Here is a 56,223-nt window from a genome sequence, read left to right as displayed (position 1 = left end):
AGATCTACAACCTCGGCGCCATGAGCCACGTACAGGTGTCCTTCGAGGAGCCGGAATACGTGGCCAACACCGACGCTATCGGCACCCTTCGCCTGCTGGAAGCCATCCGCATACTCGGGCTCGAAAAGAAAACCCGCATCTACCAGGCATCCACGTCGGAACTCTATGGCAAGGTGCAGGAGATCCCGCAAAAGGAAACCACGCCCTTCTACCCGCGCTCGCCCTATGGCGTGGCCAAGCTGTACGGCTTCTGGATCACGGTCAACTACCGCGAGGCTTACGGCATGTACGCCTGCAACGGCATCCTCTTCAACCACGAAAGCCCGCTGCGCGGCGAAACCTTCGTTACCCGCAAGATCACCCGCGGCGTGTCGGAGATCGCCCTCGGTCTTAAAAAGAAACTGTTTCTCGGCAACCTGGACGCGCAGCGCGACTGGGGCCATGCCAAGGATTACGTGGAAGCGATGTGGCTTATGCTGCAGCAGGAGCAGGCGGAGGATTTCGTCATCGCCACCGGCGTCACCACACCCGTGCGCACCTTCGTGCAGATGGCCTTTGCCGAAGCCGGCATCACCGTGGCCTTCCAGGGCGAAGGCGTGGATGAAAAGGGCATCGTAACAGCCATTACCAACCCCGATGTAAAAGCTTCTGTAGGTGATGTGGTGGTGGAGGTTGACCCGCGTTATTTCCGCCCCACCGAAGTAGACCTGCTGATCGGCGACGCCAACAAGGCAAAGACGAAGCTGGGCTGGTCGCCCCGCACCAAGCTCGATGAGCTCGTGCGCGAAATGGTACAAAGCGACCTGCAACATTTTCAAAAGGAGGTCCTCCTGCGCGAGTCGGGCTTCCAGGCCACCAACCAATACGAATAATGGAAAAGAACGCCCGGATCTATGTGGCCGGCCACCGCGGCATGGTGGGCTCGGCGATCGTACGCCGCCTCCAGGCGGATGGCTATAACAACATTATCACCCGCTCTTCGAAAGACCTCGACCTGCGCAACCAGGCGGCGGTAAATGCTTTTTTTGAAGGCGAGAAGCCGGAGTACGTTTTCCTTGCCGCAGCCAAAGTGGGTGGCATTATGGCCAATAATACCTATCGTGCGGAGTTTCTTTACGATAACCTCGCCATCGAGATCAATATCATCGAAGCCGCCTACCGCAATGGCGTGAAGAAGCTCCTTTTCCTGGGATCTTCCTGCATCTACCCAAAGCTGGCGCCGCAGCCCATGAATGAAGACGCACTGCTTACCGGTCTGCTGGAGCCCACCAATGAGCCTTACGCCATCGCCAAGATCGCGGGCATCAAGCTTTGCGAGGCTTACCGCAGCCAGTACGGCGCCAACTTCATTTCGGCGATGCCCACCAACCTGTACGGGCAGGGCGACAACTACCACCTTGAAAATTCGCATGTCATCCCGGCCATGCTGCGCAAGTTTGATGATGCCAAACGCGCCGGCGCCGACCATGTGGAGCTCTGGGGCAGCGGCACGCCGCTCCGTGAATTCATGTACGTCGACGACCTCGCCGATGCCTGCTTCTTCCTGATGCAGCACTACGACGGCGCGCTGTTTATGAATATGGGCACCGGCGAAGAAGTAACAATCCGGCAATTGGCCGAAACCATTAAAGAAGTGGTCGGCTTTGAAGGCGAGCTGCGCTTCGATCCGTCGAAGCCGGACGGCACGCCCCGTAAGCTAATGGATTCAGCGAGGCTGCATGCCATGGGCTGGAAGCACAAGACCACGTTGAAAGAAGGATTGGCGAAGGCATATGCGTTTTATAAGCAGGAGCACGGCCTTGACTGATACGAAGAACGCCTCGCTTCGCTCGCAATGACAGCTGCGCTGTCGGCTTCGCGCTTAACCTAGTACCACAAGCGTGCCTTCAGGCTCCGGATATATTCGAGTGTTTTTTCTGAAACCGGCTTCCGGGCCTCGCTGCGGCTGATCGCCAGCACCTGCTTCCAGCCTGCGAAATAGCCCTTCAGTGAAAAGCCCGTTTCCTTCAGGTACTGCAGCGACCACATGAAAGCCGTGCTGTAGAAATACGGCTTCGGCAGGTAGCGCCAGGCCACCTTGCTTTTGTTCACCCACATCATCCGGAGCTTGTCGGCCCTGGGCTTGCGGCCCAGCGGCGATTCCTTGTGCCGCATGATGATCTTGTCGGAGTAAACGATGCTCCAGCCCCGGTCGAGGATGCGGTAGGAGAGGTCATATTCCTCCATACCGTAGAAGAAGTCTTCGGGGTAATTGCCCACCGCCTCCAGCACCTCGCGGCGGATGGCATGGGCGCCGCCCGCATAGTAATAAGTTTCGAAAAACGGTTTGTCCTTAAACGCGTCAAACCGCTTGTGCGGCAGCGCGTTCACCTGCATCTGCCCGTTCTCATAATAGATTACCTTGAAGGAAACGATCGCCTTGGGGCGCTCCGTGTTTTTGGTTGCAAACTCGCGCACGAGCTGCTGCAGGCAGTTGGCGTTCCCCATCACCGCATCGTCGTCGAGCATGATGAGGATGGGTGCCGTGGCAAATGTGATGGCGTAGTTGCGGCCCTTAGCCACACCCAGGTTGCCCGGCGCGTCAATGTAGCGGATGTTGACTTCGCGCACCGAGGCGGCAAAGTCTTTTACCGCGCTGTAGTCGTCGGTGGAGGCGTTGTTGACCAGGATCACCTCTTCGAGCAGCGCGGGCGCGTCGTTGAGCGACACGATATTCTGCAGCAGCTCGAGGGCGTCTGCCGGGCGGTTGTAGGTAATGATGATAAAGGAGAGGGGCTTCACGGGCGCTTTCTATCGGTGAGCAAAGATCGGTAGCTAGCTTCGAATGCGGCCATCGAAAAATGAGCGTTTGCGTAGGCAATGTTTTCCGAGGCGATTTGTTTCCGCAATTCAGGGTTAATGTGCAGGGAACGCAGGTAGGCTAGAGCCTCCTCCACGATCCGGTCTTCGTCTGTGACTGAGGAGAAGAGCATTCCCTGCGTCTCCTGACGGATATGCAGCGGCAGGTCGCCCACCGGGGTGGCCAGGATGGCGCAGCCGTTGCCCATGGCCTCCGGCACCACCAGCGGCATCCCTTCTGTTTCGGAGGTCAGCAGCAGCACATCGCTGTTCCAGTATACCTCCTGTATCTGCCGGGCGTCGGAAAGGTTGCCCAGTAGTTCTACGGGGCCGGGATCCGGGTCTTTAAAATCTGCGGCGCCCGCACCCATCATCCGGAAGCGGACTTCAGGCATCGCTTCCACGGCAGCCTTTGCAATGCGGATAAAAAGCTCCGGCCGCTTCTCCGGGCCCGGGCGCCCGCTGAACAGGACGGTGAAGGTTCCCTCCGGCTTTTGTGCCGCTTCACGCTCCGGCAGCGCAACGGCATTCCCGATATAGCGCATCCGGTTGATATAGGTTTCCGGCACACCCATCGAGCGGTATAATTCCTCATGCGCCGCCTGTTTTACCCTGCTGATCAGCACGGTGTCGGAGTAAAAGGCAAGAAAGGGGATCCGGATTTTGGAAAAGGTATTGAGCGAGTGTACCAGGTCTACCTGCCGGATGTCCTTCCGGATCCAGCGGGATGTTTTGTAGGCAATGTTGCTGTGCCCCTGGAAAACAACTGGCCGTTGCTTTTGCCGGTTGATATAGCCGCTCAGGATACCCCGCCAGGTCAGGTTGAGGAAATAGAGAAATTTGTTGTCCGTCCATTTCGAGATATCGCGTATCGTGCAGCCGCTGTCGGCGAAGGCCTGCCGGAAGGTGCCGGATTGCGAGCGTCGCGTGAAGAACACGATGCAGTCGGCCCCACCCGCTGCCTGCGCGATCTGGGCATGAACCTTTTCGGCGCCGCCGGTGTGGTAAAACGGGAAAAAAAAGAACACGCGGTACTCCCGATCCAGCGGCCGGAGCCGTGCCAGGAGCCGCCCGAGCACAACAAAGGGGAAGATCGCAATGTCTTCGAGCCGGCGTTTCGCTATCCAGTATTTATACGGAATCATCGGCCCAGCCATTTTTTGATCCGTGCGCGGAACAGGTCGCGCCGGTAGGCCGACCGGAGACGGCGGCAGTATTCATTCATGGTACCATCGGCCTTCCGGCGCGCCAGGAATTTTCCCTTGGTGCGCGCGAGGCGTTCAAAAGCATTCAGGCCCTCTCTCCGGGTGAGTCCGCCGGCGAGCACCCGGTAACGCAGCAGCGGTTCGTTGAGCTTGGCAATAACGTGCCCATCGGCCACGAGGCGCAGCCAGAGGTCATAGTCCTCCGCCTCTTTCTGGTCTTCCTGGTAACGGTATTTCTTAAATATTTCGGCCCGCCCCATCACGCTGGGGTGCGCGATGCAGTTGTCGCGAAGCAGCTTTTCGCGGATCTGTGAGGGGCTGATACAGGCCCGGTCGTCGGCCCAGGGAGGCAGCGGGGCACCCGCTTCGTCCATCATTTCGAGCGTGGTGGCTACCACAGCGGCTTCATTGCTTTCAAGAAATTCCACCTGCCGCGCAAAGCGCTCGGGGTGACAAACGTCGTCGGCGTCCATGCGGGCGAAATAGCGGCCCTGCGCCAGCCCGATGCCGCGGTTGAGCGTATAGATAAGTCCGCGGTTTTTGTCGTTGGCCAGGTGCTTCAGCCGCGGGTCCTTATAAGATTCAATAATCGCTTCCGAATCATCGGTTGAACCATCATTGAGCACCAGCAACTCGAAATCCGTAAAGGTTTGCGCCAGCACGGAGTCAATCGCTTCGCGCAGGTAGCGACCGGCATTGTAAACCGGTAGTAGTACGGATACGGTCGGATGGTTCATGCAAGTTGTTTTATGCGTTCCAGCACACGGGCGGTGATCCGCGGCCAGGCGAAGTGTTCAAAAAAAGCGGGCGGCGTTTGAAGCTGCATCGCGGCGGTCGGCAAAGCGGCATCAGCAAAGGCGTCCCAGTCGCCGTCGGCTACGGCGCGCAGCTTTTCGCCACCAAGCCGCGGGTCGATGCCCTGGGCGGCAAAGCGGAAGGCCAGCACGGTGCACTGGCGCGCCAGCGCGTCGATGTTCTTGGTTTGCACCCCGCCGCCGCTCAGCACCGGGTTGATGAACAGGTCGGCGGCTTTATAATACGGAAGGAGGCTTTCCACTTCGCCGGCATTGATCACGCGGGGGTGCTGCAGTGTTGCCAGGTCGGCAAAAGCGGCGGAGCGGTTGCGCCCGCAAACCACAATACGGTAATCCCGGCCCCGGGCGTCGAGGCGCGGCGCCAGCTCGCCATAGATCCGGCGCAGGGCTTCCGCATTCGGCGCATAATCCAGGGTGCCGGCAAAAAGAAGGAGCGGCATACCGGCCGGGATGTTCCAGCGGGCGCGGACGTCTTCCATAGGCGGTTCCGCGTCATCGGTGGCAATCCCATACGGAACAAGCAGGCAGCGCGCCGCCGGGATACCGAAGTCGGCCTGTGCCTGGAGGGCGTCGGCCTCCGTCTTGAACAGCACGAGGTCGGCTTTGCGGTGCGCCCAGGCCTCATAGCGGCGCAGCAGCGGCCACCAGGCCTTGCCCAGTGCGCGGAAGCGGCGGAATTCGATGTTATGGCTGTGCAGCACGAGTCGGGCGCCGGTCTTGCGCGCCGCTTTCACTGCAGCCCAGGCCTGGTAGGGATATTCCAGCACGATGGCGTCGGGCGCTTCTTCGGTTGCGGCGGCGACGATCCGGCGCCAGGTGCCGGGGTGCAGCACGCTGCGCTTGCCGCGGGGCAGCTCGGGCCGAAGGCGGTAGGAGAGCGGCCCGTCGGCCACATTATCGTTGGCACAGAGACATACGAGCTCCGCCTGCCGGCCAAGGTATTCATTGAAAAGCGCGGTGCCTTTTTGCCCGCCGAAGCGCGCCGGCAGCACGTTGAACCACACGATGCTCAGGAGCTTCATGCCGGCAGGGCGCTTTCGCGGTGGCGGGCGCGCCATTCCATGAAAATACCGGCGAGCAGCAACAGCCCGAGCAGGATGGAGAAGATCGACGTAACGCTGCGTCCCTTCTCATAGGCAGGCGGCTCAAAGCGGAACTCGATGGTATGTGCTCCGGCTCCCAGCGGCAGGCCGCGCAGCACGTAGTTGACGCGTGTAATGGGCGTTTCCTTGCCATCCACCAGGGCCTTCCAGCCGGAGGCATAGTAGATCTCGCTGAACACCGCAAACTGCGGGGCGGGCGAGTTGGATTTATAGGTGATGACGTCGTTGTCGTTTTTTACCAGCTGAATGCTGCCTTCACCGCTGAATGCGGTGGTGCCTCCGATGGAACCCTTTTGGCTTTCACGAACAAAGGCCGTATCGCGCGGGTTGAAGTTGTCGAGTGCCGACATTTCGGTCTGTGCATCTTTCACGATGGCTACGTTCTTCACGAACCATACCGGCCCGAGGGCGCTGTCGTTGCGCTGCACCTGCGCGGTGGCGCCGTTCTGGTCGCGCTGCAGCAGGTACTTCACGTTGAGCATGTTGAGCACCGGGAAATTAAGCTGCGGTTTCGACAGCTGGTGCTCGATCAGATCCTGGTATACCCGCAGCTTCACCGCGTGGTATCCTCCGATCGAATTGTAGTGGTAGGAGGTGATGGCTTCAGAGAAAACATCGCCCGCTACGTTGAACACGCGGAAGTAGCCTTTGTCGGCAAGAATCTCCTGGTCTTTCGCATTGGGCTGGAATACGGCGTCGTTCTCCGTCTTCTCCACGAAGGAGTCGCTGTTGATAAACTTGGAGTCGATCGGCAGCAGGTCGATCAGTGTCAGCAGGGCAAAGCCGGCAAAAACGTATACGGGCTTCAGGGTGCGCTTCAGCAGGAGGTAGAGGAGCGCCGCACAGGCCAGTCCAAATCCGATCAACCGCAGGATGTCACCCATGAACAGGCTCGAGCGGTCGTCTTTGAGCGCATTGAAATATTGGCGCATCCCTTCCGCTTGCTGCGGGTTGGAGGCAACCTGCTGGAGTTGCTCCCGTTCCGGCTGGTTGGTGTAGTCAACCGTAAACTTCATGATCAGCAGGAACAGTACGAGGGCGCCGATGCCGATCAGTCCGCGGCGGATGTGCGGGCGCAGGGCCGGCAGCTCGTGGCGCGACAGCTCGTCGAGCGTAAGCGCCGCCAGCAGCGGGAACAGCAGCTGCGGGATCACCAGCGCCATAGAAGGCGCGCGGAACTTGTTGTACATCGGAAGGAAGTCGTACAACAGCGTGTTGAAGCCCAGAAAGCTGGAGCCCCAGGACATCATCACGGCAAAAAGTGAAGCCGCAAGGATCCACCAGCGGTGCTTGTTCCCGGGCAGGAAAAGACCGAAGAAAGCCAGCAGGCACACCACCACGCCCACGTAGGCGGGGCCGGAGGTGACACCCAGGTTGCCCCAGTAATAGTTGATGTTGGAGGCTGGCTGCCCATTGGAGGCGAGGAACTCCGCTGCCTTGGATTTTTCCTCATCCATCACCGGGCGCAGGCCGTTGTTGGCACCACCCGGCGTGTTGGAGCCATAGGCGTGCGGCAGCATCATCGTGATGGGTTCGCCGATGCCCATGCTGTAGGAGAAGGCATAATCCTTATCGAGACCGTCTTTGGCATGTCCGGCTTTAGGGTCTGCCAGCTCGGAGGCGCCGCCGCGGATCGTTTCCTTCTGGTACTCGTAGGTTGAAAGAATGGTCACAGCGTTCACCGCGACCCCGATGATGCCGGCAACGAGCGTGAGCCCGAGGGCCTTGAGCAGGTGAATGGTTTGCCCGGCGCGGATCCACCGGATGATGAAGAACAGCGTCATGATGCCGATGGCGATAAAGAGGTAGTAGTCGATCTGCGGGTGGTTCATGGCCACCAGAACCGAGGTGAAAAGCGCGGTAAGGCCCGCTCCCAGCCAGTAGCGGCGGTCGAAGATCAGCAGGATGGAGCCGAGCAAGGCGGGCATATAGGCAATCGACCACATCTTGGTATCGTGGCCGACGGATATGATGACCGGGTCATAAGTAGCGTATGCAAACGAGAGTGCGCCGAAGATCCCGATCCAGGGATTGATGCGCAGCGCGATGCACAGGAAGTAGAAGCAGATGCACGCGAGAAAGAAGAACTGGATCGGCACGGGAAGGCCTAGGGTGAGCAAGCCGTGCACCATCCAGGGCAATACGTTGTTGGCCGGGAAGCCGATCTGGAAGGTGGGCATTCCGCTGAACATGCTGTTGGTCCACAAGGGGTATTGCCCGTGGGTTTCCTTGTATTGCATCGACTGCTGTATGGAGCCTTTCCATTGAGTGATGTCGTGCTGGTTGATCACCATGCCCTGGAGGGCGGGGCGGCAATAGAGAACGGCAACAACCAAAAAGATGATGACGGCAACGAGGTGGGGCAGCAGTTTGCTCAGGAGCCCTTTCTTCATATCGTTAGTTTAAATCTGGGCAAAGTAAGATTATTTTGCAGCAAATCGCTTTATGCGCCTGACGCTTTTTTTAAGTCGTATCGCCCTCATCTGCAACGTTTTCTTCCTGCTGGCGCTGGGGCTCCGGGCGGGTATTCCGGGTGGGGCGCAGGTGGTTGTTTCCACCATCGGCGTTGCCGGTTTCGTGCTTGCCGCACTCTTCAACCCGCTGGTCAACGCGATATATGCTATCTTGTTGATGCGTCGCCGGCTGGCAGCCACGCTGCCCCGCTGGCTGGTGCTGGCTAACTTCATCTGCCTGCTTTTACAAATACAATACATACTCTTTTTAAATGGTGTCTTCAATAGTTAAAGACAAGCCCACCAAGCTGCTGCTGGCTATGTCGGCCTTTTTCGTGGCCAACGCGCTCATCGCCGAATCGATCGGCACCAAGATCTTTTCCTTTGAAAAGCTGGTAGGCGTTGCCCCGGTCAACTTCACCATGTTCGGACAAAGCGGCCTTGCCTTCAACCTCACCTGCGGGGTGTTGCTGTGGCCGCTCGAGTTCATCATGACCGATATCGTCAACGAATTTTACGGGCCCAAAGTGGTGCGGCGGATCTCCCTGATCGCCATCTGCCTCATCGCTTATGCCTTCCTGATGTATTTCATGGCCATCGGTGTGCCGCCGGCCGACTTCTGGATCGGCAGCGGCAAGCGCAACGGCATCGACAACATGCAGACCGCCTTCAGCGGCATCTTCGGGCAAGGCATGCGGATCATCGTCGGCTCCATCGTCGCCTTCGGCGTCAGCCAGCTGGTGGATGTATATGTCTTTCACAAGATCAAGAAGGCCACCGGGGGGCGGCATATCTGGCTGCGGGCAACGGGCTCCACGCTGGTGTCGCAGCTGGTAGACAGCTATATCGTGCTCTTCATCGCCTTCTGGGGCGTGTTCACCTGGCAGCAGATCCTGAGCTTCGGCATCATGAACTATATCTACAAGTTCACCGCCGCCATCGTGCTCACGCCGGCGATCGTATGGGTGGAAAAGCGCATTGAAAAATACCTCGGCCGCGATGTGTCCGACCGGATGAAACGATCCGCCGCGGGCGATGATGAGGGAGAGGTGACGCCGATACCAACGGCAGGTTAATGCGGTAATGTGGTAATGTGGTAATCCGGTAATGTGATAAAAGATATGTTCCGAAGCGTTTTTTTTACAGCCCTGTTCCTTCCATTCATTACCACATTAACTCATTACCGCATTTCCTTGAATATCCGCGCTGCCACTTTATCAATCGGCAGGTGCACGCTGTCTTCTGAAAACTGCTCCCAGGGAATAAAGCGGAACGACTCGCATTCGCGTTCTTCTTTGTAGCGCGCCCGCTGGGCGTCGTCGAAGTCGAAGGGCTGCGTGCTGATGCGTACTGAAATGGGCTCCAGCGCCTTCACGATATAGTAAATGGAAACGATCTGGTGCTCGGGGTTGAAAGCTGATTGCTGGTAGAAGTCGGTGGTATAAAGGTGCGCGCCCACTTCCACCTTCAGGTTCATTTCCTCCAGGAACTCGCGCCGGAGGCAGTCGCGCGTGCCTTCGCCAAACTCGAGCCCGCCGCCGGGAAACTTGGTGATCTTCATCCCGCGGATCCACTCGTCGGTCACCAGCACTTCCCGTTGTTCATTTACCAGGAGGCCGTAGACACGGATATTAAACAAGGCCATACTAAGATTTTACGATCTCCGATGCCGGATGTCTGATTTTGGTGAATCCAAATCCGAGGCGGGAGATCCGAGATCAGAAATCGATGATGCCTTCAAAAACGCGCTCGGCGGGACCGATGAGCCACACGTTGGAGAAGTGGTTGCCGCTCTTGTCAAATTCAACGGCCAGGCGCCCGCCGCGGGTGCGCACGTCAACGCGGTTGAAGCCATTCTCGTTGTGGGCACATACCAGTGCGGCGGCCGTTACGCCGGTGCCGCAGGAAAGGGTTTCGTCTTCCACACCGCGCTCGTAGGTACGCACGATGATCTCATCGTCTTCGCGGGTCTGCTCTACGAAGTTCACGTTGATGCCTTCTTTTTCAAATTCGGGGCTGTTGCGGATCTGGCGGCCGATGCGCACCATATCCTTTCCCATGACGTCGTCGGTGAGGTGCACAAAGTGGGGCGAGCCGGTGTTGAGAATAAAGTTGGAGCCGTCGTGGCGTACTTCGTTCACATCCTGCATCCGGAGCGCCACGTTGCCGTCGAGCTCGATGGAGGCTTCGTGGGGACCGTCTACGGCAAGGAAGCGATACTCGGTTTGCACGATGCCGAGATCGGCGGCGAACTTCACCAGGGAGCGGCCGCCGTTGCCGCACATGCTGCTTTCGCGGCCGTCGGCATTGTAATATTTCATCTCGAAATCGTAGTCGGGGTGCTTGTTCAGCAACATCAGGCCGTCGGCCCCGATGCCGAAGCGACGGTCGCAAAGCCGGCGGATGACGCGCGTTTCAAGCCCGTTGTACCGGCCATCGCGGTTATCGAAAAGCACGAAGTCATTGCCGGTACCCTGGTATTTGTAAAATGTGTGTTTCATGAGGAACAGGAATGAGAACGAACGCTGATTCCGCACGCGGAATACGCAGATTGATTATGAGTTATTATGATTGGCTGGCGCCAGTAACGGTATCTGCGCAAATCATAAGGATCATAAAAGATCTGCGTTCTTTCTCTCGATCATGAGGGCAAGTTACTCAAAATACCGAGGCTTTTCTCGATGAGCCGCTCTACGAGTGCTCCGCCGTCCTTGGAAAACTCCCGTGCGACGCGGTTGGCCACGATCGCGCTGAGCGAGAGGCAGTGATGGCCCAGCAGGCGGCCGAGCCCGTAAATGGCCGAGGTTTCCATTTCGAAATTGGAGATGAAATGGTTGCCGAAGCGGAACTCGGTAAGGCGGTCGATGAGCTGCGGGTTGCGGATGCCGAGGCGCAGTACCCGGCCCTGCGGACCATAGAAGCCCGGGCAGGTGACGGTGATGCCCTGGTGGTAACCGTCCACGAAGTTCTTCAGCAGGGAAGGAGCCGCGCCGCTGATATAGGGCTGGGTGAAGGTGAGCTGGGTGTGGGTGTTGAAGGATTGAAGCAGCGATGCTTCTTCCGTATTCTGCTCGAGGCGGTAGAAGTTGAGCAGGTTGTCGAGGCCGAGCCCGTAGGTGGAAGCGACGAAGGAATCGACCGGGATATGAGCCTGCAGGGAGCCGGAAGTACCCATCCGCACGACGTTGAGCGCGGTGAGCTCCGGCTTGATGGTGCGGGTCTCGAAGTCGATATTCACCAGCGCGTCGAGCTCGTTGAAAACGATGTCGATATTGTCGGGGCCGATGCCGGTGCTCACTACCGACAGGCGGCGGTTACCGATATAGCCTGTGTGGGTCACAAATTCGCGGTGCTCGCGTTGCACCTCGATGCGGTCGAAGTGCTTGCTTACTTCTTTGACGCGGAAGGGGTCGCCCACGGTAATGACCGTGGTTGCCAGTTCTTCGGGGCGGACATCAAGGTGGTAAACGGCGCCGCGGGCGTTGATAATCAGTTCGGATTCGGCAATGAAGGCCATGAAGGTCGTTGTTTAAAAAAAAGAGGTGGAAATGAATTGATTGGGTAAAAATATCTATTTTCGCTCCCCGTCCAACAAGTTGTTGGCCGGGAAACAGAATTCACTCATCCGGTACCATGGCCGAGTGGCTAGGCTCAGCTCTGCAAAAGCTGCTACAGCAGTTCGAATCTGCTTGGTACCTCAAACAAAAAAAATCCCGTCCGCGGGATTTTTTGGTATATGCTCACTCCTGAAGAAAAGCGCTTCGTAGAATACTGGTCGGTGCAGCGCGATCGCCGCAAGACCATCGCCTCCCACCTCGGCTCGGGCCTGCCCCTTGCCGTCGTCATCGTAGTGGCGCTCTTTGCCGCCATCGCCACGGGCTGGTACGAGCGTGCCACCGCTGTCATCCGCACCCATTCCTCGGTGATCCTGGTGGTGGTGGTGGCGGCCATCGGCATCGTACTTTTCATGAGCTATTTTTCGGCCCAGCACGAGTGGGACCAGAACGAAGAGCGTTACCAGGTGTTGCTGCGGCGCGACCGCGATGCAGCGAAAGATGCCTCCTGATTGTCCACAAGAAAACACGAACCATAATGATGAGAATCCTATTCGCCGCCAGCGCCGCCGCATTTGTGCTGACCGGCTGCCTGAAGGCAAAAGACACCGGCTGCCGCTTCGACGAATGCGCGGTGATAGCTCCCGCTTCCGAAGTCACGGCGGTTGAGAATTACCTGGCTTCCAACAATATCACCAATGCCACCAAACACTGTTCCGGCGCCTACTACCGCGTGCTGCAACAGGGCGGCGGCGCTACACCCAACGGCTGCTCCACGGTGAACGCTACCTATGCCGGCTACCTCACCAACGGCAACCGCTTCGATTCCGCCACCGCCACCTTCCCGCTGGGCCAGGTGATCCGCGGCTGGACGGCGCTCCTGCCCAAGGTCAACTCCGGCGGCCGCATCCAGCTCTTTATCCCGCCGACACTTGGCTATGGCGCACAGGCCGTAGGCAGCGGCAGCAACTCGATCCCCGCCAACTCGATCCTTGTCTTTAACATTACGGTGAACGACGTGCAATAACGCCATTGCGGTACCTTTGCCAAAAGCTTGCTTGTGGCACACGAAGCGATCTCCGTATTCGATATTTTTAAAATAGGCATCGGCCCATCCAGTTCTCATACCCTGGGACCCTGGCGGGCGGCGCAACGCTTTACAGAGGTCCTGCAGCAGCAGGACCTTCTGCATTTGGCGCAATCGGTGAAGGTGCTGCTTTACGGCTCGCTGGCCAAGACGGGCAAGGGCCACGGCACCGATGTTGCCGTGCAGCTCGGCCTCGCCGGCGAAGACCCGGTGACCGTCCCCGTGGCCGATCTCGATCCCATAATCGCGCGCATCGCCGCAGGTAAAAAGATCCGCCTCGGCGGCATACATGAAGTAGTCTTTGACCCGGCCACCGATATCGAATTCCTGATGACCGAGTCGCTGCCCTTTCACCCCAACGCGCTCACGTTCCTGGTCACACTTTCCGACGGGCGCTCGCTTGCCGAGACCTACTATTCCATCGGCGGCGGCTTCGTAGTGAAGGAAGGGGAGAACCAGGAGGCTTCGGCGGTACAGCTGCCCTTCCCCATCAATGATGCCGAGGAGTTGCTGCACTGGTGCCGCAAGACCGGGCTCACCATCAACGAGGTGGTGCTGGAAAATGAAAGCGCCTGGCGCGGCGAAGCGGAAACAAGGGCCGGCGTGCTGAAGATCTGGAAGGTGATGCAGGAATGCGTCTACCGCGGCTCGCACACCGGCGGCACGCTACCTGGTGGCCTCAACGTAAAACGCCGCGCCGCCGACCTGGCGAAGCGCCTCCTGGCGGGAAAGCCCTACGACAGCTATGAAACCTGGGTGGAATCGATCCGCACGGGCGGCAATCATTTTCAATACATTCTTGATTGGGTAAGCTGCTTCGCACTGGCGGTGAACGAGGAGAATGCCTCCTTCAGCCGCGTGGTGACGGCACCGACCAACGGCGCTGCAGGCGTGATCCCGGCGGTGCTGCATTATTATACCGTTTTCTACCCCGACGTTACCGAAGACAAGGTGGTGCAGTTCCTGCTGACGGCTTCCGAGATCGGGTCCATCTTTAAAAAGGGAGCGACCATTTCCGCTGCCATGGGCGGCTGCCAGGCCGAGATCGGCGTTTCTTCTTCGATGGCGGCGGCGGCGCTCACCGAAGCCCTCGGCGGCTCGCAACGCCAGGCGCTGATGGCGGCCGAGATCGCGATGGAGCATCACCTCGGCATGACCTGCGATCCGATTGCGGGGCTGGTGCAGGTGCCCTGCATCGAACGCAACACCATGGGTGCCATCAAGGCCATCACTGCCTCGCAGCTGGCCCTGCAAAGCGCACCCGACTACGCCAAGGTTTCGCTCGACGCGGTGGTGGATACCATGTGGGCCACCGCGCTCGACATGAACAGCAAATACAAGGAAACCGCTGAAGGGGGGCTCGCCATCAACATTCCGCTCAGTCTTAGCGAGTGTTAAGGAGGCAGTCTGTTGGTCTATTAGTCTGTTGGTAATTCAGGTTTGATACCAACAAAAGATAAAACCCTCCGGCAGGAGGGTTTTCGTTATTTCAGGCGTCTCTAAAATCAGACATCAGACATCAGCCATCTTACAGCTCCCTGAGCGTGCCCGACACCGCGGTCGTCCACGACCAGCCGTTGCTGCCCGACATGGCGATGTTGCAAAACTGCGCTTGCAGCTTGCCGTTGACGTGGCTGATGTAGATTTTCTGTTGCTCGTTATTGCCCTGGAAGAAGATGCTTTGGGCTACCGAGCTAATGTAGATGCTGTTGGCAAGAAAATCATTCTGCGCCGGGTTCGTGCTTACTTCGTAAATGCCGTCGATAGGTTCCTTGTCACGGAAGTAGGGGTGGAACTGCAGTTCGATGCTGCCGCTGGAAGAACCGGCCCGGAGCACGCGCAGGTTGAGGGAATTAAAGGTCTTGGTGACCGTGGTTATAGGAGCGGTGCCCATATTGCTGTAGCTGATTGTATTCAGCGCCAGGTTGCAGGACGGCGTGCCCTGGGGCAGTCCTACGTTCACGTACACGCTGTCTTCCTTTTCACATCCCTGGTTCATGGAACTGAGGCGCACGTGGTACCAGCCGGAGGTGCCGAGGTTGACGTTGCTGAATGAGATGGAACTATGCCCCTGGTCGGAATAATTGCCGGGTCCCCACCAGTTGATGTACACAAAGTCGTTTGCGAAGATCTGCTCCCGGATGCGCAAGGTGACGTAGTCGCCTACAAGGGCGTTGTTATTGCCGGTAATCCGGTTGGCGCGGAGACTGTCGCACACGCGGGAACCGGTGCTTGCGGGTTCATCGTCATCATTGGAGACAGCAGGTTTGGAGCAGGAGACAAAAAAAGTCACGACCGGTATTGCCAGTAGCAGGAAGGATTTTCTCATGACGCAGTTGGATTGTTTTAGCGGCCGTAAATATACGGTTTCCTGTGCTACCGGGTCATTGCCTGTGCTTGTTTGGCATTGACGGGCGCCTTTGCTTCGGCGGTGTTGTTGAAATAGAGATAGGCCTTGCGGGCCAGCGGATCGGTCTTCACCAGGTTCACGATCTGGCCGATGAATTCTTCGGAGTACCCCGAATAATACAGTTTCGGCACCCCGTGGAAACGGTAATAAATGAGGGGCGCGTTGGAGATGACATCCGGCGAAAGCCCCGGGTAGGACGAGCCGCTGAAGGTAACACCCTCGCTGTGCAGGCGGTCGTACACCGACGGCTTCCACCAGCTCGGGTGCCGGAACTCGATCACGTTGTTGTACTCGGTGCTCAGCTGGCCCAGCACCCGGTCGAGGAAGGCCTCATCGTAGACCTGCGAGGGCGGCAGCTGGAATAGAACGCAGCCAAGCTTGTCCTGCAGTCCTTCCGAAAGCGTCCGGTAAAGCAGCTCCACGAGGTCTTCGGTCCCTTCGAAGCGCTGCACATGCGTAATGTCCTGGGGTGCTTTGATGGTAAACGTAAAACCTTCGGGGGCGATGTTGTACCAGCGCTCCAGGGTGCGCGGCTCGGGAAAGCGGTAAAAGGTATTGTTGATCTCGAGTGTGCTGAAATGCCCGCAGTAATATTCCAGCCAACGGCTCTTGGCAAGCCCCTTCGGGTAGAAAATTTCCTTCCAGCTATCATAGTGAAAGCCGGAGCAGCCGATGCGCCATTCGAGGGAAGCCCCCTGTCCCCCGAAGGGGGCACTTAGGTCGGTGTTTCCTTTTTCCTCAGACATAAATTATGAGCGGATGCAAAACAAAGGCCCGGATCGCATCGCGATCCGGGCCTTTGTTTGAACCTAATACTTTAGAAAAGTTGTGATCGAGATAAGTATCCTTGGCCTAAGTGCCTCCTTCGGGGGACAGGGGGGCCGGAAGGGGCTGGCCGGGGCTTATACCGGCAGCCAAAGCGCCTGCACATGACCGGCGAGCTCCACCAGTTTGTTGAAGGTGTCGGGCTTGGTGACGAAGCAGTTGGCGCCGAGCCTATAGCAGTGATTGCGGTCGCGGTCGGAAGAAGAGGTGGTAAACACCACGATGGGCACGCCGTGAAACTCCTCGCGGCCCTTGATCTCGCGCAGTGCCTCGCGGCCGTCTTTCCCCGGCATATTGAGATCGAGCATGATCAGGGAGGGCAGCTTTTCGGACTCGCGTCCCTCGAGGGCAGCCATCAGGGCATCACCGTTTTCAAGAAAGAGATACTCGTCGCCGGCACGGCTGCCGGTAAAGGCATCTCGCAATATTTCCCGGTCGTCGGCGTCATCATCTACAATCCAGATCTCGTATGCCTTCATCATAAGGGTAAAATTAGGGTGAACACCGCGCCGTGTCCGGGGTCTCCTTCTGCCCCGATGGTGCCGCCGTGGTGCTCGGCAATTTTTTTCACGATCGCCAGTCCGATGCCGTTGCCCTCGTACTCGCTGCGTCCGTGCAGCCGCTGGAAGATCTGGAAGATCTTGCCTGCATACTCATTTTCAAACCCGATGCCATTATCACGAAAGCTGAGCTCGAGGTAAGAAGCCGCCTTCCGCAACTGCAGGTGCGCAACTTCTTCGGGACGCAGGTAACGGTAACGGACATCTACCACGGGGGGGACGCCTTCGCGCGCGAACTTGAGCGAGTTGCTGAGCAGGTTCTGAAACAACTGCCGGAACTGCGACGGCACCACTTCGGCCTCCGGCAACTCACTGGCATTGATCCGGGCCCCGCACTGCTCGATCTTGAACTCGAGCGCCCCGATGGCGTCGTCGAGCAATGATTTGAGTGCCACGCGCTCAAACCCTCGGTTGCCCGAGATGCGCGATACCGACAGCAGGTCGTCGATCATGGCCTGCATCCGTTGCGAGGCGTCCACAACTTTACTGAGGTAAAGCTTCCCGTCATCGGTAAGGCGGTCCATCTGCGAAGACACAAGGCGGTCGCCGAAGGTCGAGATCTTACGAAGTGGCTCTTTGAGGTCGTGCGAAGCCACGTAGGCGAACTCTTCGAGTGCGGCATTGCTTTGCTCCAGCTGGAAGGAGTTCTGCAGCAGGGTGCGCTCCATTTCCTTGCGGCGGTTGATATCGAGGGCCGCGCCGAGGATCTGTTGCACGGCGCCGCTTTCATCTTTTTTGAAAACGATCTCGCGTGCAAGCAGCCAGTACCAGTCGCCGTCTTTTTTGCGGAGCCGGCATTCATACTGCATCATCGATTCGCTGAATTGGAAGCGGCTTTCGCTACCGGCCCGCTCCGGCAGCAGGGACCAGTCGTCGGGATGATAGAGTCCGGTAACGGCACTGCTTTCAAGTTCCAGTATTTCTTCGGGCGTATATCCCAGCACATAAAAGATCTCGCGGTTCACGTACTGAAAGCGGCCGCTCGGTATGTCGAACAGGTAAAGCCACATCGGCGAGGCGTCGGCGAGCTTTTCGAGGAAGAGCTGCTGTTCGCGGAGCGCCTGGCTGGTGCGGTGCAGCTCGGTGATGTCCATGACCGTTCCGCTGATGGCATAGGGCTTTTCGGCACGGAGGTGCAATACGCCCCGCGCCCACAGCTGCTTCGGCCCTTCGGGCGAGTCGTATCGGTATTCACTGTCGAAGGTGCCTGTTGTCAGCGCAGCTTCCACTTTGCTCCGCACCCGCTCAAGATCGTCGGGATGCACATGGGCGTAAAAGTCGAAGTCTTCGCCGCGGTGTCCGAAAATTTTCGAAAGCTCCGGGGTGAAGGTGTACTTGTTGTTTTCAAGGGTCCAGTAAAAAGAGCCGATGCGGGCGATGGCCTGCGCCTCGAGCAATTGCTCCTCGCGTTCGCGGAGCGCCTGGGCGGTTTGCATTTCGGTGTCGATATTGAGGCAGATGGCGATGATCTCGCTGATCTTCCCCCCGGCATCACGCCGGAATACGCTTTCGCTGCTCCGGTACCAGCGGTACCGGCCATCCTTTCCCCGGATGCGGTACTGGTAGCTCATAAAGTCACCGTCCGACGCTTCCTGGAGTCTTTCCAGGTGCGCCTCCACCACCGCCCGGTCGTCGGGATGGATCACAGCGGTCAGGGCCTCCTGCCCGAGGGCATTGAGTTCTTCACGCGAATAACCCATCACCTCGGTGAAGTTCTCGTTTGCATATAAGTTGCGGAAGGTGCGGACGTCGAAAATATACAGTGCCCCGGGAATCGTGCTGTTGATCTTTTCAATGAACAGCGAGCGCTCGGCGGCCTGCTGCTCGATGATACCCGTGAGCACCTCCAGCGAGGCTGCATCGTAGCGAAGAAAAAGCCGGTCGATCTCGTGCACCAGCTGCAGCATCGGCACCCCTTCGGCGCAATAATCCGGCAGCAGCTGGTGAAAGGCCCGCTTGCGGATGTAACTGAGCTTGGTAATGTCTTCGGCGATCACCGAATACTTGTCGAAGAAAAGGGCATTCTGCTGCCACTGCGTCATCCGGTTGCGGATGAAATCACCCACGCGGTTCTCGGCCAGGTGTTTCAGAAGATCGCGGTTGTATTCGCGGCCGAAGGTGAGCTGCTCCTCCTCGCTCAGGTGCGCCACCTGGTTGAGCAGGGTGAGTTCTATTTCGTACGTAAACCGGTATTGCAGGCGCACGAAGGCTTCGAGCTTATGTTCGAGGAGGTAGCCGGCGAAGGCGGGTAATAATTCGAAATCGAGGGAGGGCCGTTTTGTTTCCGCTTGTAGTTGCACGCTTTGTAATTTGTTGGGCGCGGTGCCGGGTTAAGGTCTTCGGTAAAGTTAAGGCATCCGTGCACATGGTCAACTACGGTATGGCGGCCGCTGTTCTCAAAAGAAACGGGTGAGCGTCGGCTCACCCGTTTCTTTTGCATTTATCTGATGCACCCCGCCGGGTTACTGCCCGCGTCCCGGGCCCGAATAAGGGTCTTCTTCATTGCCTTCCTGGCGGTCGCCGCCGAGGCTGTAGTATTTGTTCTCTTCATCGCCCTGGCCCATCGACTCGGTGTTGGTCTCGTCGGTTTCTTCGGGGATGTCGAGGTCGCCGCTCGTATGGGCGGGACCAAAAGAGGCCTCGTTGAGCGGCTCGCCTTCGAAGTCGCGGTCGTCGAGGGCGGCGCGGCGCAGGTTGGCGCTGTCGTCGGTGCCGCGGTCGGTGCTGGCGAGGGCACGGGCTTCATCGGGATCTACGTCGGCCTCGGTGCCGGGGCGAATACCCAGGTCATCGCTGTCCACGTCCTGCGGCGTCCCGATCTCGGCGCTGCGCGAGTTGGTGGTCCGCTGGGCGTCGGTTTCCGGTGCCTCGCCGCCACGGCTGCGTTCGCCTGCCGGGCCGCGGTCGCTGTTGGTGCCGCTGTTGCCCTGGAAGCGCTGGCTCACACCGCTGAGGTTACGGGAGTTGGGAAGATTTTCCACATCCAGGTCCACCCGGTGGCTGTCGGTACGCTTGTCCATGATGTCCTCGCGCGCCGGGTAATGCGGGTAGCCCGGGAAATCCTGGTCGGTTTTCTCATCGGGCGACTTGTCCACTTCCCGCTTGCTGTCCATAGCCTTGGAAGGGTCGTTTTCAGGGATGCGGTTGCGATTATCGTTATTTGCCTTTGCCATGATCGTCGTTTGGCTAGAGTAATGAAAATGTCGTGCCCAAACCTCACCACCGGTCTCTCTCGGACCCATCCCCCGGCCCCTTCCCGAGGGGAAGGGGTGGCACTCCGGTAGTTTACTGCTGTTTCGAACAGTCTTCTGTTTGATCCTGATACGAAAGAGCGGATGCCGATGGCATCCGCTCTTTGCTTTTGGATTTCAATCAGCAGAAAGCAACAAACCGTGATGAATGTCCAACAGAGGCACCCCTTCCCTTTGGGAAGGGGCCGGGAGCTCATAGCAGGCGCCCCGCCAGAAACAGATACGCCACTGAAAAATAGATTACGAGCCCGGTCACATCCACGAGCGTGGAAACGAAGGGGGCCGAGGATACCGCGGGGTCGGCGCCGAGGCGCTTCAGCACGAGGGGCAGCATTGAGCCGGTGAGGGTGCCCCAGAGCACCACGCCAAGCACGGTGAAGCCGATGGCGAGGCCAATGAACAGCCAGTGCACGCCATATAGGTCATTGATCCATCCGCGTTGCATCAGTTCGTGCCACACAATGATCCGGACGAAGCCAATAATTCCCAAAACGCCTCCCAGTAAGAGGCCGCTTAGAATTTCGCGGCGCATGATCCGCCACCAGTCGGCCACGCTCACTTCACCCATCGCCAGTGCCTGAATAATCAGCGTGGAAGCCTGCGAGCCGCTGTTGCCGCCACTGGCGATGATCAGCGGAATGAAATTAGCCAATACGATCGCCCGCGAGAGTTCGTCGTTGAAATAGGCCATGGCTGTGGCCGTCAGCATTTCACTGAAAAACAGGATGATCAGCCAGCCGGCGCGCTTTCGAACCAGTTTCAGGAGCGGCATGTCAAGATAGGGCTCGTCGAGGGCCTCGGTACCGCCGATCTTCTGGATGTCTTCGGAGAACTCCTCCGAGGCCACCCACAGGATGTCGTCGATGGTGATGATACCCAGCAGCTTGTTGGAGTTGCTCACCACGGGCAGGGCCACGCGGTTATTCATCTTGAAGGCTTCGGAGGCATCTTCCTGGTCCTGGTAGGCGTTCAGCGCGATCACGCGGTCGTCCATCAGCTCGCTCACACGGCTGGTGGGGTCGGCGAGGATGAACTCGCGGATCCGGATGTCGTCGAGCAGCTCGCCCTTTTCATTGATCACGTAAATCACATCGATGGTCTCCGTGTTCTTGCCCACACGCCGGATGATGTTGAGTACCTGGGCCACCGTATTGTCTTCGTATACATATACGTAGTCAGGCGTCATCAGGCGGCCCACCGAGTTTTCGGGGTAGCCGAGCAGCGACAGCGTAACCTTGCGCTCTTCGGGGTTGAGCTGCTTGATGAGCTCGCGTACCACGTTGCTGGGGAGGTCTTCGAGAAAGGAGGTACGGTCGTCGGGCGGAAGCTCGTTGAGCAGTTCGGCCACTTTGGAAGGGGCCAGCTCCTCAATGATCTTCTTCTGCATCCCGAACTCGAGGATACGGAAGACGCCGGAAGCGCGGTGCACCGACATGGCGGCAATGATCTCGCTGCCGTGATCGGGCTCCTCGTACACGAGGTCGGCGATCTCGGTGATGTTCTGCTGATCGAGGAACAGGTGCAGGGCCTGCGGGTCTTCACTCTGCAGCACGTGCTCAAACTCCTGCTTCAGTAATTCCAGCGACATGCGCCAAAAATACAGCCGTGCGGCAAACAGGCATTCCCCTTGCAAAAAGATTATTCCGAATATTTGCCGCGTGAATCCGATCAACTACTTACATCCCGCACTGCGGGTCAGTGAAACTGAGAGCCGCGGCCGCGGCATGTTTACCGATATGGCTATGAAACCCCACACGCTTGTGGAAGTGGCGCCGGTGATCGTGCTGCCCGCGCGGCAGCGCCGTCACATCGACGAGACGCTGCTCCACGACTATATCTTCGAATGGGGCAAAAGCCGCACCCAGTGCTGTATGGCGCTGGGATATGTATCGCTGTACAACCACGCCTACGATGCCAATTGCGAATACGAAATGCATTACCCCGAGCAGCTGATCCTGATCCGTACGGTACGCGCGGTGAAAAAAGGAGAGGAGCTCTTCATCAATTATAATGGCGTGCCGGATGACGCATCGCCGCTGTGGTTTGAGGCGCATTGACCTCACCCCCAGCCTCTCTCCGGGAGGAGAGGGGTGACACCGGGGTAGGTTACTACTTTTCCGAACAGTCTTCCGTTTGATCCTGATACAAAAGAGCGGATGCCATAGGCATCCGCTCTTTGCTTCGATATTCGATATTCCTTGTTCGCTATTCGATATTCAACTCCCGCTCCTGCCGGAGAGAGGCCGGGATAAGGCATTACTCTGCCCGGCGAACCCGGATCTGGCCACGAAGTTCAGGGGCTGCGCCCGAGCTCTTCGTATATACGGCAACGTAATAAAGATCGTTGAGGATGTCGTCTTCCTTTACCAGCACATTGTCCACCGACACGCTTGTGCTGAACGAACCCGTTTTGCGGCGCGGGGGAACTGATTGTGAAGAAGTGGAGTTGATGAAGGCCTGGACAATAGCACCGGCAAAGCCCGGCTCGGCAGGACCGTGCAGGCGTATCGCGGTTACAGAGTCGTTGGTGTTCGACCAGGTAACGCTGTAGCTCAGCGTGCGGGTATTCTTGTCGTAGGTGGCATTGAGGCTGCCGCTTGCCGGAGAGGGGGTGGCCGGAACGGGCACTACCTGGTTGGAATTCAACGGGAGGCCGTTTCCTACATAAGTGACCACTTCTTCGCTTTTCTTACAGGAAACCGCGATGACGAGGGCCGATACCGCGATAAAACTCAGTCTTTTCAACATAATGGCTGATTTGCGGCCAAAAATAACATTATTTCTCAACCACGACAGAGAAGTTTCCCACTTAATATTAAGGTAACCCGGAGAGAATTTTTGGATGTCTGATGTCGGATGTCTGATTTAGGTTTCGGTTGAAAATGGATGGTGCCGCCTTTTGATGCTTTGGGCCACTTTCATAATTCATCCCGAAACCCAGAACCTTAAAACCACAGAACCCCTTCGGGGCCTACCGGATCATCCCCTTGATCTCGCTCAGCTTCAGCAGGGCCTCCACCGGTGTGAGGCGATTGATGTCGAGGTGCTCCAGCAGTTGGCGGATGTCATCAAAGGTCTGGCTGTGGGCGTCGAAAATACTGAGCTGCATCTTCGGCGCGGCGATGCCCTTCACGGCTTCCACGGCGCCGGTTTCCACGCCCTTGGCTTCGAGTTGCTGCAGCACTTCTTTTGCGCGGGCAATGAGCTCGGGCGGCATGCCGGCCATGCGGGCCACGTGAATACCGAAGCTGTGGGTGGAGCCGCCCGGCGCGAGCTTGCGGAGGAAGATGATCTTGCCGCCGATCTCGCGGTTGGTGACGTGGAAGTTCTTTGTCCGCGGCAGGCGCGCCTCCAGCTCGTTCAGCTCGTGGTAGTGCGTGGCGAAGAGCGTTTTGGGGCGGTGCGGACTGTTGTGCAAATGCTCGGCGATGCTCCAGGCGATGGAGATGCCGTCGTAGGTGCTGGTGCCCCGCCCGATCTCGTCCAGCAGGATGAGGCAGCGCGGGGAGATATTGTTGATGATCGATGCGGTCTCGTTCATCTCCACCATAAAGGTCGATTCGCCGGCGCTCAGGTTGTCGGAGGCGCCCACGCGGGTGAAGATCTTGTCGGTGAGCGCGATGCGCGCGCCCGACGCCGGCACAAAGGAGCCCATATGCGCCATCAGGGTGATGAGCGCCGCCTGCCGCAGCAGCGCGCTCTTACCGCTCATGTTGGGTCCGGTGAGGATAATGATCTGCTGCTCCTCTTTGTTGAGGGTGATGTCGTTGGCGATATAGCTCTCGCCCGCCGCCAGCTGCCGCTCGATCACGGGGTGACGGCCTTCGGTGATTTCGATCTCGTCGCCTTCATGCACCTCGGGCTTGCGGTAGCCGTATTGCAGCGCGTTCTGCGCAAAGCAGCACAGGCAATCGAGCGCGGCAAGGATGGCGGCGTTGGATTGAAAGTTGGAAAGATAGTCGTGCAGCTCGTGCAGCAGGCTGTCGAGCAGCTGCAGCTCAATGGTGAGCATTTTCTCTTCGGCCCCGGTGATCTTTTCTTCGTAGTCTTTGAGCTCGGGGGTGATATAGCGCTCGCAGTTGGCCAGCGTTTGCTTGCGGATCCACTCCGTCGGCACCTTGTCTTTGTGCGTGTTGGTCACTTCGAGGTAATAGCCGAACACGTTGTTGAAACCGATCTTGAGCGACGGGATGCCGGTCTTTTCCGATTCGGCCTGCTGAAGCTGCGCGAGGTATTCCTTGCCGTTGTGGGCGATGTAGCGCCAGGAGTCGAGCTCCTCGTGCACGCCGCCGGCGATGAAGCCGCCCTTGGTTGCTATGGCCGGTGGGTTTTCGGTGATCCAGGCCGTGATCTTTTCGCGGATGCGGTGGCAGGGGTGGAGCGCATCGGCTAGGCGTGCCAGGTAGGCGCACTCCGAGCCGGAAAGCAGTTCCTTTATCGCCTCACCCTGGCGCAGCGCACGCGCCAGCTGGAGCAGCTCGCGCGGGTTGATCTTCTTCAGCGGGATCTTCGACACGAGGCGCTCGAGGTCGCCGCACTGGCGCAGCGAATTGCCCGCCTTTTCGCGCAGGTCGGAGTTGGTGAGCAGGAAGCCGACCACGTCGAGGCGCTCGTTGATCTTGACGATATCCTTCAGCGGGAACACGATCCATCGTTTCAGCAGGCGCGCGCCCATCGGCGTGAGTGTGTTGTCGAGCACCTTCAGCAGCGTGGCGCCGTTCTCCACCGGCGAGTGCAGCAGCTCGAGGTTGCGGATGGTAAAGCGATCGAGCCAGAGGTGTTCTTCCTGGTCGATCCGCTGCAGGGAGGTGATGTGCTGGAGGTTGGGATGCTCGGTGTCTTTCAGGTAGTGCAGCACCGCGCCCGCGGCCACAAGACCCGCGGTGAGTCCGTCAACACCATAGCCTTTCAGCGAATGGGTATCAAAATGTTTCAGCAGGGATTCTTCGGCATAGTGCTCCTGGAACACCCATTCGTCGAGTGCGTAGGTGTAAAAGCGGGTGCCGAATTCCTCCTTGAAGCGTTTCTGCAGCTGGCGCTGGAAAACCACTTCGGCGGGTCGGAAGCCCATAAGCAGCTTGTCGGCGTATTCGCGGTCGCCCTGGGCCACAAAGAATTCGCCGGTGGAGATGTCGAGAAAAGCAAGTCCGTAAGTGCCATCGGCGCTGAGGTGGAGGGAGGCGAGAAAGTTGTTGGCGCCGTGCTCCAGCAGCTTGTCGTTGGTGGCCGTGCCGGGCGTTACCATTTCGGTCACCCCGCGCTTGACGATGCCCTTGACCGTTTTCGGGTCTTCAAGCTGGTCGCAGATGGCTACGCGGTGCCCGGCGCGTACAAGCTTGTGCAGGTAGGTGTCGAGTGCGTGGTGCGGGAAGCCGGCAAGCTCCGAGTCGCCCGAGCCGTTGTTCCGCTTGGTAAGGGTGATGCCCAGCACACCCGAAGCGATGATGGCATCCTGCCCGAAGGTCTCATAAAAATCACCCACGCGAAACAGCAGCACCGCGTCGGGGTAGCGGGCCTTGATGGCGCTGTGCTGCTGCATCATCGGCGATTCGGCACTTTTCGTCTTGCTCATAACTGTGGCGGCAAATTTACCCCGGCCGCCGGAATGAAACATGTGGAAATCCACACCAAAACCTGTTTTTATCCCCAAAGAGAGAAGGAACGCTGATTCCGCGGGCGGAATACGCAGATTGTTTATGATTTAAGCGGATGCTGGTACCAATATCCGCATCCATCATAACAGATCATAAAAAATCTGCGTTCTTTCTCTCTCCGCTTGCGGCTTACCTTTGCGCCGCACATGCGTAAGCTTTCCACAGAAGAACTGAACCGCCTCTCCGTCGACGAATTCAAGGCCGCCGAAAAGCTGCCCGTCATCGCGGTGATGGAGAACGTGCGGAGCGCCTACAACGTGGGCTCGCTCTTCCGCACGGCCGACGCCTTCCGGCTGGAGGCCGTTTACCTGGTGGGTTATACGGCTTTTCCGCCCCACAAGGAGATCCGCAAGACCGCGCTGGGCGCCGAAGACACCGTGAGCTGGAAGCATTTCCGGCCGGTGGAGGGAGCGCTCGCCGACCTCCGGGCACAAGGCTATCGTATTTACGCGGTAGAGCAGGCCGAAGGCAGCCGGATGCTGCAGGAGCTTTCAGTTGCGCCGGGTGAAAAGATCGCCGTGGTCTTCGGCAACGAGGTCACCGGCGTCGAGCAAAGCACTATCGCGCAGTGCGACGGCTGTATCGAGATCCCGCAGCTCGGAATGAAGCACTCATTAAACGTTGCCACGGCGGCGGGAGTGGTGCTGTGGGAAATCGTGCGCGGGCATTTGAAAAATTTTCAATAATCAATGCTCAATATTCAATTCTCAAGTTGTATCCCGTTGAGCATTGAACATTGAATATTGAACATTATACTTACGATGTCAACAGTTAAAAACTACCTCTCCCTCATCAAGTTCTCGCACACCATCTTCGCGATGCCCTTCGCGATGATCGGGTTTTTCCTGGCGGTTTTCTCGATGAACTATGCGACGACTGTAATTCCGGGCTGGCACACGGCGGTTTACCCCGATGGCTTTTGGCGGGAAATCATCATCAAATTCGCCCTCGTCATCGCCTGCATGGTCTTCGCCCGCTCGGCCGCCATGGCCTTCAACCGGTACCTCGACCGCAGGTGGGATGCGCTCAATCCCCGCACTGCCATCCGCGAGATACCCAAGGGCATCATCACCCCGAAGAACGCGCTGGCCTTCACCATCGCCTGCTGCCTGCTCTTCGTGGCCTGCACCTTTTTCATCAACCGCATCTGCTTTTACCTGTCGCCGGTGGCGCTCGCCGTGGTGCTGGGCTACAGCTACACCAAGCGCTTTACCCCGCTTTGCCACCTCGTGCTGGGCGTGGGGCTTTCACTGGCTCCGATTGGCGCCTGGCTGGCGGTGACGGGCTACTTTCACTGGCTGCCCCTGCTGTTTTCCTTCGCGGTGGTATTCTGGGTGAGCGGTTTCGATATCATCTATGCCATGCAGGATGTCGACTTCGATACGTCGCAGCAGCTTTATTCGATCCCGGCGGCGGTTGGTCGTGAAAAGGCCCTGCGCATCTCCGAACTCCTGCACCTGCTGAGCGCCGCCTGCGTGGTGGCGGCCGGAAAATTCGGGGGCTTCGGCCCGCTTTACTGGGTAGGGGTACTCGTCTTCATCGGCATGCTGGTGTACCAGCACAGCATCGTCAAGCCCAACGACCTCCGGCGGGTCAACCTGGCCTTTATGACGGCCAACGGCATTGCCTCGGTCGTTTTCGCCGTTTTTGTCATTGCCGACCTGTTTTGCCATTAACATCGGCCGGGATATCTGCTTCCGAGCAGGCGTTAACCCACCTCCAGGGTTCTGTGGCCTACCCTGGAGGTGGGCCGTTCCGCCTTTTCCCTGCGCCGTCCCGGTTTTTTCCTGCGTCGTCCCGGTTTTGGGAGGGGGGGACGCACCTGAAAGGTTCGATGGCGGACCCCTGGACCGCGTCGGCCCACCTGCGGGCTTGCCCGTCCCACCTAAAACCTGAACGCACGCAGCTATTTCGCGCGCCGACGCGGGTTTGCAGCGGGTAGGGGTACCTCCGAGGTGGGGAGGGGTACTTCAGAGGTGGGTATCTCATCGTCCAGGGCATTTGTCAGGCGGCATTTCTTCATCTTCGCCGCCACAAACCCTTTAGAACCTCTTAGAACCTTTAAAACCTTCTCCATGGGACGTATCATGGCCATCGACTACGGCGGAAAAAGAACCGGGCTCGCAGTGACCGATCCCCTGCAGATCATCGCTACGGGGCTGATGACCATCGAGACGCACAAGCTGCTGGTGTTTCTCAAAGACTATATCCCCAAAGAAGGCGTCGAGCGCGTGCTCATCGGGATGCCCACCAACTGGGACGACACCGACACCCACATCACCGAGTCGGTGCGTAACTTCAGCAACTGGTTCCGCAAGCAGTTTCCCGCCGTACCCCTGGAGGAGATCGACGAGCGTTATTCTTCGAAGCTCGCTTCCCAGGCTATATCGCAGATGGGGCTCAGCAAGAAAAAGCGCGAGCAGAAGGGCCTCATCGACGAAGTGGCCGCTACGATGATGCTCCAGCAGTACCTGTCAAATCGCTGATGTCTGATGGCTGATGTCTGATTTAATTTATCATAACGCCATGAAAATCAGAGATCAGAGATCAGAGATCCGAGATAAAATTCACAGATCCTCAATTCCGCAGATCTTAACTTCGCCGTATGATCCTTCCCATCGTTGCCTACGGGCACCCGGTACTCCGCCAGGTGGCGGAAGACATCGACCCGGCCGCTTACCCCGATCTCGACAAGTTGATTGCCGATATGTGGGAAACCATGTATGCCTCTAACGGCGTGGGCCTTGCCGCGCCCCAGATCAACCGCCCCATCCGCCTTTTCGTGGTGGACTCGGAGCAGATTTTTGCCAATAAGGACGAAGACGACGATGAAGATTACCCCGATGCCCCGGGCTATAAAGGCGTTTTCCTGAACGCACACATCGTGGAAGAAGCCGGCGACGACTGGGCCTACAACGAAGGCTGCCTGTCCATCCCGCGCATCCGCGAAGACATCTACCGCGCCGAAGAGGTGACGGTCCGCTACCTCGACGAGAACCTGAAGCAGCAGGAGCGGACCTTCAACGGCGTTACCGGCCGCATCATCCTGCACGAGTACGACCACATCGACGGCAAGCTGTTCATCGATCACCTTTCGCCCCTCAAGCGAAAGCTGATGAAGCGCAAGCTCGACGACATCTCGCGCGGCGCCATCCGCACCGACTACCGCATGCTTTTCCCGAAGAAATGAGGACCCGCATTTTTACGGTAATCATGTTGCTGGGCACGGTTGCCCGGGCCCAGGACACGAGCGACGTAGAAGCGGTGCGCCGCATGGTGAACCTCTCGGAAGTGGTGGTGCGCAGCGACCTCAACGTGCCGCGCTTCCTGCAACGAATAAAGAATGATACGTCGTACTACAAGGCATTCAAGAACCTGCACATCCTGGGTTATACGGCAGAAAATTTCATCGAGCTGTACGACAAAAAAGGACGCTCGAGCGCTTCGCTGAAAAGCCGCACCCGCCAGCACCGCGAGGCTGCCTGCCGCACGATGGAGGTGCTGGAAGAACAGGTCACGGGCGATTTTTATAACCGCGACCGGGAGTATTATTACTACACCGCGCAATTGTATGACGCCTTCTTCTTTACCCATGGACGCGTGTGCGGCGAAACCAATATCGTGGCGGGCTCCGACCTCCAGGTGCGGGGCAAAAGCGGCCTCGATAAGAACAAGGAGCAGCTGAAGCTGCTGTTCTTCAAGCCCGGTCAGAAGATACCGGGCATCCCCTTTATCGGCAACAAGCTCGACGTGTTCGACCCGGAGATTGCGCCGCTGTATAACTACGCCATCGACACCTCCGACCTCAACGGCAAGGCCTGCTACGTGTTTCGCATCGAACGGAAGCCGGAGCTTACTAAAAGCGAGCGCGGCGACATTGTGTTCGACAACATCACCACCTGGTTCGACCAGAAGACCATGGAGATCGTTGGCCGCAACTACGACATGAGCTACAGCGCCGGCGTGTACGATTTCGACGTGCACATGAAAGTGGAGATGACCAAGGTTGGCCCCTACGTGGTGCCTTACACCCTCAGCTACCGCGGCAACTGGCACCTCCTGTTCAAGGGAAGGGAGCGTGGCTTTTTTACCGCGACACTGCATGATTTTAAGCTGCCGTGACCTCACCCCCGGCCCCTCTCCGGGACGGAGAGGGGTGACTCTGTTCATCATTCATTACTGTTTGAGCTTTCCGCTGATTGAACTTCAAAAGCAAAGAGCGGATGCCTAAGGCATCCGCTCTTTCGAATGAGCGTCAAACAGAAGACTGTTTGAAACTGTCAGAAACATTCCGGGGAGTCACCCCTCTCCGTCCCGGAGAGGGGCCGGGGGTGAGGTCTGTGGCGGAGCCGGGGGTGAGGTCATTCAGCCTCCCGTCCCTTACTATACCTCCGCCACTTCTCAATCACCTCCTCCATCTCCGGCGGCAGGTCGGTATCGAAATACATTTCAGCGCCCGTCGTGGGGTGCACGAAGCCAAGCGTCTTGGCATGCAGCGCCTGGCGGGGCAGGATGGCGAAGCAGTTGTCGACGAACTGCTTGTACTTGGCATAGATGGTGCCCTTGAGGATGCGGTCGCCGCCGTAGGTGTCGTCGTTGAAAAGCGTATGGCCGATATGCTTCATGTGCACGCGGATCTGGTGGGTGCGGCCCGTTTCCAGCACGCATTCCACAAGCGTTACATAATTGAAGCGCTCCAGTACACGCCAGTGGGTGATGGCTTCCTTGCCATGGTCGCCCTCCGGGTAGGCGTCGAACAGCTTGCGGTAGCGCAGGTTGCGGCCCACATGGGCCACGACGGTGCCCTCGTCTTCTTCCATATTGCCCCACACGAGAGCCTGGTAGCGGCGCTTCACCGTGTGGTCGAAAAACTGTTTTGCGAGGTGGCGCATGGCGATGTCTGACTTGGCCAGCACCAGCAGTCCGCTCGTGTTTTTGTCAATGCGGTGCACGAGCCCGAAGCGGGGGAGCACGTTCTCGTCGAGATCGGGGTTCTGTTGCTTGAGGTAGTACGATACACCGTTAAGCAGGGTGCCTGTATAGTTGCCGGAGCCGGGATGCACCACCATGCCGGCGGGCTTGTAGAGCACCATAAGGTCAGCGTCTTCGTACATGATGTTGAGCGGGATCGGCTCGGGCACCACGTCGGTGCTCTCGGGCGTCACGTCGGAGTACACCACGATCTGGTCGTAGGGCCGGATCTTGTAGTTCTGCTTCACCGGTTTGCCGTTCACCAGCACCATGCCCGCGTTGATGCCGCGCTGCAGCTTGTTGCGCGTGGCGCCCTCGATGCGGCCCATCAGGAACTTGTCGATGCGCAGGGGCTCCTGGCCTTTGTCGATCAGGTAGGTAAACCGCTCGTAAAGCTCGTCGCTGCTATCGACCGTTTCGTTGGGGATGATCTCGTTCGTGCTCATGCGGTGCAAAAGTACGCCAAAGGCGCCGCAAGCTGCGGGAGAGAAGGGACGCAGATTTTTTATGATCTGTTATGATTTATGCAGCCTTCGGCTACGCTCAGGCTGACAACTGTCACTGTGAGCTTTCCGAACCATGCGTGCGTCAGCCAATCATAAACAATCATAACCAATCTGCGTATCCCGCCTGCGGGATCAGCGTTCTTTCTCTGGGTATCTTTGCCCCGATGAAACAGCCCGTTCATTTCCGCGACCTCGGCCACATGGCGTACAAAGACGCCTGGGATTACCAGGAGCGCCTGCTGCAGCAGAACCTCGAGATCAAGTCGGTGGTGCACCGCTCCTCCGAGCCGATAGACGCGGCCACGCTGCCCACGCAGCACTACCTGCTGTTCGTGGAGCATCCGCCCGTGTATACCCTGGGCAAGAGCGGTAAAATGGAAAACGTGCTGATCGGGGAGGAGGAGCGCTCGGAGCGGGGCATCGAGTTTTACCAGACCAACCGCGGCGGCGACATCACCTTTCACGGTCCCGACCAGGTGGTGGGCTATCCCATCCTCGACCTCGAGAAATTTTACACCGATATCGGCAAATACCTCCGCTCACTCGAGGACGTCATTATCCTCACCCTCGCTGAGTATGGCATTACCGGTGGCCGCTCCGCCGGAGAAACCGGCGTGTGGATCGATGCCCAGGTAAAGGGCCGCGAACGGAAGATCTGCGCCATGGGTGTGCGCTGCAGCCGCTGGGTCACCATGCACGGTTTCGCGCTCAATGTCAACACCGACCTTTCTTATTTCAACCACATCATACCCTGCGGCATCGTCAACAAAAAAGTGACCTCCATCAAAGAAGAACTCGGGCACGAAGTGCCGATGGAGGAAGTAAAGGAGAGACTGAAGGCGAACTTTTGCAAGGTGTTTGACACGGAGCTGGTGGCGGGGTGACTCCGGTTGGCGTGCGAAGCCGACAGCGAAGCTGTCATTGCGAGCGTAGCGAAGCAAACTCCAGCGTTACGCAGTGTGTTCGCAGCCCGAGAAATTGCGCATTGAAGCTTTTCCAGCTACGGTCAGTCTTCAGGTCGGGGAGTTTGCTTCGCTCCGCTCGCAATGACGGCCAAAGGCCGTCGCGCAAAGCGTCGCTAACGAAGAACGCCTCGCATTGCGAGGCGTTCTTCGTTTACGGCTTCAAAAAGAATTTATTCCTCTCCACCAGCTTATCGTCATTATACAACTCAAAGTTGAACCAGCCCGAGTGGTAAAAGTTCGCTTTGTCGAGGAGCAGCAGCTTTTCCTTAATGCCCCGCAGCTCGAAAAGAAATTCTTCGCCGTCAAAGAATTTTACCGTGTATTTCTTTTCTTCCGCATCCTGCAGGCGGATGGTGACATAGCCCTCGTTATTGGTGAACACTTTCGTGGAGGGCACCCACTCGGGCTTTTTTACCACCGGCGGCTTTTTGACGACGCTGATGGTATCCTTCGTCGTAACCCGCAGCGTGTCGTGGTTGACGATCACGAGCGTGTCGCGGTTGCGGACAAAAACCGAGTCTTTGTATTTATTCGGCACGTCGCGGGCGCCGATCACAGGCCGGGGCGTGCTGCCGTTCAGCACGATGGCCTGGCGCGAGGCGGTGTCGGGCTTTTTCGCTTTTGTAAAAAAGTAAGAGCCCCCTTCGAGCGCATAAAAGATGCGGTAGAACATATGGTCGTTTGGCGCATTGCGGTCGGTGTAGCCGTTCTGCACCGACCTGGGGTCGGCGAGAGAAGCGATCGACTTATAGGGGCCGAGGCTGTCGAAGGCGCGCTGGATCGAGATCTGCGTGATGTTGGGATAGGGGTTGATCCAGCCGATGATAATCCGGTTGTTGCCCGCGTTGTGCACGTTGAAACGGGGCAGCGTGTCCTGCGCTGAAGCAGGAGCGCCGCACAGCAGGGCAAGTCCGAAAAAGAGTGCTAAAAGCCTGATCTTCCGCATGGTTGCAAATATAGCCGCCGGCTTCTTTTCGATCAGAAGATTAACGTTCCCGCAGGCAGCGACCGGTTGCCCTGGAGGCCGCCGCTGTGCACCAGCAGGAGCCGGCTGCCGGCAGGGAACGCACCCTGGCGGACCAGCGCGTCGGCCGCCCGGAACAATTTTCCGGTATAGACGAAGTCAGACGGGATGCCTGTATCGCGGTACCACTGGTTCATAAAGCCGATGAGCGCCGGGCTGTGGCGTGCATAACCGCCCTTTTCAAAGCCGGCCCGTATATCTACGGCTGCGTGCAGGCGCTCCGGAAGTAGCGCACGCACCGCGTCGGCGGCGCCGGCATTCTTCAGCACGTTGATGCCGGTGCAGCGCACGGCGCTTCCTTCGCTTGCCTGGATCAGCCCGGCCAGCGTGGTGCCGGTACCCACGGCCACCAGCACATGACTAAATGCGTTCCAGCTGGTGGTGGCGGCAATGCCCGCGGCACCATCGCGCCCGCCGGGGCCATAGCCGCCTTCGGGCACTTCGAGCCAGCCCGCCGTGTCGGTGCCGGGAGGAAGCCGCTTTTCGCGGTACTCACTGCGGGAGATAAAAAGCAGCTCCATGCCGAGTGCGTCTGCATCGCGGAGCATGGGCGAAAGCAACGCCGGCAGCTCGCCGCGGATGATGCCACGTGCCGCGAGTCCGGCTTCGCGGCAGGCCGCGGCGGTTGCCAGTATGTGGTTTGACCAGGGGCCGCCCCAGGTCATGATTCCACGGCAACTCTCGGCTTTTGCTGCCTGCAGGTAGGGCGCCAGCTTAAACCATTTGTTACCCGAAATCACGGGGTCGAGCTCATCCAGCCGCAGCACCGAAACCTGCAGGCCGAACGGCTGGTACAGATTTTTTAATGACTCGGTTTGTATGTGGGATGGCGGCAGCATTGTGGCGCCGCAAAGTAGTACATTCGCCACCGAATCTTCAGAAACGTCAACGAATACACGATGAAACCAACTTTAGTAATCATGGCGGCGGGCATGGCCTCGCGCTACGGTAGTATGAAGCAGATCCAGCAGTTTGGCCCCAGCGGCGAAACGATTATGGATTACTCGATTTTCGATGCCATCCGCGCCGGCTTCGGCAAGGTGGTATTCATCATCCGCCGTGACTTTGCCGAGGATTTCAAAAACATTTTCGAGCCCAAGCTCAAAGGCCGCATTGAAACGGAGTACGTGTTCCAGGACATGGACGCTTACCTGCCCGAAGGCTTCCAGCCGCCGGCCGACCGCAAAAAGCCCTGGGGCACCTCGCACGCCATCCTTTGCGCAAAAAGCGCCGTCACCGGCCCCTTTGCTGTGATCAACGCCGATGACTTCTATGGTGCCGACGGCTTTGTAAAGGCCGCGCAGTTCCTGCAAACGGAGTGCGATGAGCGCACCTACGCACTCGTAGGCTACCAGCTGAGTAACACCCTTTCCGAAAACGGCTCGGTGAGTCGCGGCGTGTGCCAGGTAGACGACAAAGGCAACCTGGTGGCGATCAACGAGCGCCTCAAGATCTACCGCAAAGACGGACCCATGGTATCCGAAGAGCCCGATGGCTCCTTCCTTACCCTCGAAGAGAACACCCGCGCGTCGATGAACTTCTGGTGCTTCCATCCCTCTATTTTTCCCTTCCTCCAGGAAGAGTTCAAGACCTTCCTCGAGCAGCAGGGCCAGGATCCCAAAGCCGAGTTTCTCATCCCGTATTCCTGCGACCGCTTCATCAAGTCCGGCCGCGGCGTAATCAAAGTACTCGAGACCTCGGCCCAGTGGTTTGGCGTTACCTACAAGGAAGACGCACCCGTGGTGACCGAAAGCGTGCGGAAGCAGGTGGAGAGCGGAGCTTATCCGAATAACCTCTGGAACAATCAATAATCAATGTTCAATTTTCAATACTCAATGAATAGGTCTCCATCACTTGAAAATTGAGCATTGAACATTGTTTGTTGAACATTACATGAAAAAGCCGCGTCGTCAGACGCGGCTTTTCTTTTCGGAAATGGCTGTTACGAAACCTTCACCATATACACATACTCCTGCATCCGCTTTACCTGCTGCCTGCGGTCGAGCCCGCGGAGGCTGGAGCTTGCCGGCGCTTTAACGCGCTGGAAGGAGGTGTCGCTTTTGGCGAGCTGGGCGAGCGCCTGGTAGATATACTTCGACTGGGTGGCGAATACCACGTCTTCCGCGCTTGTCTGCTTCTGGCGGAGTACACCGATCACCTCGCCGTTGTGGTTGAGGATGGGACCGCCCGAGTTGCCCGGGTTGGCCGCGATGGCGATCTGGCAAGACAAGGTGTCGCCGTTGTAGCCGGTCTTGGCGGCCAGGTAGCCTTCGCCATACACCACGTCGTTGCGCGGGTAGCCAAGGGTGAATACGGGCTCGGCGATATCGGTGCCCGATTTGCGGAGCGAGTAGGGGAGTGCGCCGGGTGCTTTGAAGGCGGCGTCTTCGATCTTCAGGATGGCGAGGTCACGCTCCACATCGGAGAAGACCACGCGGGCTGTATAGTCGGTGCCGTTGCTGCCCTGCACGGCAATATTGCTGGCGTCGCGCACCACGTGAGCGCTCGTTACCACGAGGCCTTTTACGTCTACGAGGAAGCCGGTTCCGCCCGATGTGTACACGATGGGTGCGGCCCCGGACGTTGTGGGCGCGGTGCCCACCTTGGTCTGCACATCGCGCAGCGCGCGGTTTTGGATGATGTTTTCGTTTTTCAGCGACTTATTCTCCTGCTTCAGTGTGTTCATATCGCGGCGCAGCTCTTTCAGGTCGGAGCCTGCGGCGGTGGGAGATACCGACCACACGAGGGCCGAGATGGCCACGGCGGTGATGCCGGCGATGGAAGCGGCGATGGCGGCCGTGCGCTTGTAGCGGTGAAACAGGTAAGCGATGCGGGCGCGACCCTGGAGGCGGGGACTTTCAATGGCACCCTTCTCGGCAAGGTCGAGGTGCACCTCGCTGAGCATGCTCTTCAGCTGCCGCGTTTCCTCGAAGCGGTGCAGCTGCTGCATAAAGAAGGTATGCTCCACCACCAGCTGGTCGATCTCGGGGTTGCTTTTGCGGAGCCCTTCAAACCATACACGCTCATCGGGGCTCATCTGCCCGTTGATATAGCGTTCTACAGCTTCCAGTAAATTAAGGTCGTCCATATCCCTACAGTTCGTGTTTATACTGCGAAAAGAACAGTTTTTTTAGGCGCATCAGGCACTTGTACTTCTGGTTCTTGGCATTGTCGGCATTGGTATACCCGAATGCTGCGGCGATTTCCTGCATGCCTTTTTTCTGCAGGTAAAACGCTTCCAGCAGGCTGCGGCAGGGTTCCCCGAGGCCGCCGAGCGCCTTTTCCATCAGCTCGAAGTCCTGGTTGCGCTGCTCGTGCGTATCGAGGTCTTCCTCCACCGGCACCGTTTCGCCATGAGCTTCGCCCGTGATGAAGCGGTTTTGATGCAGCAGGCGCTTCAGCCAGAGGCGGCGGCTTACCGAGTAGAGGTAGGTCTTCAGCTGGCAGTGCAGCTCAAAACCGCCGGCGGTCACCTTTTCATAGAGTACCACAAGGGCCTCCTGGAAGATATCCTTCGCGTCCTCGGCTGTTCCGCTGTTGTTGACCACCAGGGCCTGCACCATATTAAAGTGCTCCTTATAGATGGTTTCCACCGCTTTGCGGTCGTTCCGGGCCAATCCCTGCAAAATGCTCGTTTCGTTCAGCGCTGCCTTCACCAATACCCTTTTTAATACGGGGTTTCGAAAATAGTAACCCGCATCAAGGGTTAAAAAATATTTTTCGGCGGGGCGGGTTACTTTCTTTTGGAAGCGGTATTAATACCCAAACAACCCGTTTTAACCATGAAGAAAGTATTGATTCTGGCCTTTTCCGCCGTGCTGATGGCTTCCTGCAACAGCGGTAGCGAACATGCGGAGACGGTAAAAGATTCAACCGTTCAGGCGATTGACTCTACGGGTGCGGCCCGCGTTGACTCTGTGGAAGCGGCTACCGACAGCCTGAAGACGAAGACCGAGAATACCTTCGAGAAGACTGATTCGGCTAATAAGGTACTGGTTGATTCTTCCGCTAAAGCCGGTAAAAAGTAATGTCTTCCTGCCCGGCGCTGTCACCTCCGACCGCTGAGCGCACACAAAACAGTTTTTGATTCCTCAACCCAATAAAAAAAACAGAAAATGAAAAAGTTCATCCTCTCTGCCGTAGTAGCAGTATCCCTCGTAGCCTGCAACAGCGGTAGCGAAACCAAAGAAACAAAAGACACGGTAACCACGGTTACGACTCCGGAGCCCGACACTACCCAGAAGATCATCACCACCGAGGTGACGACCGACACTACTGTGAAGCACGTTGATGGCAACGACCACAAAGAAGCTAAGGACACCGTTACCGTTAAGCACTAATTTCTCTTCGGTCCGGCGCCTTCAGGGCGCCGGTCCTTTTAAAAGAAGACCCATGAAAAAGATCCTGGTTATGCTGGCCGTTGCTGCCACCTTCACTGCCTGCAACAGCGGCAGCGAAAGCACTACTACCACCGACACTTCCGCAACCACCACCACGACCGTTTCTGCTGACACCGTTTCCGGTGCCAAAATGGGTGGCGACACCGCTGCCGCCGGCGTTGGGGTTACAGGTGACACCACCACACACGCTGCCGGTGCCGACACCGCCAGCCATGGCGGCGCTCACTAGGAGGACCGCTTGCCCCTCTGCAATAACGTTTTGAATGGTTTATTCATATGGCAAGCAATCGTACGGCCCGCCTTTTCAGGCGGGCTTTTTGTTTAAACGGGTAATATTCAACAAACAATGATCAATGTGCAAGGCTCAAGGCAGAGACGTACCCGCTTGAAAATTGAATATTGCCGGTTGAATATTGAACATTCCCCTGCCTTTATTGAACATTTAAGGCCGCTTTGGGCTTTAACCGACCTTTAAAAGGCTATTTTTGCATCTCATTTTTAAGTATTATCATGACATTTGATTCGCTTGGCCTGCAGGAATCCATCCTCCGCGCCGTTCAGGACCTCGGCTTTACCGAACCCACTTCGATCCAGGAAAAAGCTATCCCCGTCCTGCTTTCCGGTACCAAGGACCTCATCGGCCTCGCACAAACCGGCACCGGTAAAACCGCTGCCTTCGGCCTCCCGCTGCTGCAGCTCATCGATTCCGCAAAGCGCCACCCCCAGGCACTCATCGTTTGCCCTACCCGCGAGCTCTGCATGCAGATCGTGAACGAGATCGAGCTCTTTAAGAAATATGAGAAGGGCATCAACGTGGTCGCCGTTTACGGCGGCACCTCCATCATGCAGCAGATCCGCGACATCCGCCGCGGTGTGCAGGTGGTGGTAGCTACTCCCGGGCGCCTGATCGACCTCATCGAGCGCAAGGCCATCAACCTCGAGGAGATCGAGTACGTGGTGCTCGACGAAGCCGACGAAATGCTCTCCATGGGCTTCCAGGAAGACATTGAGTTCATTCTCCAGAACACCCCCCGACGCAACAGCACCTGGCTGTTCAGCGCCACCATGCCCCCGGAGATCCGCAAGGTGACGAAGAAGTATATGAAGGAGCCCTTCGAGATCACGGTTGGCACTAAGAACACCGCCAATAAGAATATCGATCACCAATTCTGTATTACGACGGCCCATCATCGCTACGAAACGCTGAAGCGCATCATCGACTTCAACCCGGGCATGTACGGCATCATTTTCACCCGCACCAAGGCCGATGCCCAGGAAGTGGCCGAAAAGCTTACCCGCGAAGGCTACGACATCGACGCCCTGCACGGCGACCTGTCGCAGGCACAGCGCGACAAGGTGATGGATGAGTTCCGCGAAAAGACCCTCCAGCTGCTGATCGCTACCGATGTGGCCGCCCGTGGTATCGACGTTTCCGGCATTACCCACGTCATCAACTTTGAACTTCCCGACGACGTCGAAGTTTATACACACCGCTCGGGTCGTACCGGCCGCGCGGGCAAAACCGGTGTTTGTCTTTCCATCGTGCACCAGCGGGAATCCTTTAAGATCCGCACCATCGAACGCATGGTTCAGGCTCCCTTCAATAGGGTGGATATCCCGACGGGGCGTGACGTTTGCCGCAAACAGTTCTTTTTCTTTATGGAAAAGCTGGTCCAGGCCGACATCAGCCACGGTGACTATGCAACATACCTGCCGATGCTGCAGGAGAAGTTTGCCGACATGAGCAAGGAAGAGGTGCTGCAGCGCGTAGCCGCCCTCGAATTTGACCGCTTCCTGCGTTATTATGAAAATTCCGAAGACCTCAACGTACGCCAGGGCGACCGTCGCGATGACCGCCGCGAGCGCACCCAGGACGGCCGCGCCGACCGCAAGGACAAGAAGTTCGCCGCCAGCAGCAGCGATATGGTGAAGCTGTTCGTCAACCTCGGCACCAAGGACGGTTTCTACAAGGCTTCCTTCCTGCAGTTCGTGCTCGATATGAGCGACCTTTCGAAAGACGTGCTCGGCCGCATCGACCTGAAAGAAATGAATACCTGGCTGGAAGTGGACAAGCGCGCCGCGCAGAAAATGATCGGCGCTATTGACGGCAAGAAATTCAAGGGCCGCCGGATCCGCATGAATGAGGCGGACTCGGTACGCCGATAAGGGATCGGGAATTTTCCAATCTGGAATCTGTTTGTTGAATTCAGATTCCAGATTTACAGATTCCAGATTGAAAGATTCTCTTTATATTTGGTTTGATGATGAACAACAAAGCATATCGTTGGTATTATTACTTCGTAATGGAGCCGGGATCGCTTTGTTCATACAGCATATAGAATTTAAAAAAAATGCATATACAAGGTCCCGGCGAAAGCCGGGACTTTTTTTATGCGCCCGATCAAGATGATTCAGACCGCAAAACGCCTCTCCGGTATCGGTGAATACTATTTCTCGCAAAAGCTGCGGGAGATCGACGCGCTCAACGCGGGTGGTGCCGACGTGATCAACCTGGGTATCGGCTCACCCGACGGCGCCCCCCATGCCTCCGTTATTGCCGCCCTGCAGGATGCCGCCGCCCGCCCCGACGTGCATGCCTACCAAAGCTATAAAGGCGCTGCCGCATTGCGCGGGGCGCTGGCTGCCTGGTATGGCCGCTGCTACGGCGTGCCCCTCGACCCGGCTACCGAGATCCTTCCCCTGATCGGTTCCAAGGAGGGCATCCTGCACCTGTGTATGACTTATCTCGACCCCGGCGACGAAGCCCTCGTGCCCAACCCGGGTTATCCCACCTACCGGAGTGCCGTAACTCTTGCCGGCGCGCGGGCGGTGGATTATCCGCTGCGGGCGGAAAACGGCTGGGAACCGGATTTTGAAGCCCTTGAAGCGAGTGACCTTTCGCGGGTGAAGCTGATGTGGGTGAACTACCCGCATATGCCTACCGGCACACTTCCTTCCAGGGGTCTTTTTGAAAAGCTCATTGCGTTCGGACGAAAGCACCACATCCTGATCTGCCACGACAATCCCTACAGCTTCATCCTCAACGATCACCCGCAAAGCATCCTGGCGGTGCCCGGTGCGCGCGAGGTGGCGGTGGAGCTCAACTCGCTCAGCAAGTCGCACAATATGGCGGGCTGGCGCATCGGGGTGCTGTGCGGTGCTAAGGAGCGCATCGATGACGTGCTGCGCTTCAAAAGCAATATGGACAGCGGCATGCTGCTGCCTGTACAGCTGGCGGCCGTGGCGGCCCTGGACCTCGACAGCTCCTGGCAGGAGTCGCTGAACGCCACCTACCGCGCCAGACGCGCCTTGGTGTATGCAATTCTCGACGCGCTGGGTTGTACCTACGACCCGGCGCAGGCAGGCCTCTTCGTCTGGGCCGCCGTGCCCGACCGGTGGGCCGACGGGTTTGCGCTGAGTGACGCCCTGCTACAGGAAGCCCGCGTTTTTCTCACACCGGGCGGCATCTTCGGCACCGAAGGGCAGGGCTACATCCGTGTGAGCCTGTGCGCTTCCGAAGCGCGCCTGCGCGCCGCCGCCGACCGCGTCCATTCATTTATTCAAAAACAACCCGCATGAAGCTTTGTGTAATCGGGCTTGGATTGATCGGCGGCTCCCTTGCGCTCGGCCTCCGCGACCGGGGAAGAGTCAGCCGGGTAACCGGTGTGGACAATAACGCTGTGCATGCAGCTACGGCCCTGCGGCTTGGGCTGTGCGACGAGGTGCTGCCGCTCGAAGAAGCCGTTCGCGGTGCCGATGCGGTCGCATTGGCTGTTCCCGTAGATATACTGTCGGTATTGCTGCCGCAGGTGCTGGATCTTGTGGACCGGCAGGTCGTATTCGACGTAGGCTCCACCAAAGGGCCGGTGCTGGCAGCCGTTGCCGGCCACCCGCTCCGGGGCCGCTTTGTGGCGGCGCACCCGATGTGGGGCACCGAGTACAGTGGACCTGAAGCTGCCGTGCACGGGGCCTTTGCCAGGAAAGCGGCTGTACTGTGCGATCGCGAATACTCCGACGCCGATGCGGCGCAGCTTGTTGAAGGCATCTTCCGCGACCTGGGCATGCACCTCGTGTATATGAAAGGTGCGGAGCACGACCTGCATGTGGCCTACGTCAGTCATATCTCGCACATCACTTCTTTTGCGCTGGCCAACACCGTGCTGGAAAAAGAGCGTGCCGACGCAGCCATTTTCGAGCTGGCGAGCGGTGGCTTCGAAAGCACCGTGCGCCTGGCAAAGAGCAGCCCGGCGATGTGGGTGCCCATCTTCCGCCAGAACCGCGACAACGTGCTTGATGTACTCAATGAGCACATCAGCCAGCTGCGCAAGTTCAAAGACTGCCTTGAAAAAGACAATTACGAATACCTGGCCGAGCTCATCACGCAGGCCAACACCATCAAACGCATCATTCGCTGAACCCGTCCGGCAGCGGCCTACTTTCGCTGCCGGCACTAAAACAGACACATGAAAACGACACCGACATCCGTGCTGGAAACCTGGAAAAAACGCCCCCTCATCATCAGCGGTCCCTGCAGCGCCGAAACCGAAGAGCAGGTGCTGGAAACCGCCACCCGCCTCGCCGCCACCGGCCGCGTGGATATGCTTCGTGCCGGCATCTGGAAGCCGCGCACCCGCCCCGGCTCCTTCGAGGGCGTTGGCACCAAAGGCCTGCCCTGGCTGCAGGCGGCAAAAAAGGCCACCGGCCTGCCCGCCGCCGTTGAAGTAGCGACCGGCAAGCAGGTGGAAGACGCCCTGCATTTCGGCGTCGACGTATTGTGGATCGGCGCCCGCACCACCGTCAATCCCTTCAGCGTACAGGAAGTGGCCGATGCCCTGCGCGGAGTCAGCGTTCCCGTGCTGATCAAAAACCCGATTAATCCCGACCTCGAACTATGGACCGGTGCCGTGGAGCGGGTGGCCAAATCGGGCATTACCGAGATCGGCCTCATCCACCGCGGCTTTTCATCGTATGGCAACACCGAATACCGCAACGCGCCGATGTGGCACCTCGCCATCGAGATGAAGCGCCGTAACCCGGATATGCTGCTGATTAACGACCCTTCGCATATCTGCGGGCGCCGCGACATCCTGCAGGAGGTGGCCCAGGAAGCCATCGACCTCGACTACGACGGGCTGATGATCGAAAGCCACATCACCCCCGACGAGGCCTGGAGCGACGCGAAGCAACAGATCACGCCCGAGCAGCTCGATGCGCTGCTTGCGGGGATTATCTGGAGAAAAGAAGAAGTGAGTTCCGAGGAAGCCCACGCCGTGCTGGAGCGGATGCGCCAGCAGATCAACCAGCTCGACGACGAGCTGCTGCAGTTGCTGGGGCAGCGGATGAAGATCGCCGACCAGATCGGGCAGTATAAAAAAGAAAACAACATCACCATCCTGCAGACGCGCCGCTGGAACGAGATCCTTGAGCGCGCCGTAAAGCGCGGCGAGCGCTTCGGGCTGTCGCAGGATTTTATCACCCGCTACCTCGACGCGGTGCACATGGAAAGCATCAACCACCAGAATAAAATCTTCAACAGCTGATGGAAACGAAAACCTTCCGGATCGGCGGTGCCGAAGTGGCCTGTCATTTCGATGGCAGCTTTGCGGAACTCCGGGACCTCACAGACCGTAAAACTACGGTACTCCTGACCGACGAGCACGTATTCGAGGCGCACCCGGCGAAGTTCAAAGGCTGGAATACCATTGTGCTGAAGCCGGGCGAAGCCTACAAGGTGCAGGCTACCGTGGACGCGGCCATCGGGCAGCTGCTCGATATGGGCGCCGACCGCGGCTGGACGCTCGTAGGCGTTGGCGGCGGCGTCGTTACCGACCTGGCGGGTTATATCGCTGCCATCTTCCTGCGGGGCATCCGTTGCGGTTTTGTGCCGACGACGCTGCTTGGCCTTGTGGATGCATCCATCGGCGGGAAGAACGGCATCGATGTCGGCGTTTATAAAAACCTCGTCGGCACCATCCGCCAGCCGGCATTTATTCTTCATGATCCATCGTTGTTAAAAACACTGCCGGACAGCGAATGGCGTTCCGGCTTTGCCGAGGTGATCAAGCACGCGGCCATCCGCGACGCCCAGCTTTTCCGCGAGCTCGAGGCTGCTGATATCGGTTTCTATAAAAAGAACAAGACAGCGCTTGCCGAACTCGTGGAGCGTAACGCCCTGCTCAAAACCCGCGTGGTGATGAGCGATGAGCGCGAAAGCGGCGAGCGCCGCCTGCTCAATTTCGGTCATACCCTGGGCCATGCGCTTGAGAACCAGTATGAGCTGACGCACGGCGAAGCGATCTCCATCGGGATGGCTTTTGCGGCGCGCCTTTCGGTGGAACGGCTCGGTTACAAGGAAGCGGACCGGCTAAAAGCGTTGCTGCAACAATATGGCCTGCCCACCGAAGCGGTTTACAAAAAAGAAAAGGTGCTGCCGGTGCTTGTGAAAGACAAAAAGAAACAAGGCGATCATATTCACTTTGTGCTCCTGGAAAAGACCGGCAAAGCCGTAGTAACGCCCATCACCATTAAGGAACTCGACAAAATGCTTTGATGAACGCAACTGTTTCGCCTTCCACCGTCTCGGGCACCTATGTGCCGCCTGCATCCAAAAGCGCCATGCAGCGCGCCTGCGCCGCCGCGCTGCTGCGTTCGGGAACGACCATACTTCACAACCCGGGTAATTCAGAAGACGATCGTGCCGCACTTGACCTGGTGACCCGGCTCGGCGCCCATGTGGCGAAAGATGAGTCCACGATCACGATCACTTCCAGGGGGGTGCAACCAAAAGAAGGACAGCTTCATTGCGGCGAGAGCGGCCTGTCGGTGCGTATGTTTACGCCCATTGCCGCCCTAAGCAGCCAGGAACTTACCATCACCGGGAGCGGTAGCCTGACGGCGAGGCCGCTTGATTTTTTCGACACGGTGCTTCCGCAGATCGGTGTGCGCGGTGGCAGTACGGCGGGGAAACTGCCGCTCCATGTACAGGGACCGCTGCAGCCCGCCGATATCACCATCGACGGCTCTTTATCCTCCCAATTTCTCACGGGCCTCCTGATGGCATATTCAGCAGCCGGTGCGCGGGGTGTCGCCCTTACCGTTAAGGGTCTCAACAGCAGGCCCTATATCGACCTGACGCTTGCCGTTATGCGTGATTTTGGTATGAAGGTCCCGCGCAACGACAATTATGAGTCCTTCGTGTTCGGCGATTCGGTACCAACTCCGGCAAAAGATCCGCTCCATTATACCGTGCAGGGTGATTGGAGTGGTGCGGCCTTTGGACTGGTTGCCGGCGCCATCGCCGGCAAACTGGAAGTAACCGGACTCGACGTGTTCAGCGAGCAGGCCGATAAAGCCATCCTGCGGGCGCTGATGCAGACCAACGTGGCCCTCAGTATCCGGGAGGACGGGATCTCGGTGGGAGGGCAGGCGGGCGGGGGAGGACTGAACCCTTTCCATTTCAACGCCACCGATTGTCCTGATCTTTTCCCGCCGCTGGTTGCCCTTGCTTCCTGCTGCGCGGGCACGTCGGTGATCGAAGGAGTGCATCGACTCGCGCACAAGGAGAGCAACCGCGCCCTGACCTTGCAGGATGAATTCGGTAAACTCGGGCTTTCCGTAGAACTACAGGATGACCTGATGATCGTTCGCGGCGGAACAGTTCTCCGGGGCGCAGCCGTTTCTGCGCGGCACGACCACCGCATTGCCATGGCTTTGGGGGTAGCGGCACTCCGGGCGGATGGCCCGGTGACAATTGAAGGAGCCGAAGCCGTCGGTAAATCCTACCCGCAATTCTGGGCACACCTGCAGCAGCTGGGTGCCTCCGTATCTTTAACCGGTTAATCGCATTTCATGAACCAGTTCGGCCGACTTTTCCGTATTTCCATATTTGGTGAATCGCATGGGCCCGCCGTGGGTATTACCATCGATGGCTGTCCTGCCGGGCTCCCGCTTTCCGAAGCCGATTTCGAAGCCGACCTGGAGCGGCGCAAGGGCGGACAGCAAAAAGGCACAACCCCCCGGAAGGAAGACGATATCCCGCAGTTTATAAGCGGGCTTTTCAATGGCAAAACCACCGGCGCGCCGCTGACGATACTTTTCCCGAATAACAATACCCGCTCCTCCGACTACGAAAAGCTACGGGCGGTGCCCCGTCCCGGCCATGCCGACATGGTGGCGCGCCAGAAGTTTGGCGGTCATGAAGACTACCGTGGCGGCGGGCATTTCAGCGGGCGGCTTACCGTGTGCCTGGTGGCAGCCGGTGTGGTGGCGAAAAAGCTTCTCGCTCAATGCAAGGTAGAAGCCCGCATCCTGGAGATCGGCGGCGAAACCGATCTCGAAAAAGGACTTCAGAAGGCGATCGATGCCAAGGATTCGGTGGGCGGTATCGTGGAATGCAGCGTCGCGGGTGTTCCGGCAGGTATTGGCGAGCCTTTTTTTGATTCGGTAGAATCGCGGATCGCCCATGCCGTTTTCAGCATCCCGGCGATCAAGGGCATCGAGTTCGGCGCCGGCTTCGCCGCGGCCCGCATGTTCGGCACGGAGCACAACGACGCCATCATAAATGCCGAAGGCGCTACGGCAACCAATCATGCCGGAGGCATTGTGGGCGGTATCAGCAACGGCAACGAGCTTCGCTTCCGTGTTGTGGTGAAGCCCACTTCGTCGACCCCGAAAGAGCAGGCAACATGGAATCTCGGGTCGGGCGCGGTGGAGCCATTTTCCGTAAAAGGCCGACATGATCTCTGCATCGCGCTTCGCGTGCCGCCTGTGCTGGAAGCCGTTGCCGCTGTCGTGCTGGCCGATCTTTTCCTCGAACAATCATTCATTCCCCGAATAATTTCCTGATGCATACGCATACCGTCAATGCTTCGCTGCAACTCGTTCCGATTGTCGAGGACCGTCATCCGTACGAATGGGTGGACGAGGCGATCGATATCATCAAAGCTTCCGGCATTGCCCACGAAGTAGGCCCTTTCTCTACTGTGCTCGAAGGCAGCTACGAAGCGGTAATGCACGTGTTTCATAACGTCAACGATCACCTGCAGCAGCGCGGCTGCGCCGAGTGGATCGTCAACTTCCAGCTGCAGGTGCGGGCCGGTGGCCCGATAACAGGGGAGGAGAAGGTGGAGAAGTTCAGGGACTTGGATCGACGGATGTAGTGTAGTCCAAATGATAATATTCAGCAATCAATATTCAATGTTCCAGTGGCAAGGCAAGTATCAACCCACTTGCAAATTGGATATTGAATATGAAAATTATCTCAGCGCTTTAAACGGCAGATCAAGCACTTCATAATCGCGGTCATTCGGCCAGTAGAAATGCCACCATTCGGTACTGAGCACGGAAAATCCTTTTGCTTCCATCACACCGCGCAACAGGCGCCGGTTGGCGAGCACGCCGTCGGGCAGGTTCCGGTAATCGGAATGCGCGCTGTCGGAGAAGTTGTCGAAGCCGGTGCCCATGTTCAACTCGTTTCCGCTTTTCAGGTCTACCAGCGTGAGGTCTACAGCCAGCCCGCGGTTATGTCCCGAGCCCTTCGCGGGGTTTGCCACATAGCGCTCGTCGTGCACCAGCTCCCACATCAGGCGGGTTGCGGCATGCGGCCGGTACGCATCGAATATCCGGAGCCCGATCCCTTGTTGCCGCAGGCTGTCCTGCACCGAGGCCAGCGCCCGCGCCGGCAGAAGCCGCAGGAAGGTGCGATTGCCCTTCGGGTACAGGCGGCGCCCGGTAAAGTTGTTTTCGGTTGCATAACGCAGATCGTAGCGGATGCCGGGCGATAAAGTATGGAGTTCCACCATGCGTTTGAGGCTATCCTGCCGAACGGTGTTCCTGTAAATTTTTGTTTTCCCGACAATTCGTATATTTTGTGCCCGGCTGAGCTCCGGCACCATTGTTGTTAGGAGCAGCGCGGCCACGGCGAGGCAGGTCCCCGGCTTGTTTCGTTGCATAATCGAACCGTTCATGAAGTGTACGCCAATATCCGTTTTTTCCGGCATATGCCTGGCCCTGTTGCTGCTATCCGTACCTGCGTGTAAAGCGAAGCGAAAGCCCCTGCACATTGGTCAGAAGCAGGTGGTGGAGCGGCCGGAAGAGCTGCCGCAAACGGTTTCCGATATCCTGGCTGCCACCCTCGAGGATGCGCGCGACAGCAATAGCCGCAACGCCTTTGCGCTTCGCCATCCCGATGTGATCGACGCCTTGTACCAGCAAACGAAATATAGCCCGCTGTGGTCGAACGACAGCATCTGGACGCCCGCTGTGGACAGCCTGATGGGACTGCTGCGCGACGCACGCCGCTTTGGTCTTTTCCCGGAAGATTACGGTCTGCACCGGCTCGATTCCATGACGCAGAAGGCGCGCAGCGACACCAGCCGCAGCACCCGCCTCGACGCGGCGCTCTGGGCAGCCACCGATCTTTACCTCACTTCGGCACTCGTGGAGTTCGGCACCGACCTGCACGTCAGCCGCCTGCAGCCCGACAGCCTGCGCCGCCGCGACAGCAGCCTCACGCCGGCATTCTACTGGAAAATGCTCGGCGACCTGCGCACGCTGCCCACCGATTCGTTTGCGCGCACCCTGGAACCACCATACCCCGCTTACCACGAGCTGAAATTTGCACTTGCGCGCTTCCTGAAGAAGGCGAAGTTTAAAAAATACACCCACGTCAACCCGAAGGATTCGCTCCACCTTGCTGCCCAGGTGCGCAGGCGGCTTTCCGAAGACTCGCTGGGCGCCGATGAAAGCCTGCCCGACTCCGTGGCGCTGGCGGGCGTCGTAAAAAAATACCAGAAGCGCGAGGGTCTGCCCGCCGACGGGCGCATCAGCCCCGAACTGATCGCGCACCTCAACCTGTCGAATGATGAAAAATTCCTGATCGTAGCCATCAATCTCGATCGCTACAAGAGTCTTCCGGCGGTGGTGCCCGAGGAATACGTGTGGGTGAACATCCCGACCTACCAGCTCCAGGTGATCCGGGACGACTCTGTTCGCCTGCGCTCCAAGGTAGTGGTGGGGAAGCCCGAGACGCGTACCCCGGTGCTGGCCAGCGCCATCAACAACATGATGACCTACCCGCAGTGGACCATTCCGCCGTCGATCATCAGCAAAGACATCCTTCCGGCCCTTCAGCGCGACCCGGGTTACCTGGCGCGCAAAGGCTACAGCCTCCTCGACACCAACCGCAACGAGGTGGATCCCTACGCGGTGAAGTGGAGCAGATACAAAAAGGAGATACCTTTCAAGGTTGTGCAGGGCAGCGGCGACGACAATGCGTTGGGAGTGCTGAAGTTCAATTTTCCCAATAAGTTCTCGGTGTACCTGCACGATACGAACCAGCGCTCGTACTTTGGCCGGAGCAAGCGCGCGCTCAGTCATGGTTGCGTGCGGGTAGAGTCCTGGTACAGCCTGGCAACCTACCTGCTGCGCCGCGACTCGCTGCTGCTGGCCGCCGATACTGCCACCAGGGTCAAGGCTTTGCCGGTGGATTCGCTCGACAGCTGGCTGGCGCAGAAGAAGCGCCGGTACGTCCCGGTGCGGCGCCCGATGCCGGTGTTCCTGCGCTACGTGACCGCCGAGGGTAAGGAGGGAAAACTGGTATTCCACGAGGATATCTATGGTGAAGACCGCCGGCTGAGGCAGGCGTGGTTCGCCAAAAAATAAACACTGCCTATGCGACGTTTGCTGATTCTTCTCGCCTGTTCGGCCTCTCTCAGCGCTGCTTCCCAGGATGCGGCGCTGGCCACCACACGGGAAAACACGCCGCCCGCCGAAACACCCGGAGAAGCCGACCCGCGGCTCACCGTTGCTTCGATGCGCGCGCTCTATGGCACCGCCAGCTATTACGCGGAAAAATTCAACGGGCGGCAAACCGCTACCGGCGCCGTGTACGATAGCCGCAAGCTATCGGCCGCGTGTAACCGGCTGCCGCTCGGAACCTGGATCCGGGTAACCAACCTGCGCAACAAGCGGGTAGTGATCGTGCAGGTCAACGACCGTCTCCACCCTAAAAACCCCCGCCTTGTCGATATGAGCCGGATCGCCGCCGAACGCCTTGGATATATCGGCCGCGGGCTTACCCAGGTGAAGGTGGAAGTGCTGTCAAAACGAGGCGGTTAGCCTGCCGGTAACGGGTATAAATAAATTCTCTTTTTCTGGTTTGACCTGTTATTTTTGCCCCGATTAATCAATCCTAGCGCATTATGAAGAAAGTACTGGTGACAATGCTGGCGATCGCTTGCAGTAACGCCGTTTTTGCACAGGCCACCCCGAAGAACGCTTATAAAAGACCCAGCGCCCTCGGCCTGAGTTTTTTCATGAACGACTATCTCACGGCCAACCGTATCCGCACTACCTCGTTCAACCAGGTGATCAACAACGGGACGCGTGCCCGTTTTAGTGAGATGGACCCTGGTATCGGAGTACATTACTTCCGTGGTCTTCACAATAATATCGACTTCGCCGGTACCATCGGCGGCTCGTTCCCCCGCGTCATCATGAAGGACGGCACCACCAACGGCAGCAGCAGCCTGCAGCTCGAAGCGGATGCGTCGGCGCAGTTCAAGCTGTTTTCCGACCGCTATGTGCTCACCCCTTATGTTACCGCCGGCATCGGAGCCTCCTGGTACAAGCAAACCTTCGACGCCATCATCCCCGCAGGTATCGGCCTGAAGGTGAACCTCTTTAACGAAGCCGCACTCTTCACCGACGCTACTTACCGCATCCCGGTGACCGACCGCGCCAACAACTATCATTTCGTGTACCGCATCGGCTATGCCGGCAACCTCCGTCCCCGCAAGAAAGCGGAAGAGGTGAAGCCGGTGCCGGTAGCACCCGTTGACACCGACAACGACGGCATCGTCGATTCGCTCGACAAGTGCCCGACCGTTCCCGGTATCGAAAAATACCAGGGCTGCCCGATCCCCGATACCGACCACGATGGTATCAACGACGAAGAGGACAAGTGCCCCACCCAGCCCGGTACCGCCAAGTACCAGGGTTGCCCGATCCCCGATACGGACCTGGACGGCATCAACGATGAAGAAGACAAATGCCCCACGGAGCGCGGCGTTCCCCGCTACCAGGGCTGCCCCATCCCCGATACCGATAAGGATGGTGTAAACGACGAAGAAGATAAATGCCCCACGCTCGCCGGCACCGCCGCCAACAATGGCTGCCCCGAAGTGAAGCAGGAAACGATCGTTCGCATGAACAAGTCGGCTTCGCGTATCTACTTCGCCACCGGTAAGTCCACGCTGCTGAAGACATCCAATGCAGCCCTCGCTGAGGTTGCCAAGCTGATGTCCGAAGACAAAGACCTGAAGCTGTACATCGAAGGCCACACCGACAACGTGGGCAAGGATGATTACAACCAGAAGCTCTCTGAGGACCGCGCCGCGGCTGTGCGCACCGCACTGCTGGCCCGTGGTGTTCCGGAAAGCCGCATCCAGTCGCAGGGCTTCGGTGAAACCAAGCCGATCGCCGACAACAAGACGGCTGCCGGCCGCGCCAAGAATCGCCGCGTGGTGATGCGTCCGAGCTACGAATAAGTAAACCAAAGCCAATCCATAAGAAAAGCGCCCTTCGGGGCGCTTTTCGTTTTTTGATCTCCGATCTCCGATGTCTGATTTGTTTGTCGATCGAAATATCAAGAGATGTATTTCGGACTTAAAATCGGACATCGGAGATCAGCGATCCTTAAATAGTTTAACCCACCAGGGAAGTCGGTTGATCATCAGCTGGGGGTAAAGCTCTTCGCGGGCACCGAAGGATTGGTAAAAGAATGCCAGGTTGCGCAGGTCGCTGCCTTCGAAGTCGAGCAGGAGCGGGGTGCCGGCATGCTCGCGGATAAAAGCGTCGATAAGCAGGTGTGAGGCACCCAGGGTACGGCCATTGGGATGGTTGCCCACCAACAGGTAATAAGCCCTCCGGCTGTCCCGTAGAAATACGGCCGAGGCGAGCAGGGCGCCGTCGCGGCCGCGGATGCCGCGGGTGCAGGCCTGCCCGCGGCCTTCCAGTTTTGTATAAAGACGCGAAAAGCTGGCCAGCCCCTGCTCATCGCTGCTATGGGCGCGCCCGAGCTCAATGATATCTGCGAGGGGTGTTCCTTTTTCTTCGCTGCAGCCATACTGGAGCGCTTTCCGGATGTTGCGCCGGATATTTTCGCGGTAAGCCGCACGGAGTTCGTCGTATCCGGGTGAAAGATCCAGCACGTAGTTGGCACGCAACCGCGATGCCGCGCCGGGTACGGCCAGCTTGTTGCCGGCGTTGAGCGGCAGCTCCACCAGGCGGAAATGTTTCGGGATGGCTTCAATAAAACGCCCGAGCAACGCCGGATCCGGAGCATTGGCAAAAAGCCCGAGCTGCGCTGTGAGAAAGGGCTGGAAAACGTAGCGGATGCCGGCTTTGCGGCGCCAGGGCAGGGGAAAGAGCGCCTGATAATCGCCCTGCACGAGTGCGTCCCAGCCGGGGCTCATGGCATCGAGGTACGTGGAAGCAGCATAGATATTGCCATTGGCAAAGCCTTCCAGGGCCGCGTCCCAGCGCGCCTTGTCGATATCGGCGTGTTGCAGGTATGTGATGGAATCGCGCAGGTTAAAGCAGCATTTGGTGTTTGAGAAACCGGGATGCTTTCTCCAGGTCGATACTGAAGGTCATCGTCCGGAAAAAGCGGTTGTCGGGGTAAATCGAGCGGGTATACTCGCGGTAAATCTTGCTGTATACCACCGGGAAATAAAAGTTCACCACACCCGAAAGCAGGGGCAGGTGCAGGCCCGCATCAAACAGGAAGCGATCGGTGGAGGCGCCGGGCTTCCAGGCGCCGCTGTAGGTGCCGATATCGAAAAAGAGGTGCAGCGGGACCTTTACCGGCAATACCGACAGCGGATTGATCCGCGCCGGGATGCTGGTGTTGAAATTGAGCGCCGCCAGCCAGTCGTCGCTGCGGCCAACCGGTTCGGAAAGCAGCGGCGTGCGGATCTTGAACCCGCCGTCGCGGATAGCGATCTGTTGTGAGCGGAAACCCTCGAACTCGTTGCGGGCGGCGAAATAATGGCTGTACGTAAAGTCTTCGTCGCCACCGGCACCGCTCAGCGTGAGCATGTAGCGACCGGGGTAAAACCCGGTGGGATAATCACTCCGGTTGCGGTCGTAAAAGAATTTGCCGGCAAAGAGGCGTACCGACAGGCCGCCTTCGCGTGCGTAGTTGAAAAAGTAAGAGCCTTCCAGATTGAGGCGGGTGAAGTAGGCCGATTGCTGCACCCAGAATGCCGCCGCATAAGGATACAAGGCCCGGTCGTCGGCGATGGAAAAGCGCAGCTGGTGCACCGCGTAGCGGAGATCGGCTTTGCCGCCCGCCAGTAATATCGCGGTGTCGGTGCCGGTGATGATGGTATCGAAGGAACTCCGGAAAACGTCTTCGCCGAGGAAGAAGGTTTTCCACTGGATGCTGCGGTAGCGCGTGCTGCGCGGGTCGCGGTTGCGCAGCGTTACCTCCGCGCCCGGTACGACCTTAAAGAAGCGCGAGTAAAGGGTCCTCTTTTTTTCATCGGTGAACTCATCGCGCGAGAAGGTGCTTCCGTTGACAAAGACCTCGGCCTTATGCACCCGGCCGGTGAAATACTTTGAATACGACAACCGCCCAAGACCGTTCCATTGCTTCGAGCCGGTGGCATAGAGCGGCACCGCGAGCACCTGCAGCGCGGAAGGAGGGAGGCCGTAGTTGGTGAGCACCGCGCCCACCATCAGCTTGTCGTAGCCGTTGGCTCCGATGGTGGGTGCCAGCAGCCAGGGTTTGCGGTAGGGTTCATTGATATATGCCCTGATACTCCGCGGGGTGAAGGGCGTTACCCAGCCGTTGGATCCCCGCTCATTGGCCGGCAATGGCCCCGTGCGGTGCAGGTACGACCAATGCCGGTCGGCGCGCGCCGTTCCCATCCACGACGCCAGGTGATCGTGAAATGCGCCGTGCGTAACGTGTGATCCGGCATGCCCCGAAAACCAGGCCTGCATCATCTGCCGCATGCTGTCGGTGCCCAGCTCGCGCTCGATCCCTTCCATCCAGCGCGCGGTTTTGTAATAAACCACCATCGCGTAATTATACTGGTGAAAGGAGTCCGACGTGGTGGCGATTGGCTGGTCGCGCAGCTGGTATTCGAGAGTCTTGAGCAGGCGCTCCTCGGCCTGCGGCTGCGGACCGTAAACGCGTGTCATGTACTTGCGCTCGAAGTACGTGTTGATGCCCTCATCAAGCCAGGGATCGGTGCGCTCGTTGTTGGCCAGCAGCCCCTGGAACCAGTTGTGTCCTATTTCATGGGTAATGACTTCATCGAGACGCTTTGAATCGCTGGCCGGACCGATCAGTGTTATCGAAGGATACTCCATCCCGCTGCCGGCGCCACCGGCGGGGCCCTGCACGATGCTTACAACGGGGTAGGGATATTCGCCCGCTTCGGCGGAATAAAAGCGGAGGGCACGCTTTGCAAAGACCAGGCTGCTGTCCCACTGCTGGTCGTGGACTTTCGTATAATAACTCTTTACCAGTACCGAACGGCCCGAAGGCAGGAGACAGGTGTCTTGCTTTTTGATAAGGTCGGGGTCAGCGAACCAGGCAAAGTCGTGCACGTCCTGCTGTGCAAAGCGAACCGTTTTCGGCGCGGCGGGCGCCGGTTCCACGGGCTTTGTTCCCGGCTTTGCATTCACCTTCCCGCGAACGGAATTCTTTACCGGCTGGACCAGCATCACAGCGCCGTTGGTGTCGTTGCCCTCTACGAGGGTGCCCGTGGCTGCAATCACATAATCCGAAGGAAGCGTGATGCTGACTTCATAGTTGCCGAACTCATTGTAAAACTCGCCCTGGTCCAGGTAGGGCATCGGGTGCCAGCCCTGCGCATCGTATACCGCGGGCTTCGGGTACCACTGTGTTGCCTGGATGCTGCGGCCTTCATAACCGCCGCGTGAAAAGTTGCGCGGCAGCTTCACATGAAAGGGCGTTGTAATGCCGGCGCTGTCGCCGGGAGCCAGCGGTGCCGGCAGCAGCAGCCGGATGATATCGATATGCTGCGGGTGGTCTTCGGTGCGCGCCACCTGCCCGTTCACGCGGAAGTCGAGGCGGTTGATATACCCCCGCTCGCTTTCATCGGCGAAGTAGGCACGTGTGTCACCGTTGCGGAGTTGCTGGTCTACGTAGGCAGTGCGGTCGTTCTTGTACGCGTTGGGCCAAACATGAAACCAGATAAAACGCAACGTGTCGGGCGACCGGTTGTAATAGGTGATCCGCTCAAAGCCATCGAGCGTCCGGGCACGGGCGTCGAGCTGCACGTCGATCCGGTGGTCGACGCGCTGCTGCCATTGCTGGGCCGATGCGCCAACGCGCACCAACAGCAGCAGGGCAAAAAGGAGCAGGTTCTTCACGCGCCTAATTTAGACCAAAAACACTCCTAATCAGCGAAAGGTCCGGCAGTGTTCAGGTCGGCGAAATACTTGCTCAGATCCGTCCGGAAAAGACCCTGAATGGTTCGCTGAAAATCCTCGGGATAGGGGTGCCGGAACTGCCACTCACGGAAGTACAGCTTCATGGCGGCGCGGAATGCATCCCTGCCCACGGCCGTCTCCAGTCGGTGCATCCACACAGCTGTTTTGTGATAGGACACCATCCCGTACTCGTTGTCGTTTTTGAAGCTCGTCGCCGGGATATTGATCGGCTGGGTGGTTTTCATGTCATTCATGAATGTGTACACGAGCTTCAGCAGGTTGTCGGTGCTCCCGATCCGCTCCATCGGCTGGGGTTTCGAGCCAAGCACGAGCAGCGTGTTGTATTTCTGCACCGAGTAAAGGTTCTCGTAATAGGTGTTGAAGCCCTCGTCCATCCAGGTAAAGTCGCGCTCGTTGGTGCTCACCATCATCGGGAACCAGTTGTGCCCCACCTCGTGCCCGATCACAACATCCAGCTCCATATCCGAAGCCTTGGGCATGTTGATGAGCGTGATCATCGGGTATTCCATTCCGCCCGACGATTTGTTGCCCGGCCCTTCCACTGCCTGCACGGTCGGGTAGGCATAATCGCCGATCAGCGTGGAATAGCTACGCACGGCGCTTTTGATGAAGTCGGTGCTTTTACTCCAGCCGGCTACGGCCTCGTCGTGGTGAAAAGCAAAAACGTCGATGACGGGCTTGCCGGGTGCCAGCTGCAGGGTGTCGTAGCGGATGCGGAAGGTCTTGTCGGCAAACCACGCGAAGTCCGTGACGTTCCGGGCGGTAAAGTGTAATGTTTTCTCCGGCGCGGTGGCAGTATAGGGTGTGGCATAACCGGAAGTACCTAACTCGATATAGCGGCGGCGCTCGTCTTCGTTCTGCAGCACGCCAGTGGCGCCCACCACGTAGCTGCCGGGAAGGGTGATGCGCACATCGTAGTTGCCGAAATCGTTGTAATATTCACCCATATCAAGGTAGGGCATCGGGTGCCATCCTTTCCGGTCGTACACGGCCGCTTTCGGGTACCATTGGCAGGCCATATAGCTCTGGTCGATGTGGCCGCCGCGCGATGTGTAGGTGGGAAGCTTCGTCAGGAACGGCGTGCGGATCCGCACCGAGTCGCCGCTGCGCAG

The 56,223-nt window shown here is 58.3% G+C and carries 54 protein-coding genes and 1 tRNA gene (1 of these 55 cut by a window edge); 30 read left to right on the top strand and 25 right to left on the bottom strand.

The window, feature by feature from the left end; translation table 11 throughout:
* Both gmd and fcl read left to right on the top strand, forming a co-directional pair.
* On the top strand, positions 1-872 hold the 3' portion of the coding sequence (gmd, locus tag EPD60_RS04515; protein ID WP_131447286.1) for a GDP-mannose 4,6-dehydratase. Its footprint begins 250 nt before the window's first position; only the last 872 of its 1,122 coding nucleotides appear in the window; its start codon lies off the left edge, out of view; it ends in the stop codon at positions 870-872.
* The gene (gene fcl, locus EPD60_RS04510) at positions 872-1,807 is read left to right on the top strand and encodes a GDP-L-fucose synthase (RefSeq protein ID WP_131447284.1); all 936 of its coding nucleotides are present in this window, start codon (positions 872-874) and stop codon (positions 1,805-1,807) included. The genes gmd and fcl overlap by 1 nt, the downstream gene beginning before the upstream one ends.
* Before the next feature lie 59 nt (positions 1,808-1,866).
* Here fcl and EPD60_RS04505 read toward each other — a convergent pair whose 3' ends face one another.
* Genes EPD60_RS04505 through EPD60_RS04485 form a run of 5 tightly spaced genes read right to left on the bottom strand, consistent with a single transcriptional unit; the run spans position 1,867 to position 8,354 of the window.
* A complete protein-coding gene (locus EPD60_RS04505) occupies positions 1,867-2,781 on the bottom strand; it encodes a glycosyltransferase family 2 protein (protein ID WP_131447282.1) in 915 nt (304 codons plus the stop codon).
* Positions 2,778-3,983, bottom strand: a complete 1,206-nt coding sequence (locus EPD60_RS04500) for a glycosyltransferase family 4 protein (RefSeq protein WP_165871410.1) — start codon at positions 3,981-3,983, stop codon at positions 2,778-2,780. The genes EPD60_RS04505 and EPD60_RS04500 overlap by 4 nt, the downstream gene beginning before the upstream one ends.
* Positions 3,980-4,780, bottom strand: coding sequence for a glycosyltransferase family 2 protein (locus EPD60_RS04495; protein ID WP_131447278.1), 801 nt, complete (start codon positions 4,778-4,780; stop codon positions 3,980-3,982). The genes EPD60_RS04500 and EPD60_RS04495 overlap by 4 nt, the downstream gene beginning before the upstream one ends.
* On the bottom strand, positions 4,777-5,880 hold the full coding sequence (locus EPD60_RS04490; protein WP_207896542.1) for a glycosyltransferase family 4 protein: 1,104 nt from the start codon (positions 5,878-5,880) through the stop codon (positions 4,777-4,779). The genes EPD60_RS04495 and EPD60_RS04490 overlap by 4 nt, the downstream gene beginning before the upstream one ends.
* Positions 5,877-8,354 carry a YfhO family protein gene (locus EPD60_RS04485; protein ID WP_131447274.1) on the bottom strand — a complete coding sequence of 826 codons (2,478 nt, stop codon included), beginning with the start codon at positions 8,352-8,354 and terminating at the stop codon, positions 5,877-5,879. Before EPD60_RS04485 ends, EPD60_RS04490 begins: the two co-directional genes overlap by 4 nt.
* Positions 8,355-8,406: 52 nt before the next feature.
* Between EPD60_RS04485 and EPD60_RS04480 the strand changes: the two genes are divergently transcribed.
* Both EPD60_RS04480 and EPD60_RS04475 read left to right on the top strand, forming a co-directional pair.
* Entirely contained in the window at positions 8,407-8,706 is a 300-nt protein-coding gene (locus EPD60_RS04480) for a hypothetical protein (RefSeq protein ID WP_131447272.1), read from the top strand.
* The gene (locus tag EPD60_RS04475) at positions 8,687-9,490 is read left to right on the top strand and encodes a queuosine precursor transporter (protein ID WP_131447270.1); all 804 of its coding nucleotides are present in this window, start codon (positions 8,687-8,689) and stop codon (positions 9,488-9,490) included. Before EPD60_RS04480 ends, EPD60_RS04475 begins: the two co-directional genes overlap by 20 nt.
* Positions 9,491-9,594: 104 nt before the next feature.
* On the opposite strand, the gene EPD60_RS04470 is transcribed toward EPD60_RS04475, so the two are convergent.
* From EPD60_RS04470 to EPD60_RS04460, 3 genes are all read right to left on the bottom strand, one after another.
* Entirely contained in the window at positions 9,595-10,059 is a 465-nt protein-coding gene (locus EPD60_RS04470) for an NUDIX domain-containing protein (RefSeq protein WP_131447268.1), read from the bottom strand.
* Positions 10,060-10,132: 73 nt separating this feature from the next.
* Positions 10,133-10,915, bottom strand: coding sequence for a diaminopimelate epimerase (gene dapF / locus EPD60_RS04465; protein ID WP_131447266.1), 783 nt, complete (start codon positions 10,913-10,915; stop codon positions 10,133-10,135).
* A 140-nt stretch (positions 10,916-11,055) separates the two neighbouring features.
* Positions 11,056-11,931 (bottom strand): nucleoside phosphorylase, encoded by an 876-nt coding sequence (locus EPD60_RS04460; RefSeq protein ID WP_131447264.1) that lies wholly within the window; start codon positions 11,929-11,931, stop codon positions 11,056-11,058.
* Positions 11,932-12,041: 110 nt separating this feature from the next.
* Between EPD60_RS04460 and EPD60_RS04455 the strand changes: the two genes are divergently transcribed.
* The 4 genes from EPD60_RS04455 to EPD60_RS04440 all read left to right on the top strand — a co-directional run bounded on the left by EPD60_RS04455 (position 12,042) and on the right by EPD60_RS04440 (position 14,453).
* Positions 12,042-12,112: transfer RNA gene (locus EPD60_RS04455), tRNA-Cys, on the top strand.
* Between the two features lie 38 nt (positions 12,113-12,150).
* The gene (locus EPD60_RS04450) at positions 12,151-12,480 is read left to right on the top strand and encodes a hypothetical protein (protein WP_131447262.1); all 330 of its coding nucleotides are present in this window, start codon (positions 12,151-12,153) and stop codon (positions 12,478-12,480) included.
* Between the two features lie 26 nt (positions 12,481-12,506).
* Positions 12,507-12,995, top strand: coding sequence for an FKBP-type peptidyl-prolyl cis-trans isomerase (locus EPD60_RS04445; protein WP_131447260.1), 489 nt, complete (start codon positions 12,507-12,509; stop codon positions 12,993-12,995).
* A gap of 33 nt (positions 12,996-13,028) precedes the next feature.
* Complete coding sequence (locus tag EPD60_RS04440) at positions 13,029-14,453, top strand: L-serine ammonia-lyase (protein WP_131447258.1); 1,425 nt, start codon at positions 13,029-13,031, stop codon at positions 14,451-14,453.
* Between the two features lie 130 nt (positions 14,454-14,583).
* On the opposite strand, the gene EPD60_RS04435 is transcribed toward EPD60_RS04440, so the two are convergent.
* The 6 genes from EPD60_RS04435 to mgtE all read right to left on the bottom strand — a co-directional run bounded on the left by EPD60_RS04435 (position 14,584) and on the right by mgtE (position 21,689).
* Positions 14,584-15,384 (bottom strand): hypothetical protein, encoded by an 801-nt coding sequence (locus EPD60_RS04435; RefSeq protein ID WP_131447256.1) that lies wholly within the window; start codon positions 15,382-15,384, stop codon positions 14,584-14,586.
* A 47-nt stretch (positions 15,385-15,431) separates the two neighbouring features.
* The gene (locus EPD60_RS04430; RefSeq protein WP_131447254.1) at positions 15,432-16,211 is read right to left on the bottom strand and encodes a DUF72 domain-containing protein; all 780 of its coding nucleotides are present in this window, start codon (positions 16,209-16,211) and stop codon (positions 15,432-15,434) included.
* Between the two features lie 156 nt (positions 16,212-16,367).
* Positions 16,368-16,772 (bottom strand): response regulator, encoded by a 405-nt coding sequence (locus EPD60_RS04425; RefSeq protein ID WP_131447252.1) that lies wholly within the window; start codon positions 16,770-16,772, stop codon positions 16,368-16,370.
* Positions 16,769-19,150 (bottom strand): PAS domain-containing sensor histidine kinase, encoded by a 2,382-nt coding sequence (locus tag EPD60_RS04420; protein WP_131447250.1) that lies wholly within the window; start codon positions 19,148-19,150, stop codon positions 16,769-16,771. Before EPD60_RS04420 ends, EPD60_RS04425 begins: the two co-directional genes overlap by 4 nt.
* A 162-nt stretch (positions 19,151-19,312) precedes the next feature.
* Positions 19,313-20,023: a hypothetical protein gene (locus tag EPD60_RS04415; RefSeq protein WP_131447248.1), complete on the bottom strand. Its 711-nt coding sequence runs from the start codon at positions 20,021-20,023 to the stop codon at positions 19,313-19,315.
* Between the two features lie 271 nt (positions 20,024-20,294).
* Complete coding sequence (gene mgtE / locus EPD60_RS04410) at positions 20,295-21,689, bottom strand: magnesium transporter (RefSeq protein ID WP_131447246.1); 1,395 nt, start codon at positions 21,687-21,689, stop codon at positions 20,295-20,297.
* A 136-nt stretch (positions 21,690-21,825) separates the two neighbouring features.
* On the opposite strand from mgtE, the gene EPD60_RS04405 reads away from it, so the two are divergent.
* Positions 21,826-22,158, top strand: a complete 333-nt coding sequence (locus tag EPD60_RS04405) for an SET domain-containing protein-lysine N-methyltransferase (protein WP_394346033.1) — start codon at positions 21,826-21,828, stop codon at positions 22,156-22,158.
* A gap of 199 nt (positions 22,159-22,357) precedes the next feature.
* Here EPD60_RS04405 and EPD60_RS04400 read toward each other — a convergent pair whose 3' ends face one another.
* Both EPD60_RS04400 and mutS read right to left on the bottom strand, forming a co-directional pair.
* Positions 22,358-22,849, bottom strand: a complete 492-nt coding sequence (locus EPD60_RS04400; RefSeq protein ID WP_131447242.1) for a CHRD domain-containing protein — start codon at positions 22,847-22,849, stop codon at positions 22,358-22,360.
* A 223-nt stretch (positions 22,850-23,072) separates the two neighbouring features.
* Positions 23,073-25,673 (bottom strand): DNA mismatch repair protein MutS, encoded by a 2,601-nt coding sequence (mutS, locus tag EPD60_RS04395; protein WP_131447240.1) that lies wholly within the window; start codon positions 25,671-25,673, stop codon positions 23,073-23,075.
* Between the two features lie 228 nt (positions 25,674-25,901).
* Here mutS and EPD60_RS04390 point away from each other — a divergent pair, with 228 nt between their 5' ends.
* The 5 genes from EPD60_RS04390 (at position 25,902) to EPD60_RS04370 (ending at position 29,877) form a co-directional block, all read left to right on the top strand.
* A complete protein-coding gene (locus EPD60_RS04390) occupies positions 25,902-26,441 on the top strand; it encodes an RNA methyltransferase (protein ID WP_131447238.1) in 540 nt (179 codons plus the stop codon).
* 75 nt (positions 26,442-26,516) lie between these two features.
* Positions 26,517-27,431 carry a UbiA-like polyprenyltransferase gene (locus EPD60_RS04385; protein WP_131447236.1) on the top strand — a complete coding sequence of 305 codons (915 nt, stop codon included), beginning with the start codon at positions 26,517-26,519 and terminating at the stop codon, positions 27,429-27,431.
* A 399-nt stretch (positions 27,432-27,830) separates the two neighbouring features.
* A complete protein-coding gene (ruvX, locus tag EPD60_RS04380) occupies positions 27,831-28,241 on the top strand; it encodes a Holliday junction resolvase RuvX (RefSeq protein ID WP_131447234.1) in 411 nt (136 codons plus the stop codon).
* Between the two features lie 119 nt (positions 28,242-28,360).
* Complete coding sequence (def, locus tag EPD60_RS04375; RefSeq protein ID WP_131447232.1) at positions 28,361-28,945, top strand: peptide deformylase; 585 nt, start codon at positions 28,361-28,363, stop codon at positions 28,943-28,945.
* The gene (locus EPD60_RS04370; protein ID WP_243647758.1) at positions 28,942-29,877 is read left to right on the top strand and encodes a hypothetical protein; all 936 of its coding nucleotides are present in this window, start codon (positions 28,942-28,944) and stop codon (positions 29,875-29,877) included. Before def ends, EPD60_RS04370 begins: the two co-directional genes overlap by 4 nt.
* Before the next feature lie 239 nt (positions 29,878-30,116).
* Here EPD60_RS04370 and EPD60_RS04365 read toward each other — a convergent pair whose 3' ends face one another.
* Positions 30,117-31,172, bottom strand: a complete 1,056-nt coding sequence (locus EPD60_RS04365) for an RluA family pseudouridine synthase (RefSeq protein ID WP_131447230.1) — start codon at positions 31,170-31,172, stop codon at positions 30,117-30,119.
* Between the two features lie 224 nt (positions 31,173-31,396).
* Here EPD60_RS04365 and lipB point away from each other — a divergent pair, with 224 nt between their 5' ends.
* Entirely contained in the window at positions 31,397-32,116 is a 720-nt protein-coding gene (lipB, locus tag EPD60_RS04360; RefSeq protein ID WP_131447228.1) for a lipoyl(octanoyl) transferase LipB, read from the top strand.
* Positions 32,117-32,348: 232 nt separating this feature from the next.
* Here lipB and EPD60_RS04355 read toward each other — a convergent pair whose 3' ends face one another.
* Positions 32,349-33,143, bottom strand: a complete 795-nt coding sequence (locus EPD60_RS04355) for a hypothetical protein (RefSeq protein WP_131447226.1) — start codon at positions 33,141-33,143, stop codon at positions 32,349-32,351.
* Positions 33,144-33,175: 32 nt separating this feature from the next.
* Positions 33,176-34,060: a 1-aminocyclopropane-1-carboxylate deaminase/D-cysteine desulfhydrase gene (locus EPD60_RS04350; RefSeq protein ID WP_131447224.1), complete on the bottom strand. Its 885-nt coding sequence runs from the start codon at positions 34,058-34,060 to the stop codon at positions 33,176-33,178.
* Positions 34,061-34,120: 60 nt separating this feature from the next.
* Here EPD60_RS04350 and EPD60_RS04345 point away from each other — a divergent pair, with 60 nt between their 5' ends.
* A complete protein-coding gene (locus EPD60_RS04345; protein ID WP_131447222.1) occupies positions 34,121-35,032 on the top strand; it encodes a nucleotidyltransferase family protein in 912 nt (303 codons plus the stop codon).
* Between the two features lie 131 nt (positions 35,033-35,163).
* Here EPD60_RS04345 and EPD60_RS04340 read toward each other — a convergent pair whose 3' ends face one another.
* Positions 35,164-36,309: a S1C family serine protease gene (locus tag EPD60_RS04340; RefSeq protein WP_131447220.1), complete on the bottom strand. Its 1,146-nt coding sequence runs from the start codon at positions 36,307-36,309 to the stop codon at positions 35,164-35,166.
* A gap of 4 nt (positions 36,310-36,313) precedes the next feature.
* A complete protein-coding gene (locus tag EPD60_RS04335; protein WP_131447218.1) occupies positions 36,314-36,877 on the bottom strand; it encodes an RNA polymerase sigma factor in 564 nt (187 codons plus the stop codon).
* A gap of 126 nt (positions 36,878-37,003) precedes the next feature.
* Here EPD60_RS04335 and EPD60_RS04330 point away from each other — a divergent pair, with 126 nt between their 5' ends.
* The 11 genes from EPD60_RS04330 to EPD60_RS04285 all read left to right on the top strand — a co-directional run bounded on the left by EPD60_RS04330 (position 37,004) and on the right by EPD60_RS04285 (position 46,779).
* A complete protein-coding gene (locus tag EPD60_RS04330; RefSeq protein ID WP_131447216.1) occupies positions 37,004-37,249 on the top strand; it encodes a hypothetical protein in 246 nt (81 codons plus the stop codon).
* A gap of 87 nt (positions 37,250-37,336) precedes the next feature.
* Positions 37,337-37,561, top strand: coding sequence for a hypothetical protein (locus tag EPD60_RS04325; RefSeq protein WP_131447214.1), 225 nt, complete (start codon positions 37,337-37,339; stop codon positions 37,559-37,561).
* A gap of 52 nt (positions 37,562-37,613) precedes the next feature.
* The gene (locus EPD60_RS04320) at positions 37,614-37,850 is read left to right on the top strand and encodes a hypothetical protein (protein ID WP_131447212.1); all 237 of its coding nucleotides are present in this window, start codon (positions 37,614-37,616) and stop codon (positions 37,848-37,850) included.
* Between the two features lie 281 nt (positions 37,851-38,131).
* Positions 38,132-39,787, top strand: a complete 1,656-nt coding sequence (locus EPD60_RS04315) for a DEAD/DEAH box helicase (protein WP_243647757.1) — start codon at positions 38,132-38,134, stop codon at positions 39,785-39,787.
* A 225-nt stretch (positions 39,788-40,012) separates the two neighbouring features.
* Positions 40,013-41,200 (top strand): pyridoxal phosphate-dependent aminotransferase, encoded by a 1,188-nt coding sequence (locus EPD60_RS04310; protein ID WP_131447210.1) that lies wholly within the window; start codon positions 40,013-40,015, stop codon positions 41,198-41,200.
* On the top strand, positions 41,197-42,036 hold the full coding sequence (locus EPD60_RS16845) for a prephenate dehydrogenase (protein WP_165871409.1): 840 nt from the start codon (positions 41,197-41,199) through the stop codon (positions 42,034-42,036). Before EPD60_RS04310 ends, EPD60_RS16845 begins: the two co-directional genes overlap by 4 nt.
* A gap of 48 nt (positions 42,037-42,084) precedes the next feature.
* The gene (locus EPD60_RS16840; protein WP_165871408.1) at positions 42,085-43,161 is read left to right on the top strand and encodes a chorismate mutase; all 1,077 of its coding nucleotides are present in this window, start codon (positions 42,085-42,087) and stop codon (positions 43,159-43,161) included.
* Positions 43,161-44,171 carry a 3-dehydroquinate synthase gene (gene aroB, locus EPD60_RS04300; RefSeq protein WP_131447208.1) on the top strand — a complete coding sequence of 337 codons (1,011 nt, stop codon included), beginning with the start codon at positions 43,161-43,163 and terminating at the stop codon, positions 44,169-44,171. Before EPD60_RS16840 ends, aroB begins: the two co-directional genes overlap by 1 nt.
* Positions 44,171-45,460, top strand: coding sequence for a 3-phosphoshikimate 1-carboxyvinyltransferase (aroA, locus tag EPD60_RS04295; RefSeq protein ID WP_131447206.1), 1,290 nt, complete (start codon positions 44,171-44,173; stop codon positions 45,458-45,460). The genes aroB and aroA overlap by 1 nt, the downstream gene beginning before the upstream one ends.
* A 9-nt stretch (positions 45,461-45,469) precedes the next feature.
* Positions 45,470-46,465 carry a chorismate synthase gene (locus tag EPD60_RS04290; protein ID WP_131447204.1) on the top strand — a complete coding sequence of 332 codons (996 nt, stop codon included), beginning with the start codon at positions 45,470-45,472 and terminating at the stop codon, positions 46,463-46,465.
* Entirely contained in the window at positions 46,465-46,779 is a 315-nt protein-coding gene (locus EPD60_RS04285; protein WP_131447202.1) for a thiamine-binding protein, read from the top strand. Before EPD60_RS04290 ends, EPD60_RS04285 begins: the two co-directional genes overlap by 1 nt.
* A 96-nt stretch (positions 46,780-46,875) precedes the next feature.
* Here the strand turns inward: EPD60_RS04285 and EPD60_RS04280 are convergent, their stop codons facing one another.
* Positions 46,876-47,421 (bottom strand): M15 family metallopeptidase, encoded by a 546-nt coding sequence (locus EPD60_RS04280; protein WP_243647756.1) that lies wholly within the window; start codon positions 47,419-47,421, stop codon positions 46,876-46,878.
* Positions 47,422-47,584: 163 nt separating this feature from the next.
* Between EPD60_RS04280 and EPD60_RS04275 the strand changes: the two genes are divergently transcribed.
* The 3 genes from EPD60_RS04275 (at position 47,585) to EPD60_RS04265 (ending at position 51,168) form a co-directional block, all read left to right on the top strand.
* A complete protein-coding gene (locus tag EPD60_RS04275; RefSeq protein WP_131447198.1) occupies positions 47,585-49,282 on the top strand; it encodes a L,D-transpeptidase family protein in 1,698 nt (565 codons plus the stop codon).
* A gap of 9 nt (positions 49,283-49,291) precedes the next feature.
* Positions 49,292-49,738 carry a septal ring lytic transglycosylase RlpA family protein gene (locus EPD60_RS04270; RefSeq protein WP_131447196.1) on the top strand — a complete coding sequence of 149 codons (447 nt, stop codon included), beginning with the start codon at positions 49,292-49,294 and terminating at the stop codon, positions 49,736-49,738.
* Between the two features lie 83 nt (positions 49,739-49,821).
* The gene (locus EPD60_RS04265) at positions 49,822-51,168 is read left to right on the top strand and encodes an OmpA family protein (protein ID WP_131447194.1); all 1,347 of its coding nucleotides are present in this window, start codon (positions 49,822-49,824) and stop codon (positions 51,166-51,168) included.
* Between the two features lie 138 nt (positions 51,169-51,306).
* Here EPD60_RS04265 and EPD60_RS04260 read toward each other — a convergent pair whose 3' ends face one another.
* The 3 genes from EPD60_RS04260 to EPD60_RS04250 form a co-directional block, all read right to left on the bottom strand.
* Entirely contained in the window at positions 51,307-52,095 is a 789-nt protein-coding gene (locus EPD60_RS04260) for a GNAT family N-acetyltransferase (protein ID WP_131447192.1), read from the bottom strand.
* A 118-nt stretch (positions 52,096-52,213) separates the two neighbouring features.
* Positions 52,214-55,030 carry a M1 family metallopeptidase gene (locus EPD60_RS04255; RefSeq protein ID WP_131447190.1) on the bottom strand — a complete coding sequence of 939 codons (2,817 nt, stop codon included), beginning with the start codon at positions 55,028-55,030 and terminating at the stop codon, positions 52,214-52,216.
* A gap of 26 nt (positions 55,031-55,056) precedes the next feature.
* On the bottom strand, positions 55,057-56,223 hold a 1,167-nt coding region (locus EPD60_RS04250; RefSeq protein WP_131447188.1), incomplete at its 5' end, for a M1 family metallopeptidase.

This window comes from Flaviaestuariibacter flavus, from assembly GCF_004337505.1.
Taxonomy (GTDB): Bacteria; Bacteroidota; Bacteroidia; order Chitinophagales; family Chitinophagaceae; genus Flavisolibacter; species Flavisolibacter flavus.
This window is presented reverse-complemented; position numbering and strand designations above follow the sequence as displayed.

Excerpts from the sequence above, each read along its gene's own strand:
- fcl (WP_131447284.1), top strand. The coding sequence starts at position 872 with ATGGAAAAGAACGCCCGGATCTATGTGGCCGGCCACCGCGGCATGGTG.
- EPD60_RS04500 (WP_165871410.1), bottom strand. The coding sequence starts at position 3,983 with ATGATTCCGTATAAATACTGGATAGCGAAACGCCGGCTCGAAGACATT.
- EPD60_RS04495 (WP_131447278.1), bottom strand. The coding sequence starts at position 4,780 with ATGAACCATCCGACCGTATCCGTACTACTACCGGTTTACAATGCCGGT.
- EPD60_RS04490 (WP_207896542.1), bottom strand. The coding sequence starts at position 5,880 with ATGAAGCTCCTGAGCATCGTGTGGTTCAACGTGCTGCCGGCGCGCTTC.
- EPD60_RS04485 (WP_131447274.1), bottom strand. The coding sequence starts at position 8,354 with ATGAAGAAAGGGCTCCTGAGCAAACTGCTGCCCCACCTCGTTGCCGTC.
- EPD60_RS04480 (WP_131447272.1), top strand. The coding sequence starts at position 8,407 with ATGCGCCTGACGCTTTTTTTAAGTCGTATCGCCCTCATCTGCAACGTT.
- EPD60_RS04475 (WP_131447270.1), top strand. The coding sequence starts at position 8,687 with ATGGTGTCTTCAATAGTTAAAGACAAGCCCACCAAGCTGCTGCTGGCT.
- EPD60_RS04470 (WP_131447268.1), bottom strand. The coding sequence starts at position 10,059 with ATGGCCTTGTTTAATATCCGTGTCTACGGCCTCCTGGTAAATGAACAA.
- dapF (WP_131447266.1), bottom strand. The coding sequence starts at position 10,915 with ATGAAACACACATTTTACAAATACCAGGGTACCGGCAATGACTTCGTG.
- EPD60_RS04460 (WP_131447264.1), bottom strand. The coding sequence starts at position 11,931 with ATGGCCTTCATTGCCGAATCCGAACTGATTATCAACGCCCGCGGCGCC.
- EPD60_RS04450 (WP_131447262.1), top strand. The coding sequence starts at position 12,151 with ATGCTCACTCCTGAAGAAAAGCGCTTCGTAGAATACTGGTCGGTGCAG.
- EPD60_RS04445 (WP_131447260.1), top strand. The coding sequence starts at position 12,507 with ATGATGAGAATCCTATTCGCCGCCAGCGCCGCCGCATTTGTGCTGACC.
- EPD60_RS04435 (WP_131447256.1), bottom strand. The coding sequence starts at position 15,384 with ATGAGAAAATCCTTCCTGCTACTGGCAATACCGGTCGTGACTTTTTTT.
- EPD60_RS04430 (WP_131447254.1), bottom strand. The coding sequence starts at position 16,211 with ATGTCTGAGGAAAAAGGAAACACCGACCTAAGTGCCCCCTTCGGGGGA.
- EPD60_RS04425 (WP_131447252.1), bottom strand. The coding sequence starts at position 16,772 with ATGATGAAGGCATACGAGATCTGGATTGTAGATGATGACGCCGACGAC.
- EPD60_RS04415 (WP_131447248.1), bottom strand. The coding sequence starts at position 20,023 with ATGGCAAAGGCAAATAACGATAATCGCAACCGCATCCCTGAAAACGAC.
- mgtE (WP_131447246.1), bottom strand. The coding sequence starts at position 21,689 with ATGTCGCTGGAATTACTGAAGCAGGAGTTTGAGCACGTGCTGCAGAGT.
- EPD60_RS04405 (WP_394346033.1), top strand. The coding sequence starts at position 21,826 with ATGTTTACCGATATGGCTATGAAACCCCACACGCTTGTGGAAGTGGCG.
- EPD60_RS04400 (WP_131447242.1), bottom strand. The coding sequence starts at position 22,849 with ATGTTGAAAAGACTGAGTTTTATCGCGGTATCGGCCCTCGTCATCGCG.
- mutS (WP_131447240.1), bottom strand. The coding sequence starts at position 25,673 with ATGAGCAAGACGAAAAGTGCCGAATCGCCGATGATGCAGCAGCACAGC.
- EPD60_RS04390 (WP_131447238.1), top strand. The coding sequence starts at position 25,902 with ATGCGTAAGCTTTCCACAGAAGAACTGAACCGCCTCTCCGTCGACGAA.
- EPD60_RS04385 (WP_131447236.1), top strand. The coding sequence starts at position 26,517 with ATGTCAACAGTTAAAAACTACCTCTCCCTCATCAAGTTCTCGCACACC.
- ruvX (WP_131447234.1), top strand. The coding sequence starts at position 27,831 with ATGGGACGTATCATGGCCATCGACTACGGCGGAAAAAGAACCGGGCTC.
- def (WP_131447232.1), top strand. The coding sequence starts at position 28,361 with ATGATCCTTCCCATCGTTGCCTACGGGCACCCGGTACTCCGCCAGGTG.
- EPD60_RS04370 (WP_243647758.1), top strand. The coding sequence starts at position 28,942 with ATGAGGACCCGCATTTTTACGGTAATCATGTTGCTGGGCACGGTTGCC.
- EPD60_RS04365 (WP_131447230.1), bottom strand. The coding sequence starts at position 31,172 with ATGAGCACGAACGAGATCATCCCCAACGAAACGGTCGATAGCAGCGAC.
- lipB (WP_131447228.1), top strand. The coding sequence starts at position 31,397 with ATGAAACAGCCCGTTCATTTCCGCGACCTCGGCCACATGGCGTACAAA.
- EPD60_RS04355 (WP_131447226.1), bottom strand. The coding sequence starts at position 33,143 with ATGCGGAAGATCAGGCTTTTAGCACTCTTTTTCGGACTTGCCCTGCTG.
- EPD60_RS04350 (WP_131447224.1), bottom strand. The coding sequence starts at position 34,060 with ATGCTGCCGCCATCCCACATACAAACCGAGTCATTAAAAAATCTGTAC.
- EPD60_RS04345 (WP_131447222.1), top strand. The coding sequence starts at position 34,121 with ATGAAACCAACTTTAGTAATCATGGCGGCGGGCATGGCCTCGCGCTAC.
- EPD60_RS04340 (WP_131447220.1), bottom strand. The coding sequence starts at position 36,309 with ATGGACGACCTTAATTTACTGGAAGCTGTAGAACGCTATATCAACGGG.
- EPD60_RS04330 (WP_131447216.1), top strand. The coding sequence starts at position 37,004 with ATGAAGAAAGTATTGATTCTGGCCTTTTCCGCCGTGCTGATGGCTTCC.
- EPD60_RS04325 (WP_131447214.1), top strand. The coding sequence starts at position 37,337 with ATGAAAAAGTTCATCCTCTCTGCCGTAGTAGCAGTATCCCTCGTAGCC.
- EPD60_RS04320 (WP_131447212.1), top strand. The coding sequence starts at position 37,614 with ATGAAAAAGATCCTGGTTATGCTGGCCGTTGCTGCCACCTTCACTGCC.
- EPD60_RS04315 (WP_243647757.1), top strand. The coding sequence starts at position 38,132 with ATGACATTTGATTCGCTTGGCCTGCAGGAATCCATCCTCCGCGCCGTT.
- EPD60_RS04310 (WP_131447210.1), top strand. The coding sequence starts at position 40,013 with ATGCGCCCGATCAAGATGATTCAGACCGCAAAACGCCTCTCCGGTATC.
- EPD60_RS16845 (WP_165871409.1), top strand. The coding sequence starts at position 41,197 with ATGAAGCTTTGTGTAATCGGGCTTGGATTGATCGGCGGCTCCCTTGCG.
- EPD60_RS16840 (WP_165871408.1), top strand. The coding sequence starts at position 42,085 with ATGAAAACGACACCGACATCCGTGCTGGAAACCTGGAAAAAACGCCCC.
- aroB (WP_131447208.1), top strand. The coding sequence starts at position 43,161 with ATGGAAACGAAAACCTTCCGGATCGGCGGTGCCGAAGTGGCCTGTCAT.
- aroA (WP_131447206.1), top strand. The coding sequence starts at position 44,171 with ATGAACGCAACTGTTTCGCCTTCCACCGTCTCGGGCACCTATGTGCCG.
- EPD60_RS04290 (WP_131447204.1), top strand. The coding sequence starts at position 45,470 with ATGAACCAGTTCGGCCGACTTTTCCGTATTTCCATATTTGGTGAATCG.
- EPD60_RS04285 (WP_131447202.1), top strand. The coding sequence starts at position 46,465 with ATGCATACGCATACCGTCAATGCTTCGCTGCAACTCGTTCCGATTGTC.
- EPD60_RS04280 (WP_243647756.1), bottom strand. The coding sequence starts at position 47,421 with ATGGTGGAACTCCATACTTTATCGCCCGGCATCCGCTACGATCTGCGT.
- EPD60_RS04275 (WP_131447198.1), top strand. The coding sequence starts at position 47,585 with ATGAAGTGTACGCCAATATCCGTTTTTTCCGGCATATGCCTGGCCCTG.
- EPD60_RS04270 (WP_131447196.1), top strand. The coding sequence starts at position 49,292 with ATGCGACGTTTGCTGATTCTTCTCGCCTGTTCGGCCTCTCTCAGCGCT.
- EPD60_RS04265 (WP_131447194.1), top strand. The coding sequence starts at position 49,822 with ATGAAGAAAGTACTGGTGACAATGCTGGCGATCGCTTGCAGTAACGCC.
- EPD60_RS04260 (WP_131447192.1), bottom strand. The coding sequence starts at position 52,095 with ATGAGCCCCGGCTGGGACGCACTCGTGCAGGGCGATTATCAGGCGCTC.